The sequence below is a fragment of the Shewanella sp. UCD-KL21 genome (assembly GCF_001957135.1).
Lineage (GTDB): Bacteria > Pseudomonadota > Gammaproteobacteria > Enterobacterales > Shewanellaceae > Shewanella.
The window spans coordinates 1-57,671 of record NZ_MPHK01000017.1 but is presented as its reverse complement, the minus strand read 5'-3'; the positions used below and the strand labels follow the sequence as shown (position 1 = coordinate 57,671).

42 protein-coding genes, 4 tRNA genes and 1 pseudogene (1 of these 47 running past the window's edge) are annotated in these 57,671 nt (G+C 43.5%); 26 read left to right on the top strand and 21 right to left on the bottom strand.

From position 1 onward, the window contains the following. The 4 genes from BM739_RS14800 to BM739_RS14785 all read right to left on the bottom strand — a co-directional run. Positions 1-139 carry the 5' end (the start) of a hypothetical protein gene (locus tag BM739_RS14800; RefSeq protein WP_254843551.1) on the bottom strand. 1,532 nt of this gene lie to the left of the window's left edge, so only the first 139 of its 1,671 coding nucleotides appear in the window; the start codon lies at positions 137-139; its stop codon lies beyond the left edge, outside the window. 266 nt (positions 140-405) lie between these two features. Beyond that, positions 406-1,626: a threonine/serine exporter ThrE family protein gene (locus BM739_RS14795; protein WP_076541952.1), complete on the bottom strand. Its 1,221-nt coding sequence runs from the start codon at positions 1,624-1,626 to the stop codon at positions 406-408. A gap of 337 nt (positions 1,627-1,963) precedes the next feature. Next, positions 1,964-3,298, bottom strand: a complete 1,335-nt coding sequence (locus BM739_RS14790; RefSeq protein ID WP_083698186.1) for an MFS transporter — start codon at positions 3,296-3,298, stop codon at positions 1,964-1,966. Positions 3,299-3,334: 36 nt separating this feature from the next. Beyond that, entirely contained in the window at positions 3,335-4,882 is a 1,548-nt protein-coding gene (locus tag BM739_RS14785; RefSeq protein ID WP_076541950.1) for a M81 family metallopeptidase, read from the bottom strand. Between the two features lie 331 nt (positions 4,883-5,213). On the opposite strand from BM739_RS14785, the gene BM739_RS14780 reads away from it, so the two are divergent. Continuing rightward, the gene (locus tag BM739_RS14780; protein WP_076541948.1) at positions 5,214-7,391 is read left to right on the top strand and encodes a TonB-dependent receptor; all 2,178 of its coding nucleotides are present in this window, start codon (positions 5,214-5,216) and stop codon (positions 7,389-7,391) included. Between the two features lie 194 nt (positions 7,392-7,585). Here the strand turns inward: BM739_RS14780 and BM739_RS14775 are convergent, their stop codons facing one another. After that, the gene (locus tag BM739_RS14775; RefSeq protein WP_076541946.1) at positions 7,586-8,305 is read right to left on the bottom strand and encodes a Crp/Fnr family transcriptional regulator; all 720 of its coding nucleotides are present in this window, start codon (positions 8,303-8,305) and stop codon (positions 7,586-7,588) included. A gap of 309 nt (positions 8,306-8,614) precedes the next feature. On the opposite strand from BM739_RS14775, the gene BM739_RS14770 reads away from it, so the two are divergent. Together BM739_RS14770 and BM739_RS14765 are read left to right on the top strand one after the other, a co-directional pair. Continuing rightward, a complete protein-coding gene (locus tag BM739_RS14770; protein ID WP_076541944.1) occupies positions 8,615-8,986 on the top strand; it encodes a RidA family protein in 372 nt (123 codons plus the stop codon). Between the two features lie 35 nt (positions 8,987-9,021). Next, positions 9,022-10,278, top strand: a complete 1,257-nt coding sequence (locus BM739_RS14765) for a D-amino acid dehydrogenase (RefSeq protein WP_076541942.1) — start codon at positions 9,022-9,024, stop codon at positions 10,276-10,278. 71 nt (positions 10,279-10,349) lie between these two features. On the opposite strand, the gene BM739_RS14760 is transcribed toward BM739_RS14765, so the two are convergent. Both BM739_RS14760 and BM739_RS14755 read right to left on the bottom strand, forming a co-directional pair. After that, a complete protein-coding gene (locus tag BM739_RS14760; protein WP_076541940.1) occupies positions 10,350-11,729 on the bottom strand; it encodes an FAD-binding oxidoreductase in 1,380 nt (459 codons plus the stop codon). 22 nt (positions 11,730-11,751) lie between these two features. Beyond that, on the bottom strand, positions 11,752-15,240 hold the full coding sequence (locus tag BM739_RS14755) for an indolepyruvate ferredoxin oxidoreductase family protein (RefSeq protein WP_076541939.1): 3,489 nt from the start codon (positions 15,238-15,240) through the stop codon (positions 11,752-11,754). Positions 15,241-15,459: 219 nt separating this feature from the next. Between BM739_RS14755 and BM739_RS14750 the strand changes: the two genes are divergently transcribed. The 3 genes from BM739_RS14750 (at position 15,460) to BM739_RS14740 (ending at position 19,164) form a co-directional block, all read left to right on the top strand. Continuing rightward, entirely contained in the window at positions 15,460-15,855 is a 396-nt protein-coding gene (locus tag BM739_RS14750) for an MAPEG family protein (RefSeq protein WP_076541938.1), read from the top strand. Positions 15,856-16,032: 177 nt separating this feature from the next. After that, the gene (locus BM739_RS14745; RefSeq protein ID WP_076541937.1) at positions 16,033-18,381 is read left to right on the top strand and encodes a YgiQ family radical SAM protein; all 2,349 of its coding nucleotides are present in this window, start codon (positions 16,033-16,035) and stop codon (positions 18,379-18,381) included. A 228-nt stretch (positions 18,382-18,609) separates the two neighbouring features. Continuing rightward, complete coding sequence (locus BM739_RS14740) at positions 18,610-19,164, top strand: hypothetical protein (protein ID WP_076542019.1); 555 nt, start codon at positions 18,610-18,612, stop codon at positions 19,162-19,164. Positions 19,165-19,312: 148 nt separating this feature from the next. Here BM739_RS14740 and BM739_RS14735 read toward each other — a convergent pair whose 3' ends face one another. The 3 genes from BM739_RS14735 to BM739_RS14725 form a co-directional block, all read right to left on the bottom strand. Continuing rightward, on the bottom strand, positions 19,313-19,885 hold the full coding sequence (locus BM739_RS14735) for a YSC84-related protein (RefSeq protein WP_076541936.1): 573 nt from the start codon (positions 19,883-19,885) through the stop codon (positions 19,313-19,315). A 263-nt stretch (positions 19,886-20,148) separates the two neighbouring features. Beyond that, complete coding sequence (locus BM739_RS14730; protein WP_083698185.1) at positions 20,149-21,084, bottom strand: hypothetical protein; 936 nt, start codon at positions 21,082-21,084, stop codon at positions 20,149-20,151. A gap of 42 nt (positions 21,085-21,126) precedes the next feature. Continuing rightward, positions 21,127-21,543 (bottom strand): nitrous oxide-stimulated promoter family protein, encoded by a 417-nt coding sequence (locus BM739_RS14725; RefSeq protein WP_076541934.1) that lies wholly within the window; start codon positions 21,541-21,543, stop codon positions 21,127-21,129. A 315-nt stretch (positions 21,544-21,858) separates the two neighbouring features. On the opposite strand from BM739_RS14725, the gene BM739_RS20370 reads away from it, so the two are divergent. From BM739_RS20370 to BM739_RS14685, 7 genes are all read left to right on the top strand, one after another. After that, positions 21,859-22,695, top strand: a complete 837-nt coding sequence (locus BM739_RS20370) for a hypothetical protein (protein WP_083698184.1) — start codon at positions 21,859-21,861, stop codon at positions 22,693-22,695. Between the two features lie 225 nt (positions 22,696-22,920). Next, on the top strand, positions 22,921-23,262 hold the full coding sequence (locus tag BM739_RS14715) for a hypothetical protein (RefSeq protein WP_083698183.1): 342 nt from the start codon (positions 22,921-22,923) through the stop codon (positions 23,260-23,262). Between the two features lie 66 nt (positions 23,263-23,328). Continuing rightward, the gene (locus tag BM739_RS14710) at positions 23,329-24,840 is read left to right on the top strand and encodes a YdiU family protein (protein ID WP_076541928.1); all 1,512 of its coding nucleotides are present in this window, start codon (positions 23,329-23,331) and stop codon (positions 24,838-24,840) included. Between the two features lie 47 nt (positions 24,841-24,887). Next, positions 24,888-25,211 carry a DUF3630 family protein gene (locus BM739_RS14705; RefSeq protein ID WP_076541926.1) on the top strand — a complete coding sequence of 108 codons (324 nt, stop codon included), beginning with the start codon at positions 24,888-24,890 and terminating at the stop codon, positions 25,209-25,211. Further along, positions 25,204-26,316: a serine/threonine protein kinase gene (locus BM739_RS14700; protein WP_083698182.1), complete on the top strand. Its 1,113-nt coding sequence runs from the start codon at positions 25,204-25,206 to the stop codon at positions 26,314-26,316. The genes BM739_RS14705 and BM739_RS14700 overlap by 8 nt, the downstream gene beginning before the upstream one ends. 150 nt (positions 26,317-26,466) lie before the next feature. Beyond that, positions 26,467-27,081 (top strand): thiol:disulfide interchange protein DsbA/DsbL, encoded by a 615-nt coding sequence (locus BM739_RS14695; RefSeq protein WP_076541924.1) that lies wholly within the window; start codon positions 26,467-26,469, stop codon positions 27,079-27,081. Between the two features lie 340 nt (positions 27,082-27,421). Continuing rightward, positions 27,422-27,634: a DUF1107 domain-containing protein gene (locus BM739_RS14685; RefSeq protein WP_076541920.1), complete on the top strand. Its 213-nt coding sequence runs from the start codon at positions 27,422-27,424 to the stop codon at positions 27,632-27,634. Here BM739_RS14685 and zapB read toward each other — a convergent pair. After that, complete coding sequence (zapB, locus tag BM739_RS14680) at positions 27,631-27,831, bottom strand: cell division protein ZapB (RefSeq protein ID WP_055026159.1); 201 nt, start codon at positions 27,829-27,831, stop codon at positions 27,631-27,633. The two genes, BM739_RS14685 and zapB, sit on opposite strands and share 4 nt — an antisense overlap. 359 nt (positions 27,832-28,190) lie before the next feature. Here zapB and BM739_RS14675 point away from each other — a divergent pair, with 359 nt between their 5' ends. After that, entirely contained in the window at positions 28,191-29,282 is a 1,092-nt protein-coding gene (locus BM739_RS14675; RefSeq protein WP_076541918.1) for a branched-chain amino acid aminotransferase, read from the top strand. 104 nt (positions 29,283-29,386) lie between these two features. On the opposite strand, the gene BM739_RS14670 is transcribed toward BM739_RS14675, so the two are convergent. From BM739_RS14670 to ilvY, 7 genes are all read right to left on the bottom strand, one after another. Then, positions 29,387-33,841, bottom strand: a complete 4,455-nt coding sequence (locus BM739_RS14670) for an EAL domain-containing protein (RefSeq protein ID WP_083698181.1) — start codon at positions 33,839-33,841, stop codon at positions 29,387-29,389. Between the two features lie 382 nt (positions 33,842-34,223). Beyond that, positions 34,224-35,150, bottom strand: a complete 927-nt coding sequence (locus BM739_RS14665; protein WP_076541914.1) for an acyltransferase — start codon at positions 35,148-35,150, stop codon at positions 34,224-34,226. Positions 35,151-35,165: 15 nt separating this feature from the next. After that, entirely contained in the window at positions 35,166-36,053 is an 888-nt protein-coding gene (locus tag BM739_RS14660) for an acyltransferase (protein ID WP_076541913.1), read from the bottom strand. A 127-nt stretch (positions 36,054-36,180) separates the two neighbouring features. Continuing rightward, positions 36,181-37,701, bottom strand: a complete 1,521-nt coding sequence (locus tag BM739_RS14655) for a YifB family Mg chelatase-like AAA ATPase (RefSeq protein WP_076541912.1) — start codon at positions 37,699-37,701, stop codon at positions 36,181-36,183. Between the two features lie 137 nt (positions 37,702-37,838). After that, entirely contained in the window at positions 37,839-38,852 is a 1,014-nt protein-coding gene (locus tag BM739_RS14650; protein ID WP_076541910.1) for a M48 family metallopeptidase, read from the bottom strand. Between the two features lie 31 nt (positions 38,853-38,883). After that, positions 38,884-40,095, bottom strand: a complete 1,212-nt coding sequence (locus tag BM739_RS14645; RefSeq protein ID WP_076541908.1) for a YjgN family protein — start codon at positions 40,093-40,095, stop codon at positions 38,884-38,886. Positions 40,096-40,311: 216 nt separating this feature from the next. Then, positions 40,312-41,184 carry an HTH-type transcriptional activator IlvY gene (gene ilvY, locus BM739_RS14640; protein ID WP_076541906.1) on the bottom strand — a complete coding sequence of 291 codons (873 nt, stop codon included), beginning with the start codon at positions 41,182-41,184 and terminating at the stop codon, positions 40,312-40,314. A 213-nt stretch (positions 41,185-41,397) separates the two neighbouring features. On the opposite strand from ilvY, the gene ilvC reads away from it, so the two are divergent. The 7 genes from ilvC (at position 41,398) to BM739_RS14600 (ending at position 51,363) form a co-directional block, all read left to right on the top strand. After that, a complete protein-coding gene (gene ilvC, locus BM739_RS14635; protein ID WP_076541904.1) occupies positions 41,398-42,879 on the top strand; it encodes a ketol-acid reductoisomerase in 1,482 nt (493 codons plus the stop codon). Positions 42,880-43,422: 543 nt separating this feature from the next. Then, positions 43,423-45,096 carry an acetolactate synthase 2 catalytic subunit gene (gene ilvG / locus BM739_RS14625; protein WP_076541900.1) on the top strand — a complete coding sequence of 558 codons (1,674 nt, stop codon included), beginning with the start codon at positions 43,423-43,425 and terminating at the stop codon, positions 45,094-45,096. Beyond that, a complete protein-coding gene (ilvM, locus tag BM739_RS14620) occupies positions 45,093-45,389 on the top strand; it encodes an acetolactate synthase 2 small subunit (RefSeq protein ID WP_076541898.1) in 297 nt (98 codons plus the stop codon). Before ilvG ends, ilvM begins: the two co-directional genes overlap by 4 nt. A gap of 33 nt (positions 45,390-45,422) precedes the next feature. Continuing rightward, on the top strand, positions 45,423-46,352 hold the full coding sequence (locus tag BM739_RS14615) for a branched-chain amino acid transaminase (protein WP_076541896.1): 930 nt from the start codon (positions 45,423-45,425) through the stop codon (positions 46,350-46,352). Positions 46,353-46,543: 191 nt separating this feature from the next. Further along, complete coding sequence (ilvD, locus tag BM739_RS14610; protein WP_076541894.1) at positions 46,544-48,403, top strand: dihydroxy-acid dehydratase; 1,860 nt, start codon at positions 46,544-46,546, stop codon at positions 48,401-48,403. 3 nt (positions 48,404-48,406) lie between these two features. Next, positions 48,407-49,984 (top strand): threonine ammonia-lyase, biosynthetic, encoded by a 1,578-nt coding sequence (gene ilvA / locus BM739_RS14605; protein WP_076541892.1) that lies wholly within the window; start codon positions 48,407-48,409, stop codon positions 49,982-49,984. A 224-nt stretch (positions 49,985-50,208) separates the two neighbouring features. Then, a complete protein-coding gene (locus tag BM739_RS14600; protein WP_076541890.1) occupies positions 50,209-51,363 on the top strand; it encodes an alanine--glyoxylate aminotransferase family protein in 1,155 nt (384 codons plus the stop codon). 96 nt (positions 51,364-51,459) lie between these two features. On the opposite strand, the gene BM739_RS14595 is transcribed toward BM739_RS14600, so the two are convergent. Next, positions 51,460-51,711 carry an accessory factor UbiK family protein gene (locus tag BM739_RS14595; RefSeq protein ID WP_076541888.1) on the bottom strand — a complete coding sequence of 84 codons (252 nt, stop codon included), beginning with the start codon at positions 51,709-51,711 and terminating at the stop codon, positions 51,460-51,462. 212 nt (positions 51,712-51,923) lie between these two features. On the opposite strand from BM739_RS14595, the gene rep reads away from it, so the two are divergent. Then, positions 51,924-53,936 (top strand): DNA helicase Rep, encoded by a 2,013-nt coding sequence (gene rep, locus BM739_RS14590; protein WP_076541886.1) that lies wholly within the window; start codon positions 51,924-51,926, stop codon positions 53,934-53,936. On the opposite strand, the gene BM739_RS14585 is transcribed toward rep, so the two are convergent. Then, a complete protein-coding gene (locus BM739_RS14585; protein ID WP_083698180.1) occupies positions 53,926-56,598 on the bottom strand; it encodes a diguanylate cyclase in 2,673 nt (890 codons plus the stop codon). The genes rep and BM739_RS14585 overlap by 11 nt on opposite strands. A 206-nt stretch (positions 56,599-56,804) precedes the next feature. Here BM739_RS14585 and BM739_RS14580 point away from each other — a divergent pair. From BM739_RS14580 to BM739_RS14565, 4 genes are all read left to right on the top strand, one after another. Continuing rightward, positions 56,805-56,881, top strand: a tRNA-Arg gene (locus tag BM739_RS14580). Positions 56,882-56,921: 40 nt separating this feature from the next. After that, positions 56,922-56,997 (top strand) — tRNA-His (locus BM739_RS14575). 43 nt (positions 56,998-57,040) lie between these two features. Then, a tRNA-Pro gene (locus tag BM739_RS14570) sits at positions 57,041-57,117 on the top strand. Positions 57,118-57,279: 162 nt separating this feature from the next. Next, positions 57,280-57,356, top strand: a tRNA-Pro gene (locus tag BM739_RS14565). Between the two features lie 48 nt (positions 57,357-57,404). Here BM739_RS14565 and BM739_RS14560 read toward each other — a convergent pair. Further along, positions 57,405-57,671 (bottom strand): annotated as a pseudogene (locus BM739_RS14560) (IS4 family transposase); the annotation flags it as partial.

Here is a 57,671-nt window from a genome sequence, read left to right as displayed (position 1 = left end):
GGTTTTTGCTGTTTGTTATTACCAATGCTGAGGCTGAATGCTGCAGCTTGTTCATTTGCTCAGCATGCGCCGCGGCGACAGAGATAATCAAGGTAATAACAAGGATAATGGCTAAAGCGCAATTAGCGCGAATTATCACAATATTATTGGTTTTTATTATGGTACCTACTCAATTATTTATAGAAGGGATAGCTAATTAAGCTATTGAGTAAATAGCATTTAAAATTTCAACACCTGAAATTAAATGCCTTATCTTAGTATGGCGGGTATTTTGAATTTCGCTGCTTTTTTGCGTAAAAATGAACAAGGGAGCAATGTGCTCCCTTTTAGGTGTTGGTGTTACCGAGGACTATCGTTAAACGGCCTTTTTCAAAGGCCATTTTAAAAGGGCGATTATATAAGAAGCTATAAACTTCGCTTTGGCGGTACGATGACGTTAGCGAAAATAAGCCCAGCGATCAGTGACATAAAGATCAAGAACACTTGCGAGCCAATATGGGCCTGATTGAGCATGGTTTCACCTGAAATCATTGCGTTTAAGCCGATATAGGTTTTACTGCCGGGCACCAAAATAACAATACCTTGCAACAGGGCAATGGATACCGGCGCTTTCATCCAACGGGCAAATAAGTTGGAGTAGATCCCCACCGCCAGTGCGCCGACAAAGATGCCAATAGACTCACCTAAATATAAGCCGCCAATCATGGCTGAAAAATACGCCACGATACCGGCAAAAATGCCCCAAGGTGAATCTTTAAGGCGGGCTTTAAAGATAATCACTAACGCCATTGATAGTAATGGCACTGCCGCCCACGAGGCATAAGTTGGCAGCGCGTAAGGCTCAATATGCACCGATTCGCCAAACATAACTTTACCCAGAGTCATGCCTAATACGGCGCCAAAATACAGCTTAAACAGCAGCATCATCGCATCCATAATTCTGGCGGTGCCTGAGATGAGATCCCGCGCGGCTAGCTCCGCAAGCCCCAGTGTTAATGCTAAACCGGGAATAAAAATAATAATCCCAGAGAGGATCACCACAGGAATATTAATACTGGGGTCTAATATGGCAATACCGCAGGCAAGAATCGCACATATCACCGCCGCAAGGGGCTCAAGCATTTCTGCCATTCGTGACGAGCGCTCAGCCCAAAAAACCATGCCATAAACCAGTAGCCCTAGCATGGCTGACCAGAACACATCATTCCAACTGGTGTCCATCAGCATCGCAAATGCACCGGCGCTGACGCCAAAAGACAGCAAGGTTAATTTATGGCCGTAAGGGTTAGGCTTGTTGGCAATTTCTTCTAGGCGATTAAGGGCTTCAGTTAAGGTGCGCTGACCTGTGGTTAGCTCTTCAACTAAATCAAATGTGCGGGCAAGGGAGCCTAAATCTAGCTCCCCTGGTTTGACCCGCGCCACATGATTATATTCTTGCTCAGTATCATGCTGTAACACGAAGGTCATTGAAGTGGGCGAGATCAAAAAATAGCCTTCAATCCCCAAGGTAGTAGAGACCGTTTGTAAATGGGACTCAAGACGATATGCCGGGGTGCCAAATTTGTGCAACGCCTTACCTAATCTTATGATAAATCGGCGTTTTTCAATGAAGTTGTCATCGTTCATTTTGCATGGTCACTCTAGGGTAAAAGGGAGTCGTTATTTGGCGCGCATAGTAACCGAAATGTGCTTTTCTGAATACCTACATTTAGCTATTTTTACGATTTTATCAGTCGGTTAAAAAGCATTGGCATAATTTAGCTTATACATACTGTAGACCAAAAATATTTCAGCTGAGCTGTTAAAGCTCAAAGCGTGGATAAAAGGGGGGATTAAAGGCTGAGGTTAGCGACGAGCCATGTTGATTGTTTGGCTGTGAAACCAGCAAGCGGGCTGGTATCTATGATGGCAATGTTATAGCTAACGGCCTAGGTATTAACCTAAGCCGTTGATGATAGATTAATTAAAGCGACTGACTGTCTTTAACGATAGTGCTAGATGCTTTAAATAAATGGATCGCACCCCATGCCAAAATAATCATTGAGATACTGAGAGAATAGCGCAGTGATTGCTCGCCAAACTGTGGTACTAAAGCGTCACTGACCATGCCAACCACTAATGGGCCAAAGCCTTGACCTAAAATTGCCATACACAGCATGGTTAGCGCCACCGCCATGGCTTTCATTTTAGGCCCAGCAACGGTTTGTACTGCGGCAAATGATGGCCCAGTTCCAGTTGATAAGGTAAATACCCCTAAAAATAATAGCCCCAGTGCCAGCGTTGAGTTAGCAACTAAAAAACTGCCGATAAAGATTGGAATGACAATCACAAAGCAACATGCTGCCCATTTCACTTCCCAGCGCTGATCTTTAGCAATAATCTTAGGGGCTAAAAATGCCCCTGCCAAGGTACCAAACAAGGTACCAAAGCCCATTACCGAACCATAAAGAACACCGACTTCTTCAAGGCTCATGTGATGGGTTCGGATTAAAAATGACGGTAGCCACTGCACAATGCCATAATTACCAAACGCGCCCATAGATAGCCCTAACATCAGGTTTCGATAGGTTCTTTGTGTTAGCAAAGACTTAATGGTCGCCAAAAGGTTGAGCTTATCATTATCAGCATTGGTGAGCGGATTGCTAACACTATCAAGGCCTCTGTTATCTTTTACTGTCAGCCAAACCACTAAGCCCACAATTAAGCCGGGCAGGCCCATAAAGATAAAGGTCATTTGCCAACCCACACTGTTGGCCAGCAAACCGCCTAAAATTAATCCCGCTAAAATACCAACAGTGCCGCCAGCTTGGAAGATACCAATCGCAAAGGCTTTTTGTTTACCGGGAAATAAGTCCCCCAGCATGGCGTGACTGGCAGGAATACAGCCAGCCTCTCCCACCCCGACGCCAATTCTGGCTAATAGCAGTTGAATGAAATTAACTGACATACCGCAAGCTGCGGTCATGGCGCTCCACAGCGCCACGCTCACTGAGATAATCAACGGACGATTATATTTATCTGCCAGTCTGGCAATGGGAATACCAAACACAGCATAGAAAAAGGCGAACGCAAAGCCGGTTAACAAACCTAGTTGCGTATCAGAAAGGCTTAAGTCATGCTTTATTGGTTCGATTAACACCGACAATACGAAGCGATCCATATAAGCCAAGGCGCATACTAGCGCCAGCATAAACAGCACATAATAGCGATTGGTCGCCTTGCTATCTTCGGCAGTTGCGGGCAGGTTTTCGGCATTTAATGCGCCATCGTCGCTGATGACATTGCTGGAACTTTTCATAAATGATCCTTGTTATTATTGTTATCGGCGAAGCGTTTACGCACTAATGGGAAAGCTGGCATCATTATCAATGGGATATATAGGGTGCGTGAGCTTGGTATGCGCAAATTCAGCGACTCTTGCTGTGGTAAGCCCGGGCGAGTCAGCCATCAGTAAGTGATCACTTACTTTTTGGTAAAATGCACGCCAATGTGCCGATGATTTAACGCACACCACATCGTATTCATAAATATCAATGCCGTGGGCACGCCCCGATACATCGTCAAAGGCTTGGCCTAAGCCTGTTTGCACAATCACATCGACTTGGCCAACGGTGAGTCTCACTGAAGGGCCTAAATCGAAGCTCACACCATTTAACATAGGGCCACGAATGGTTTCTATGCCATCAGAAATCGACTTTACATAAGCTGTGCACGCAATCGGGTTGCCACTGCGAAGTGCATCTAACTTGCCACCTAAATTGACACTAATCGTTGCGCCAACACCCGCCTCAATCGCTTGTTGCACCACTTGGGGGTCGCGAATATTAAAAAAGGCCACTTTACCCAAGTCGGTGGTGAGAATTTTGCTCAGCAAATGGGTTGTGTCACCGGTACAGCCACCTCCGGGATTGTCACCAATATCTGCAATCACAATCGGTTTATTGTGGTTTTCCCAAAAAGCGGCAGGGACTTGATAACGGCCTTTAGTGGCAAGAATATCGGTTGCGATGGCAATGGATTGATCGACATTAGGTGGCAGATTAAGGCTTAGCTGTCTGTTGTCCCAAATCCATTGGGCAAATTCAGTGGCAATTTGCTCAGCTAACACAATATCGTTGTCAGTGGTCACTAACACATACATGCCGCAGTATTCAGTGTCTTGATAGGGAAAGCCATGCATTACCGAGCAATTGAGAACCTGCGGTTTTTGTTCATAGGCAAGGCACTTATCGCGGATTAACGTGCCAAAGGTACCGGCTTCCATAGTGGTGGACGGCGGCAATAAAATCGGAATTTTCTGGTAATTCATGGTGGGGGTCAGTTGATTTAAAAAGGCGCTAACCCCAGTGAGCAGTGCTTCTTTGGCGCAAGGATTAAAATCTACGTGGGCATATTCTTTACAGGTGGTGTAATAGTCATATTCGCGAGCAATAAGATCGGTCACTTTGCCATGTAAATCGGTTGAGGCAACGATTTTGGTGTCAACCCCAACGACCTCGCGGATGGACTTAGCCAAATCACCTTCTAAATCTGAGGTGCTTTGGACGATACCTGCGCCATGAACCATCAAATAAAATACATCGACTGGCTCATTGGCTAATGTTGAAACGAGCTGCTGCTTGACGGCGGCATAAGCATCGTCGGTAACTGTGCCGAATGTGGTGTTAACGTGCATGAATACCGTTGGGACGATTTCCCAATCATTTTCGAGACAGGCATCAATAGCGCCGCCCATGGCAGTACCCGCAAGCTTTAATAGCGCTTCACCTTCATACACCACTAAATCTTTAAGGGTTGTTGGCCCAGTTAACTCAGTGGCATAGGTATTTGTTTCATGAAATAGCCCACCGATCCCCACGCGAATTTTATTTGAATCTTTCATGCTAGCCGCCAGCTTGTAACCAAAACGTTAACGTTAAGATAAAGGCTTAAGCAATCACCACACTGTCATATTGATTACATTTGCTGAACATTATGCGCCGACGCTGCTGTTGTCAGTCCAGTGACAAAGACGCTGCGGGCAAATTTTAAGATGAAATCTTTTTGCTTGTTGCGCAAAAGTTGCCACTTTGTAATCTAGGTGACAGATTGCCTCTAATCAGTTTGTTACCCCTAGATAAAGGCAAAGTTGTTGAGTTGCGCAGTTTGGGAGCGTGCTGTTTTTTGCTTATAAAAATAATCCAATAAACAAAAATAAATAAACAGGTGCGACGATGAAGAGAACACAATTAGGTATCGCAATTAGTGTGGTTTTGCTGGGGCTTAGTGCTCCAAGCTATGCACAAGAAAATGACGCTACGCAACAAGACAACGCCACAGGTATCGAAGTCATTCAGGTGACATCACAAAAACGTGCCCAATCAATTAATGAAGTCCCTATTGCCATCAGTGCCATGAACGAGACCGATATCGAAAGGCTAGGCGCCCAAGATGTGCGAGACATGCAATTTAGTGTGCCGAATATGATTGTCACTGGATACATCGAGTCGTCACCATCTTTTGGTATTCGTGGTATTAGCGATCGCTCACGTAACCCAGGTTACGATAACCGCGTGGGAGTATATATCGATGGCGTTTGGGTTGGGCGCTCATCAGCGGCTAACCAATCCGCCTTAGATGTTGAACGTGTTGAAGTATTGCGCGGCCCACAGGGAACCTTATTTGGTAAGAACACCGTCGCTGGTGCCATTAATATTATTACTAAACGCCCCTATGCCGATGAGCTTAGTGGACGTTTAGGGGTAGATATTGGCAATTATGGCCTGCAAAGTTATAAGGGCAGTATTAATGTCCCATTTACTGAAGACTTTTCAGGGCGTTTGTCGGTGACGAAAACTGATCGTGATGGTTTTGTTGAAAATAGCGATCCGTTGGGGGGGATCCCAGCAGACAAATTCGTTGATGAATTTAATAATAAAGATGAGCTGGCAACCAGAGCGCAATTTTATTGGCATGCTGGAGAGAATACCAACGTGTCATTAAGCTTTGATTATGTTGAAAACAAAGCCAACGTATTACTGGGTGAAAAAATCGATGACCCACTCGCACTAGATGCCAATGTGGTGTCATTAGATTCAACCCAAAAATTAGATAGCACCATTAAAGGCAGCGGGCTGACCATTGACCATACCTTTGCCAATGAGTTTCAATTAACATCGGTGACAGGCCTACGTAGTTCAGAATGGAACTTAAGTGATGTGGATGAAGACTATTCGCCATTGCCTTATGCCTTTACTGAATTTCAAAAAGAAGACGCTACGCACTTCTCCCAAGAGTTAAGACTGGCATCTCCTGCCTATGAAAGCTTTGATTACATTGTTGGCGCTTACTACCTCACCCAAACTATTGAGGGTGATTCTGATGTTCAAGCCTTTGCGCCTGCGCTAAATCCCGCTGCGCCACCAGTGTATGTAGGTGCTAGCCGTGTTGCTGAGGTTGATGCCGATTCATACGCGTTATTTGCCCACGGTAATTATCGATTTACTGATCAGTGGAGTATTACGGCAGGTCTGCGTTACACCTATGAAGAAAAAGCCATTGATTACACCATTGTTGATACTTCAGGCTTGTTTACTAATTTATCAGCTAATGAGTCACGTGATGCATCGGATGTATCACCTACGGTGAGCTTAAATTGGATCCCAGTTGAAGATTTACTGCTATTTGCCCGCTATTCTCGCGGCTTTAAAAGCGGTGGTTATAATGCCGACTTAATCAATGATGCCGAAGCGTTACCTTTTGAAGATGAGTCGGTTGATTCTTATGAAATTGGCTTTAAATCGCCATTTTTAGATAACACCTTAAATCTAAATGCCAATGTGTTTATTTCACAACATGATGATTACCAAGTGCAAAGTTTTACTCAACTGCCATCAGGTGGCACGGCCATTACTATTACCAATGCCGCAGAAGTTGAAAGTAAAGGCTTTGAACTTGAGCTGCAATGGCAACCTATCGACAGTCTGCAGTTGTGGGCAAACTATGGCTACACCGATGCTGAATTTAAAGCATTTCCAGAGCCAGCAGGCCCAGGTACTGACTTCTCGGGTAATCAATTAGCTGAAGCGCCTAAATATACCTATGGCATTGGCGCTGAGTATCGTTATTCACTGAACTATGGCGATTTTGTGGTTCAGGCTGATTACTTCAAGCGGGATAAGTTTTACTCAAACCCAGATAATGCCGTCGGTAACTTAAACCAAGAGCGCGGTGAAAGCGCTGCAAGAATTGGCTTTGAAGCTGAGTCAGGCGCATGGAACGTGTTCTTATGGGGTAAAAATTTGGCAGATGATGTGTCGCAAATTCATAACTCGACCTCATTTTTGGGCATAGGACGTGCTCAGTACAGCCAGCCAAGAACTTATGGCGTCAAAGGGCAATATAAGTTTTAGCCTTGCAGGTGTAACCTTGGTCTAGCTAACGGGCAACCTTGGTTTAGGCGATAAATAAAAAAGCGCAGATTATTTTATAATCTGCGCTTTTTTGATGCTATTTCAATTATTTATAAGGCGATTTATTAGCTTGAACTCGTCACTGCAGTCATTAACTCATCCCATAGCTGGTGGGTAATTAAGCCTGTTTACGCCTATGACGCGATGGCTTTAACGGCTACTTGGGAGGTGATCATTTTATCCACCCCAGATATTTTGGCTAACTGCTCAGAATCTAAAATACGGATTTTTCCATAGTGATATTCAATAAATCCGGCATCTGACCAATCTTTCAGTAACTTGTTAATGGCCTGACGGGTTGCACCTACAGAAGAGGCTAACATCTCTTGGGTAAATTCAAGCTCTTGGCAAGCAGAGTTAGGGACATTGGTGGCTGAAAAGGCCAGTAAAAATAATATTTGATTGGCTAAGCGGCGTTCTAAATTAAAAAATAACCCATACTCATACATGTTAAACACCTCTCGAATACGATAGGCCACATGCTCACACAGTGTCTTATAAATAATCGGGTATTTTTCGGTTAATTGATCGAAGTCTTTCGATACAATTTTACCGACTTTGACCTCACCAATGGCGATAACATCTTGCGGGCGCACATCATTGTCAATGGCTGATAAAAAGCCGATGCAATCACCTTCGCTATAAATCACATAAGTGGCTTCTTTACCATTGTCGGCAATCACCCTGAGACGAACCGAACCACTGAGTATTTGATATTGGCCCGCGCCAGCGCCTGATTCACCCTTTCTGTAAACGTACTCCCCATCACTAAAGTGTTTTATTTTAAATGTTGCAGTAACTTCGTCTTGAATGTGTTGCGGTAATAACGCAATCCAATTAGCTGTATTCGACATACTAGAGCTCACTTTGGTTATTATTTTTAGTATTTATGCTGAAATTGACGGCCATATTTTATTGTTATATTGACCTTTTTCTTGTAAAAAAATTAGCCATCACCGTAAAAGGCTGCTGATTATTTCTACCATGGCTGGCGCTGACAGCATAGTAATAAATGGTGCTAATTTGTTACCTGCAGGCTTAGAGGGAGCTTTTTTATTAACAAGAGTTACTAAAGTGTCATCTTGATTGCAGTATTGGCTAAATAACTAAACCTATAATGATTTTTAATCATCATGACATCATTGATATAAGGTTGAATTTAAATGGCTAAACAAGTATTAGGTAACAATGCCTTAGGCTTACCTTTCTCTCCTGCGGTTGCTGCGGGTGGGTTTATTTTTTTATCTGGGCAGATGGCGTTTGATCAGAACAATCAATTAGTGGGTGGTGATATCACCGCGCAGACTAAGCAAGTGCTAACCAACATCAAAAACTTATTGGCAGAGCAAGATTTAACGCTGGACGCCATTGTAAAAAATACCATTTGGTTAACCCACGTTGAAGATTTTGCCGCCTTTAATCAGGCCTATGCTGAATTTTTCCCTAATAATCCTCCTGCTAGAGCGACTGTGAGATCTGATTTATTGATCCCGGGTGCGCGCATTGAAATTGAAGCGTTAGCGATAAAAGATTAGCCACCAATTAGCGCTGTAATGCTTGAGGGGAAAACATGAATATCATTATTATTGGTAGTGGCCTGTTGGGCTTGAGCACGGCTTATCAGCTACATGCCCAAGGTCATCAAGTCACAGTGATTGATCGACGTGAATCAGCAGGCCTTGAAACCAGTTTTGCCAATGGCGGCTTGCTGACCCCCAGTTTGTCAGATCCTTGGAATGCCCCTGGCGTATTATTCAATATGCTAAAAATGATTGGCAAAGAAGACTCCCCATTACTCCTCAGACCTAAAGCATTACCCTCGCTGGCATTGTGGGGGCTCTCCTTTCTAAAACACTCCAGCCGTAAAACCTATGAGCAGAGTATTTTTCGTAACACCCGCATGGCGAAATACACCTTAGATGTGCTTGATGATATGACCCAAGCAATCGGGTTGTCTGATCTGGGTGGTGGCAGTGGCACCATTAAGGTTTGTCGTCAGCAACAGGAGCTGGATGAAGTGCTGGCCATGGCGGAGTTTCTTCAGCCTGAAGCGGTTAAGTTCACTATGCTCAGCCGTGATGACACCTTTAAACTTGAGCCTGCATTAGCCCCGCTAAACGATAAGGTCGCCGGGAGTATTTATTTTCCTGAAGATCGCTTTGGCGATGCCCATCAATACTGTGTTGAGCTAACAACTTACCTTGAAAAAGCAGGGGGGCAGTTTTTATATAACACCACAGTGAACGATATTATTAAGCGCAAGGGCAAAATAACCCACATTAACACTAGCCAAGGCCAGTTAGATGCCGATGCATTTGTATTGGCAGGAGGCAGTTACACGCCGTTATTAGCTAAACAAGTGGGCGTTAATATTCCGGTTCGCCCCTGTAAAGGTTATTCATTAACCCTAGCGCTTGATGGCTGGCAAGGCGGGCCTAGTATGCCTGTGATAGATCATTCGCTGCACGCTGGGGTGGTGCCGCTGGGGAATCAAATTCGGGTGGCGGGCACGGCAGAATTTAACGGTTATGACACCCAGTTAAACCCTGGGCGGTTGCAGAATCTTTATGATTTATTGCAGGCGATTTACCCTGAATCGACCGCTTTTGTGAACCCGGAAACCACCCAAAGTTGGACAGGTTTACGACCGGTTTCAGCATCTGGTGTGCCGCTAATTGGTCGCTCAAAAATTGATAATTTATATATTAATACTGGTCATGGGCATTTAGGCTGGACGATGGCGGCTGGCTCAGGCAAGGCGCTTGCAGACCTTATCAGTGGCGAGCGCCCTGAAATATCTCTCGCTGATTACGCGGTGAATTGCTGAGTTAATTGCTGAGTTAATTGGACAGCGTAGCAAACCTTAATGGCTTGCTAGGCTGACATTTATTGCGATTTCTAAGGGAAAACCTTGCCGCGGTTGAGCAGGTTTTTAGGGTCAAAAGCCAGCTTTAGGCGTTTCATTAAGGCTATTTCGTTGTCAGTGCGGGAGCAATGTAAGTATTTAAGCTTATCTAAACCAATGCCATGCTCAGCAGAAATCGAGCCAGCGTAAGGTTTTAGCTGCTGATAAACAATGCTTTGCACTTGATGTTTAGTCTGCTCATCATCGCTACCAACACAAATGCCTAAATGTAAATTACCATCACCTAAGTGACCAAAGACAATGAATTTTGCATGGGGCCACTGCGTCATAATTTGGCTTTCAACTTGCTGAATATATTGCTCCATGTTGGCAATAGGCAGGCTAATATCAAAGGCAAACAGCGGATTTAACTCGCTGATGACAGTGTCAATATCATCCCTCATGGCCCATAACTGTTCGCGCTGACTTTCTGACTTAGCAATTGCGGCGTCCACTAAAATATCTTGCTCTAACGCAGCCATTAGTGCTTCTTCAAATTGCACGGCGTCGCGCTCGGCGTTATGGCCCGTAGCTTCAATTAACACATAATATGGATAACCACTGTCGATAACCGTATTGTGCTTGTCTGAGTCGGTCATTAACTGATAAAAATTGCCCCACATCACTTCAAATGCCGATAGCTGACCATTTAAGTTGCTGTTGAGTAATTTCAGTAGCTTGGCGACAGCATCAAAGTGGGTTGCGGCGACAATGGCAGTATTGCGACTGCTGGGCAAAGGGTGCAGGCGTAACACGGCTTTAGTGACAATACCTAAGGTGCCTTCAGTGCCAATAAATAGCTGTTTAAGATCATAACCGGCGTTATTTTTAAGCATACTGTTTAATGATGAAATAACCGTGCCATCCACTAAAACCGCTTCTAAGCCCAAGACTTGTTCACGCATCATGCCATATTTAAGCACGCTATTACCGCCAGCATTAGTGGCAATATTTCCGCCAATAGTGGCGCTGCCTCTGGCGCCTAAATCCAGAGCAAATAGCCAGTCTTGTGCGGCGGCTTTTTCTTGCACCACTTGTAGCGGCGCGCCCGCTTGCACTGTCATCGTGCCCGCTTGATTATCGATGGATTCAATCTGAGTCATGCGCTCTAACGAAATCGCAATATCATCAGCCCCGGCATAGGCGCCATTGACCAATCCGGTTAACCCGCCCCAAGGGATGGTGGTTTGATCCTGCTGGTGGCAAAGGCTCATTACTTTAGATAGCTCTTCGGTTGAAGCAGGGCGCACTATGGCCAGTGCTTGGCATTGTCCTTTGCCATAAGAGTAAGCGGGCCTGTTGGCAACATCATCCCCAAGGATAATGCCTTTATCACCTACGATAGCGGTTATCTTTTTTATAATATCTATCATATTCATTCTCTGTGACGGTTTGTTAGCTAACTTCTTTAAATTGAATGGCTGATTTATCTGGGCCATGGGTAAATTGATGTAATAGCTTTTCTTTGGCCATGAGTGTGGCGCTAATATTGTTTTCTTTAATATGGCCAAAGCCTTTAATCATTTGCGGTAGCTGAGCGATTTCAATGGCGAGTGCTAAATTATCATGATTCAGGTTTTCGATGATATGCTTTATATCTGCTTGATAATCTTTAATTAACTGCCTTTCCATCTTTCTTTCATTGGTATAGCTGAACATATCTAGTTTAGAGCCGCGCAAAAACTTAAATTTAGCCAAGACTTTAAACGCCGTTAAGATCCATGGGCCAAATTCACGCTTAATAGGCAAGCCAGTATCAGGGTGTTTTTTGCTAAACAAAGGCGGTGCGAGAGAGAATTTAACCTTAAAGTCGCCGTCAAAATCGTTATGTAAATTTTGCATAAGCGTCGCTGAGCTGTGTAAACGCGCGACTTCATATTCGTCTTTGTAGCTCATTAATTTACTTAGGTTAGTGGCTACCGCTAAGGTTAAGCGGTCAGAATTTTCAGCCACAGCTTTCTCTGCTTGGCTGACCTGTTCAATAAACTCACGGTATTGTTTGGCATAGGCATTATTTTGATAATGACTGAGATGCTCAGCCCCGTCTTCAATGGCACTAAAGGCGGTGGTCGCAATATTTTGCTGGCTGTCAGTGGTCAGTAATTGCGAGAAAAATTCAGGATTAAAACACAATAAACGCCCTAAATTTAATGCGTTGAGATTAAAGTCAACGCTCACACCATTCAGGCTTAAGGCTTGCTCAACTGACGCAACTGATAGCGGTAAAGCCCCTTTTTGCAGGGCAAAGCCCACTACAAATAAATTAGCGCCTATGGTATCTCCCATGAGTTTTTTGGCGATGTTGGATGCATCGATAAAGTCGACATTATCGCTGCCTAATAATTGGGCTAACGATTGCTGCTCTTTAAACTCAGTGGGGATCGCCTGTGGGTTTAATTGAAACACGGCTGGTGGCGCGATGGCAGCATTACCAATCAGGCGAGTTTGTTGGTTAGTAATGATTTTAATAATGTGTTGATCTAGGGTGGCCAGTAAATCAAAGGCTAAAATTAAATCGGCGCTGCCGGTATCAATTTTAGGGCTAAATAAGCGCTCAGGTGAGTTGGCAAATTTAAGATGGCTGTAAACCGCGCCATTTTTTTGCGACAAGCCGGTCATGTCGTAAATTGAGCAGGCTTTATTATCAATATGGGCTGCCATGCCTAATATCGCCCCGACAGTGATCACCCCTGAACCGCCAATGCCTGCAATCATGACATTGTAGTTATCGTCAATGTTACACACAGTAGGCGCGGGAATTGTAGCAAACACATCTGCTGAAATCGCGGTGGCAGCGGCCTTTTTCGGGGTGCCACCAATGACAGTGACAAACGAAGGGCAAAAGCCTTTATTACAGCTGTAGTCTTTATTACAACTTGATTGATCTATCTGACGCTTGATGCCTTTCGAAGTCACTTTAGGCTGCAAGCTCACGCAGGTTGACTGAACTGAGCAATCGCCGCAGCCTTCACACACCTCAGCATTAATGTATAAGCGTTTCGTTGGATCGGCAATTAAGCCACGTTTACGGCGACGACGCTTTTCAGCCGCACAGGTTTGCTCGTAAATTAATACGGTGCAACCTGCTATTTTGCTTAGCATGGTTTGCACCATGTCCAAACGGTCACGGTGATAAATCTCAACGTTTTTGGCGATGTCTGGGTTATTGGCGTATGCCTGTGGCGAGTCGGTTACAATCACACATTTACTAATGCCTTCATGGGTGACTTGTTGGCTAATTTCAGCGACGGAGATTGGCCCATCCACTGGCTGACCGCCAGTCATGGCAACGGCATCGTTATATAAAATTTTATAGGTGATATTGACCTTGGCCGCGATGGCTCCGCGGATTGCCATTAAGCCAGAGTGATAATAAGTACCATCGCCTAGGTTTTGAAACACGTGGTTGGTGTTAGTGTATTTGGCTAAGCCCACCCACTGCATGCCTTCACCGCCCATATGGCAGGGGATCATGGTGTCTTTGCGATAAAATGCTGCCATGGCGTGACAGCCAATACCTGCCATCGCGATACTGTTTTCAGGTACTTTTGTGGAGGTGTTATGGGGGCAACCAGAGCAAAAGTAAGGGGTTCTAGGTAAGCTGGTGGCGCAACTTTTAGGGTCAAGCTTTGAGCGTAAACGCGCCAGTGCGTCATCAACCTTGGGGTGAGTTTGACCATTAATGCGCAGGCGCTCAGCGATGATAAAGGCCAGTGTGAGTGGCTCTAATTGCACATCGGCACTGACGAGCGCAAGGCCATTTTCATCCTGTTTACCGATAACCCGTGTGGCACCTTGTTTGCCAAACAGAATTGATTTTATTTGCTCTTCAATAAAGGCGCGCTTTTCTTCAATTACCAGTAATTCAGGTTGCTGCTGGGCAAAGTCAGTTAATTTACTGGGCTCGATGGGCCAGATACAACCTAATTTGAATACCGAAAGCCCCAGCGTTTGCGCAAGATCAGTGTCTATGCCTAATATCGCGAGGGCCGACATTACATCGTTATAGGCTTTACCTGCGGTGACAATACCTAGGCTGCTATTAGCTGCATCGTCAGTTTTAGCCACGCGAATTTGGTCAATATTATTGGCTTTAATAAAGCGGTGCACCAAGGGCAGGCGGTGAGTAATGACATTGGTTTCATTGGTTTGCGGCGGAATAAAGCCACTGGTTTTGAGATTGATGCTGGCCGCTGGCATGTCATCTCGACTCGGGCGTTTGATATCAATATTGTCCAGATCAATATCAATAGTGGCGGTTTGCTCCACTGATTCATTAACACATTTAAAGCCCACCCATAAACCGCTATAACGAGACAGCGCCCAGCCTAAAATACCATAATCAATAAATTCGCTGACATCAGCAGGGTAGAGTGAGGGAATGAGGTTGGCTGCTAAGGCCTGTTCACTTTGATGTGAGATGGTCGATGATTTGCCGGGATGATCATCACCGTAAACGACCAACACGCCGCCATGTTCATGGGTGCCAGCATAGTTTGCATGTTTAAATGGATCGCCACTTCTATCAACGCCGGGGCCTTTGCCATACCACATGGCAAATACGCCATCGACATTCGGCTCAGGTATGGTGTCGAGTAATTGGGTGCCCCAAATCGCCGTTGCTGCTAGGTCTTCATTAACCCCAGGTTGAAAGGTGATATTGTGCTGGTCAAAACGTTTTTTGGCTTTCCAGATATAACTATCTAATGCCCCTAGTGGCGAGCCTCGATAACCTGAAATATAACCCGCGGTATTCAAGCCTTGGTTTTTGTCTAATTGCGCTTGAATGAGCGGTAATCGAACTAAAGCTTGGTTGCCGTTTATAAAGATACGACCAGATGTATTGTTATATTTATCTTCTAAAGTGATGTCACTATGTTTCATCTGCTCTGTTCCTTCGAGTCATATTTGGTGTTATCAATCGATTTTTAGGTTAGAGCAACTGAATTATGATGACTGCAATATAGGTGACATTTGTTAAATAAATTCGACGTAAGGCTGTTGTAAGCGTTGTGGCTGTGATGATAAAAATCGCTTTTGTCATTAAACAAAGCCGATATTTAGCATATAGTGAAGCCTTAACAGCATTTAAAAGGAGTTGAAATGATCGCCAGTGTATCGGGGTTATATATCGGTTTAACGGCCATAATGGCCATTTATTTTAGTCTGCGGGTGGTTAAGCTTAGAAAAGGGCTCAACATCGGCATTGGAAATGACGGTAATCAAGATTTAATCCTTGCCGATCGGGTGCACGCTAACCTTATTGAGAACGCACCATTTGCGCTGCTATTAATCTTGGTGGCTGAAGTGAATGGGTTATCAGCGCCATTTTTACATTTGTTTGGCAGCTTATGGTTATTCGCGCGGCTGTTACATGCCATTGGCTTAACTCAGGGCAAAGGCGGTTATCATATTGGCCGGTTTTGGGGGGTGTTAACCACTTGGATTGTTATTATCAGTTTAGCCGTGGTGAATATCGGTTTATTTTTAGGCTTATAACTGAGTGCTTGATAAGGTGGGAGTTTTACTATTCCCACTGTATTTATAAGGTTTTTTATTTTTAGCCACCAATAAAAAAATTTCACATCTGCTGCTTTTTTAGTCACACTTAGTCATCGCCAACTGGTATACTCCGCGACCGTTTATCGACGTATCCATCAATTTTAGGTTACACACATGCAAGTTGAATCCACGTTATTTAATTACCCAAGGTATTGGGCCGAATGCTATGGCACGGCTCCCTTTCTTCCTATGTCTCGTAAAGAGATGGATCAACTTGGATGGGATAGCTGCGACATTATTATCGTCAGCGGCGACGCTTATGTGGACCACCCAAGCTTTGGTATGGCAGTAATTGGCCGTATGCTTGAAGCGCAGGGCTTTCGTGTTGGTATTATTTGTCAGCCAGACTGGTCGAATAAAAATGACTTCATGAAGCTAGGACGTCCGAACCTGTTTTTCGGTGTCACCGCCGGCAACATGGACTCGATGATCAATCGCTATACCGCAGATCGTCGTATTCGCAGTGATGATGCCTACACCCCAAATGATGAAGGCGGTAAACGCCCAGATCGCGCGGTAACCGTTTATACCCAGCGTTGTAAAGAAGCCTTTAAAGAAGTGCCGGTCGTGATTGGTGGTATTGAGGCCAGTTTACGCCGTATTGCCCACTATGATTATTGGTCAGATAAAGTGCGCCGCAGTGTTATTTTTGATGCCAAAGCCGATATCTTAATTTACGGTAATGCTGAGCGTCCGCTGGTGGAAGTGGCGCATCGCATCGCTGCGGGCGAAAAAATGGTCGACATGCACGATATTCGCGGCACCGCGGTTATCAGACATGAACCTTTGCCCGGCTGGAAAGGCATGGATTCGCGCAAATTAGATCAACTACACAAGATTGATCCCATCCCCAATCCTTATGGCGCTGATGATGTCGGCTGCGAAAAATTATCCGGCCCAACCGATAAAAAGATTTTTGATAATGATGCCCCTAAAGCCATCAGCGTGCAGCCAGCAAGACCCAAGCCATGGGAAAAAACCTATGTGCTACTGCCTGCTTATGAAAAAGTGGCTGAGGATAAATTCTTATATGCCCATGCTTCACGTATTTTGCATCAAGAGCAAAATCCGGGTTGTGCCCGCGCGTTATTTCAAGCCCAAGGCAACCGCTCTGTGTGGGTTAACCCGCCAGCATGGCCATTAAATACAGATGAAATGGATGCGGTGTTTGATTTGCCGTATCAGCGGGTACCGCACCCAAGTTATGGTAAAGCGGTGATCCCTGCTTACGACATGATTAAGACCTCGATTAACATCATGCGTGGCTGTTTTGGTGGTTGTTCGTTCTGCTCGATTACCGAGCATGAAGGGCGCATTATTCAAAGTCGCTCGCAAGAATCCATCATCAAAGAAATTAAAGATATTCAAGACAAAGTGCCGGGCTTTACTGGGGTAATTTCTGACTTAGGTGGCCCAACCGCCAATATGTATCGCTTAGGCTGTACGAGTGTCAAAGCAGAAACCACTTGTCGGCGTTTATCGTGTGTATATCCCTCAATTTGTGGCCATTTAGGTACCGATCATAAACACACCATTGATTTATATCGCGCCGCCCGTGATGTACCGGGGATTAAAAAGGTCCTGATTGCATCAGGTGTGCGTTATGACTTAGCCACAGAAGATCCTCGCTACATTAAAGAGCTGGCTAAGCATCATGTGGGCGGCTATTTAAAAATCGCCCCAGAGCACACTGAAGATGGCCCATTAAGCAAAATGATGAAGCCGGGAATGGGCAGCTATCATAAGTTTAAAGAGCTATTTGATCATTACTCCAAAGAAGCGGGTAAGAAGCAGTATCTTATTCCTTACTTTATTTCAGCGCATCCCGGCACCACAGATGAAGATATGCTGAACTTAGCTTTATGGCTAAAATCAGAGAAGTTTAAGCTTGATCAAGTGCAAAACTTTTATCCTTCACCTATGGCCAATGCCACCACCATTTACCACACTGAGCTGAACTCATTGAAGAATGTGAAGCATACCAGTGAACAAGTGACCGTGCCTAAAAAGGGCCGTCAGCGTCGCTTACACAAAGCGCTGCTGCGTTATCATGATCCTGCAGGCTGGCCACTTATTCGTGAAGCCTTAGCAGCTATGGGTAAAGAGCATTTAATTGGTAATGGGGTACAACATATTGTGCCGCCAGAATCACGTAATGAGCGCCAAGGCTTTGGGGCTAAAAACCGTGGTGGCAAAAATGATGGTAGTAAGACGGCTTTCACCCGTTTTTCTGGTAATCAGTTTGCGGATAGAGACAGCGGTAAAAAACCGACCAAAGCCAACAAAGCCAAAGCGACTGGTGAAAAGCAAGAAGGCGGCAAGTCATCTTCAGCTAAAAAACCAACTAATGGCAATAGCGCTAACAAAGGCAAAGCTAAAACAGGCTGGTCACAGAAGAAGCAGCCGTTTAGCAGTAAGGCGAATGCAAAAAATAAGTCTTCAAATACTAAGGGCGCGAGATAAGCGGCTGAGCGAATTTGAAATTGTGAAACTAAAACCGCCAACAGGCGGTTTTTTTATTTCAGGTTAAATTAAACAATCACTGTTAGTCTGCAAGCCTAGTTCATTTGCTTTAGGGTATTGCCCATGGTTTAAATGAATGATTAAAAACTAAAATAAATACCCCAAGGAATAATAATGAAAAAAATATTGGCCACTGCTGTTTTGAGTTGTGTGATGCCCGCTAGTGCGATGGCACATGGCAGTCATGATCATGATGAAACCACCACTTACGCTAGCGTACAAGACAATTACTTTGATGCGCTTGCTGTGCATTGTGGTAAAGCGTATGCAGGTGAAGTGACTGCGGGCAACGAAGCGGATTCAGCTTTTAGCAATAAAGCATTAATCATGCATGTACGTGAATGCAGCGATACTGAGCTTAAAATTCCTTTTCATGTGGGTGACGATCACTCTCGTACTTGGGTGATCACTAAAACCACTTCAGGCTTGCGCTTAAAGCATGATCATCGTCATGAAGATGGCACTGAAGACAAAGTCACTATGTACGGTGGCGATACGGCTGATATGGGCACTGCAACTGAGCAATCATTCCCTGTCGATGCTGAATCAATTGCTAACTTTAATGAAAACGGCTTAACGGCGTCAGTGACTAACGTGTGGCACATGTACATTGAGCCAAGTGTATTCACTTACCGATTAACTCGTGAAAATCGTGACTTTAGAGTGGATTTTGATTTAACCAAGCCAGTGGCATTACCGCCAACGCCTTGGGGGCATGAGTAATTATTGCTGACCCTATACCTTGTGTGCAGCGGTAAGTGTCTTAGATACAACAAATAAGGCTGCCAAGGCAGCCTTATTTGTTGCTTATAATTAATTGAAAGGGCAGTGATTTAAAGTCTCTGTCAATTTAGGGTTTTCATCGTCATGGCTATTTAGCATCAAAACTAAATGATTGGCCTGCGATAGCTGCCTCGTACATCAACCCGCCTTTAGCGGCAGTGAAAACCGCCATGCCATTCATATAAGCGGCATTGGCTTTTGTGCGGTTGCCTGCATTGCCAGCCCCTGCCGAGTTACCTGTTGAGCCCACTTGTGCATTGGCGCCAACAGTGATGGCCACAGCAGATGCTTGAGCGCTGAACTCAAAAGTGCCACTGGTGAAGTCTTTATAAGCCTCAGCATCTTTGAAGAAAATAATTTCGCTATATGCCTGTCCACCTAATTGGAAGCCAATAGAAAGTTGAGACACACTTGAATCACCACTATATACACCACCTTTATATACCTTGCCTGAGCCGTAGGCTGCTCCAATACCAAAGCCGCCTTTTCCCACTGTTGGGTAAATGGCATAGCCGTAGGCGCTATCAAAAAAACCTTGTACTTCGGGGGCCTTTTTAAAATCGGCAATGGCTTCGGCGTATTTATCAGCGCGAGCTGAGGTGGAAAAGGTCAGTCCGATAAACACCAATGTGACCGCTAGCAATGACAATATATTTTTCATAAAAACTCCTGTGATAAGCAAACTTTAGTGATGATAGCTTTAGCATAGCAAACCCAAGCTGAACAAAGCTGTAATAAAAACGCCTAATATTGCTATTAGCTGCTTAAAACTAACATGAGTTCGATTGGTACTGAATATTTAAATGAGTGCTGTTGTTATTCGAATCTCGCAGTGAGTAAATAAGTCACTTTTATCACCCTTTAATAGGGCTTGTTTGTGCTGATATTGACTCAGGCTGTGGTCTTTGTCTGGCGAGGTTAATGTCAGTTAGTTTTTGGGACTGACTTATTCTCTAAGCCTTGATCTGAGGCTTTGTCATCACTGATAACACTTCTTAAATAATCAAGTTCTTCATTGTCCAGTAGCTGCTTGGCACTATGATGTTGAGGATCTTTAGGCTGATTTTGCGCTTTATTGACCTTGATACGTAAAAATACCAGTCGGGTCACTTGGTGTAGTCCGTATATGGCGAACCCATAAATGGTCATTAATAGACATAATCTGACGATGCCAACAGCATAGCTAGAAATAGTGTCACCAAAATAGAAGGGTAATAACACCAATACCAATCGTAAAACCCAATTAAGTAAAATGCCGCCAGTGAGCAGTAATAACCACCTAAATCTAACGTTTTTCAAATTGTATTGTGGGTGGTTTTTATGACGATTTAACGCGCTAATGATGAGGTAAAAGTAAATTCCACTTTGAATTAAAATTATGGCCGGCATGACTAGGGCTATTTTATTAATGGTGACTAATTCACTGATGTTGTTCACTTGAATATGGGATGCATCGGGAACCATACCAATATTGAACGATACTGTGATAACAATAACCGCCATGGAAATTAGCGTAGTCAATATATGTTTGACGATATTGAGATCAGAGGTTTGAATTTGCAAACAGGCTTTGCAATAGCTGTACAGCAAGGGCATCAGTAGAAAATAAAAGGGCACCATTAACGTCATCATAAAATGAATTTGAATTGGGGCATTTTCGCGGGTGATAGTGGCTGAAAAAAAGAATAGCGAGATCAGAATAAATAATGCGCCCAGTAAGCGGTTACTATGGCTGGTGCTGTTGTCGTTATTAGCAAAAATATAGCGGACGTAAAAACCTACGCCCAAGCAATGTATGCCAGCGAGTAATGATAGCCAAATATACGCCTGTGAAAAAAACTGATTAATTACGATGGCCAATCCCTTTGTTTATCGTTAAGTCATATCTTAAATCACGCTTTATCAAGCAGCATTATTATGGTTTTTTTGTTTTCTCATATGACGGTTTGACGCCGCCTCAGGTGGTTTGCCAGGTACGGGTTTTCTTTCTGCGAGTAAATGCTTTATCGCCATAATAGGATGGGGAAGCAGCATTCTTGGGCCAGAGTAAATCATGATTTCACGCACTTTTTGTTTCATGTGCGGTTTATAGCAATGCACAGGGCATTTGTTGCAGGTTGGCTTTTGTTGACCGTAAGGACAGCGATCTAAGCGTGTTTCTGCGTATTTAAGCAATTCAATACAATCTGGGCACAAGCCTTGGCTATTTTCCGTTTGTAACGCAATTTGATGATGGGCACAGCAATATATTTTTGCCATGGCATTCATGGTGTTGAATTCGTATAACAGCTTGCCTGATAGGATCGCGCTTATTGTCATGTGTTAATACCATAGTAAATCACTCGGGTATGGCTAGTTTACCCAATCACAGTCTGTTTATTCAATTCAATGCTTAATAAGCTTGAACTAGAGCACATAAAAACAAAAGCTAAATTTAAAGTCAGTTTATTGTGTTAACGAGCACAAAAGCGACATAAATACTTGATTTTTGTTCTAAGAATAGCTTATTAATATTAGTTCAGCTTGTTTGATTTTCAAGCAGAGAAATGGAACTTCCTTCTTAGGATAGGCTCGGAATGGTAAACTCCAAAACTATTTAAATGCACACAGCATGACACAAATATGGTGTTATAAATGATTATTAAAATTATTGTCGTTGTTTTATTGGTTTGGCTGGGTATATATCTTTATCGTCGAACCCAAACCGTTGCTAAGCAAGAGCTAGAGCAGCAAGAGCCAACTCAGGTAGAGCCGCAGCCAGAAGCGGAGATCGCATCAACCTCATCAGAGATTGAGTCAGCAGCGCAAGATAATACTGAACTTGAAACTGAATCAATAGCTCAAGAATTAGAACCAAGCCCAGTGCAAGATGAAGATGCTGTAGTCGCTGCCATAGATGAAGTTGAAGCAACAGTTGAAGCAACAGTTGAAGTAACAATTGAACAAGTAGTCGAGACAGAGTCTCATGAACTGCCAGAGCCAGAGCCAGAGCCAGAGCCAGAGCCAGAGCCAGAGCCAGAGCCAGAGCCAGAGCCAGAGCCAGAGCCAGCGAATAAACCTATTACAGCGGCTTTACCTGCAACAGGTGCATGGGCAAGTGATGCATTTACGGCTTTAGTGAGCCAATATGATGCAAGTGCTGAACCACAGGCCCAACATTTGAGTTTACTCAGTATTATTAGCCACAGTTACAAGTTACGTAAACAAGCTGATTACTGCCAATACGGCGCCGGTTTAACCCAGCGTTATCAGTTAGCTTATCAGCAGTATCGTCAGCAAAACACCACTGCAGATGATAAAGGCATCGGCTTTATGCAATTATCAACCATGCTCAATGATACTAAGCAATTTGATAAAGCCATTGAAGTCTGCCAGCAGGCCATTGATTATCAATTATCAGATGGAACTGTTACCGGTTTTGAAGGTCGAATTAAGCGTATCGAGAAAGCAAAATCTAAAGCGAATAATTAAGTGAATTGAATAAGACTAGGTAATTGGCTTAAACCATGATTTAGGTTATTAGGTTTTACCATGATCTAGTACAATGGCACTATCGTATGGAAAGCGGACTTAGGTTCGCTTTTTTATTGCCCTAAAAATGTTGAAACTGAATGCTGCTACTGGAATCCTGAAGCTAAATATTAAGACTAAAAAGTGCTACTTAGGGTGAAAATAAGCATGCTTAAAGAGGTTTATATGATGAATCGTAAAATGCGTAATACGCTGTTTTTATTCATGGCTATCATGGGGCTAACCGGCTGTATTCGTACCCCAGAATGGACACTGTTTTATTATGCGGATGAAGCCAAAACGCCGCAGCAAGCCATTGACGCCCAATTTATCGCAGGCTATTACGATACGCTTGAACAGTGCCAAGCTAAAGCCAAAGGCATGCTGAGATTAAGCGGCAAAAACAGCCATCAACTGGATGCTAACCAGCTGGAAAATGCCACCGCAATTCCGGTTGCCATTGATAAAGGCTATCAATGCAAACAGTTATGCCAAGTCAATGATGACAATGTCATTATCTGTCAATAAAGCCTTGCCAGTAGTGAGTTATTAGCCTTCGCCATCAGGCTATTGTAGACCCAAGGAACAGGTTAAATGCAGTTTAAACAGGATTATTTTGAACAACTGGAAGGCTTTTATTCGCAGGTCTATCCACTGCCTATCAGTCAACCCCATTGGCTGGCTTGGAGTGATGATGCCGCCAAATTAATTGGCGCGCAAAGAGGCCAACTTAACGCCCAAGGCGATGATGAATTACTGATGCAACTGTCAGGTAATCACCCTATGCCAGGGGCAAGTTACTATGCGCAAGTATACAGTGGCCATCAATTTGGTGGTTATAGCCCACGATTAGGGGACGGGCGCTCGATTATTCTCGGCGAAGCGCTGGCAAACCCTCAGCCCACAAGTGTACCTCATGGTCATGCCACCGCTTGGGATGTGGCCTTAAAAGGGGCTGGGCCGACGCCTTATTCTCGCAGTGGTGATGGTCGTGCGGTTATGCGCTCTGCGGTAAGGGAGTTTTTAGCATCCGAGGCCTTGGCGGCATTATCGATTCCGACCACCCGAGCATTAGCGGTGATTGGCTCTGACTTACCGGTATGGCGTGAATCACAAGAAACTGCGGCGATTACGGTGCGTTTAGCCAAAAGTCATATTCGTTTTGGTCACTTTGAGTATTTTTGCCATAGCGGCCAAGGTGGTAAAGATAAGCTAATTCAGTTATTAAACTTCACCATTAAGCAGCATTATCCGCATTTAAGCCAAGATTACCAAGGCTACAAAGCTTGGTTTACCCAAGTGGTAAAAGACACCGCCATGTTAATTGCTCATTGGCAGGCGGCAGGCTTTGCTCATGGGGTACTTAATACCGATAACATGTCGATTTTGGGCGACAGCTTTGACTTTGGTCCTTTTGCCTTTTTAGATACTTTTAAAGAAGACTTTATTTGTAATCACTCCGATCCCCAGGGCCGTTATGCCTTTGGTCAGCAACCTGGCATTGGCCTGTGGAACCTGCAACGTTTAGCCCAAGCATTAACCCCCGTCATTGAGTCAGATGATTTAGTGGCTGCGCTGAATACTTATCAAGCTGAGTTAGTGCAGCAATATTTACTGCTCATGCGCGCTAAAATGGGTTTGAGTGTCAGTGAGCAAACAGCGGTGCAGGCCCAAGAGCAAGATAAAACCGACTTAGATCTCATTGGCCGATTTTGCCATGTGTTACAACATAATTTATTGGACTACACCAATAGTTTCAGGGCGTTTGGCCAGTTAGACGTAACCAGTGGCCACGCCAATATTAGTGATGAGATAATCGATAGACCCCAATTTGACGACTGGTATAAAAGCTATCAGCAGCGGGTTGGAAAGCTTGATGATATTGATCAATGGCAAGCACAGCGTAATAGTGTGAATCCCAAGTATATTTTACGCAACTACTTAGCCCAAGAAGCCATAGTAGCGGTGGAAGAAGGCGATAAAAGTAAACTGCTAGAACTGCATACTCTGTTAACTCAGCCCTATGCTGAGCAACCAGAGTTAGACCATTATGCCAATAGGCCGCCCCAATGGGGACAAGGCTTAATCATGTCTTGTAGTAGCTAGTAAGTCATAGTAACAAGGTATTTAAGCAACTTATTTAAAGGAACATCATGTTATTGCGTTCGGTGCAATTAGATAAAGCCTCGCTGAGCATTTTAATTTCAGCAGAAATAGATTTTGAGCAATTTGAAGCGTTTGCCGAGCCATTAGCCTTGGCCATGGATTGTGATATTCGCGATCGTTCATGGGGCGCAGATAGACACCAATGGCAGCTTAATTTTGAAGGCAGTCAGCTGTGGCTTAACTATGAGTTTTACGGCGATATTTGTTGGATATCAACGGAAGTAGAAGCCGATCTTGAAGTGCTAGAATATTTAATCACCTTGCTACAACCGCTGATCACTGCCAATGCGGTAAAGGATACACATGAATAATGACAATGCTGACAACGACTATCTAGATAATGATGAAGATATCGATAGTCAGGAAAAGTCGGGTAATGTAATAGAAGCGCAATCAAATCTTAACGATATCGCGCCCAAGGCCAGTGCTGACGAGGCTTGCTTTCATTATCAAGCCTTAACGCCTGATTTAATTCTCGATGCCATTGAGAGTGTTAACATCTATCCTGAAACGGGGTTACTGGCGTTAAATAGTTACGAAAATCGGGTGTATCAATTTCGCTGCGATCGCGGTAATCGTTATGTGGTGAAGTTTTATCGCCCCCATCGCTGGAGTAATGCTCAAATTCAAGAGGAGCATGATTACGCGCTCGCGTTAGCTGCTGAAGATATTCCCATTGCAGTACCTGTGATTGTTGAGGGTAAAACCTTGCATGAATTTAAAGGTTATCGTTTTACTTTATTTCCCTCTATTGGTGGCCGCGCATTTGAGGTGGACAACCTTGATCAACTTGAAGCTGTTGGTCGCTTTATTGGCCGGATACATCAATATGCCAGTAAAGAGCGCTTTCAATATCGTGAGCCATTAACCTGCCAAATTTTAGGGGATGATGCGCTGCAATATTTACAGCAGTCAGGGCAAGTGCCCGAGGCCATTAGTCAGCAGTTTTTCACTGTAACGCAGCAAGTGCTGGCCAAGGCTAAGTCGGCATTGGCGCAGCATCAATTTCCGACATTACGGCTCCATGGTGATTTACATCCGGGCAATATTTTATGGACCCCAGAGGGCCCAGGTTTTGTTGACTTAGATGATGCTCGGCAAGGGCCCGCCATCCAAGATATCTGGATGATGCTCACTGGTGACAGAGCCCTGCGGTTATTACAGTTAGATGTGTTACTTGAAGGCTATGAGGAGTTTTGTGATTTTGACCACAAGCAACTTAAGCTAATAGAGCCGCTGCGGGCATTGAGAATGATCCATTACAACGCTTGGCTAACAAAACGTTGGCAAGATCCTGCTTTTCCAAGGAACTTTCCATGGTTTGGTGATATCAAATACTGGGAACAACAAACATTAGCGTTTAAAGAGCAACTTTCAGCGCTGGATGAAGAGCCATTAAGCTTGATGAGTTTTTAATTTAGCGATTGGCAAACCATAACGTAGATTGTTACAAATGATCCTGATAAGGTCTTGAGCATAAGAGATAATCTACATTATTATAGATTTAGATAAATTAGCGTTAACTATGCTACGGCATAATTGAGATTGCATACTAAAGGAAACAAGATGAAAAAAGCATTATTAATGGCTGCAGCGTTACTATTAGCCCCAATGGCGGCAACCGCTGCAGACTATAAAGAAGGTGTGCACTACACTGTGATTAACGAAGGCCCAGCCACATCTAAGCCTGAAATTACCGAGTTTTTCTCATTCTTTTGCGGGCATTGTTACAACTTCTCAAAAACAGTAGTACCAAAAATTGAAGCAACCCTTCCAGAAGGTGTGGCTTTTAATCAGGCACACGTTGAGTTTATTGGCGCAGAAATGGGCGTAGAAATGTCACGTGCTTTCGCTATTGCTCATCAGCTTAATGTTGAAAAGAAAGTTGAACCAGCTATTTTTGCTGCAATCCATGACAAAAAGCAACGCTTCACCAACTTAAATGATATCCGTATGGTGTTTATTGCTAACGGTGTTGACGGTAAAGATTTTGATGCCGCAGCTAAGTCTTTCATGGTGAATGCGAAAATGTCTAAAATGAAGCGTGATACTCAGAATGCAAAAATTTCTGGTGTACCTTCGTTAGTGGTTAACGGTAAATACCGTGTTGAGACAGGTGCGATTAAGTCTTACGATGAGCTATTAGACATCGCTTATTACTTAGCGACAGCTGACAAGTAACATGAGGGTTTAACCTCCCAAGTGACAAAAGGAGCCAATGGCTCCTTTTTTGTATCTTTAGTTTATTAGTGGCTGAAAAAGAGCAAAAAAAAACCGCAGGTTTTAAAATTTGCATTTTAAAACAGTGCGGTGTTGAGCCAATTGGCTCGTTATTTACCCTGAGTAACCAAATTACTTTAGCAAAGCGTCAAAAAAATGGCAAGCGTCATTTTACTAACTTATTACAGTTTGTTTACATTGAGTTATTTAAAGCGGGAAAAGATCGATTTTAACGAAACTCTTTCGCGGTTTTTTTGTCCAACCTTGAGTCATAAAATGAAACATATCCAAAGGAGTCTCCATGAGAAGGTTTCCGGTATATGCACCTAAACTCATCGTTAAACATGCGCGAATTTTTTTAACTGGGGTGATTTGGGTAAAAGACTTAGGGTGTTTAGAATTTAGAAAGGGGCGTTTTTTAATGCCGAAAAAAAGCCTGCCAAAAGTAAAGCAGGCTGTTTCTGAGCTTAACCAAATGTTAGCTGCTCAGCATCTTGAAACTAACACAGTTTAGCTTTCGCTATTGAGCAAGCCTACAAGGCCATTCACTTTATCGTTCCAAGAGTTTAGGTCTTGTTGCAATTGCTGATTAGTCTCAGTCAATTGAGCATTCTTTTGCTTCTCTTCTTCAAGCTCCATTTTTAGTAGCTCTGCATTTTCAAGAGTTGCCTGGATTTTGGCTTCCAGTTGGGACAGTAATTCAAGGCTCATATCGGGAGTCCTAATAGTTTCTGGATGGAATGCTGATTCTAGCAGCGACTGGGGTTTAAGGAATAGCCAAATTCGTTAAGTGGTTAAAAAAAGAACGACTTTGGCTACTATTTTGTAAGCTTTGCTCATCTGTCAGTGTGAGTGGCTTGTTTTAAGCTAAAAAGCGCCACACCCTGTGCTTTTTCAGTGAAATGATAAAACTTTATTTGTTGCGGTTTACCATGCTTTAACGGCCAACTTTATAGTTTTAATTATTGTGAACTTCTATTGACGCTTAATTTTGCTCCACTTTATCCATTTGCTTGACATTACATCTGATGATTCATAGTCTGCTAGCATTGTTTTCAAGGTGGTAGCAAATGGACATCAAATATAATTTAAAAGCGGCATCGTCACGTCGTACTGAGCAGTTTAAACCCGAAGGCAATGTAGGCTTTGGTAATCTCAGAACCGATCATATGTTTTTAATGGATTACCGCGATGGCCAGTGGTGTGACCCTCGTATTGAACCTTATGCGCCGTTTGAAATGGCTCCGGGCGCCATTGCGCTTCATTATGGCCAGTCCATCTTTGAAGGTGCTAAAGCGTTTAAGCATGACGATGGTGAAATCTACACCTTTAGACTGGATAAGAACGCCCAACGTTTAAATACCTCTGCTGATATCTTATGTATTCCTAACCTTGATGAAGACATTCAACTGCAAGCCATTAATGCGCTTATTGATGTCGATAGACTGTGGTTTCCAATGCAAGATGGCGCATGTTTATATATTCGGCCCTTTATTTTTGCTACCGAAGATCGTTTATCAGTGAGCCCAAGCTTGAACTTTACTTTCTGCGTGATCTTAAGCCCAAGTGGTGCTTATTACGCTGATGGGGTGAATAAAGCGATTCGATTACTGATCAGTAAAAAATTCCACCGCGCGGTATCAGGCGGTACCGGGGCATCTAAAGCGGCCGGTAATTACGCAGCATCGTTAAGAGCGGGGCAAGCCGCAGCTGAATATGGCGCTGCCCAAGTGTTATATCTTGATGCGAACAATAAGCAGATTGAAGAAGTGGGCGCAATGAACCACTTTCATATCCTTAAAGATGGCACTGTGATTATCCCGACGTTTACGGACACTATTTTAAAGTCCATTACCTCGCAATCTATGCTTGAAATTGGCCATTTATTAGGATGTGAAGTGCGCCAAGAAACCATTATGCTGGACAAATTCATCGCAGATATCGAAGCCGGTGAAATTGTTGAAGCAGGCGGATTTGGTACTGCTGCAGTGGTGTCGCCAGTGGGGTCATATATCTTTGAAGATGGCCGCATTGTGACGGTTGGTGATGGTGAAGTAGGCCCTTGTATCAAACGTATTTATCAAATCTTTACCCAACTGCAAAATGGCGAGCTTGAAGGGCCTGAGGGCTGGGTTAAGCGTGTTGAGCGTGTCGCGCCATAGCTAAGCTGTATAAATTCAGACATTAAACAAGGCTCATTTGAGCCTTTTTTATTGCTTGGCGTACAGGGTTTAGCTGTGTCGATTGTTATTGAATCGCTTTAACGCTATGCCAGTTTTGCCTGCTGGTTATCTAATCTTAGCCTTGCTAAACAGTCCTCTGCAGTCAGTGGTTTACTGAGTAAAAAGCCCTGCACTTGATCGCAGCCTTCATGCTTTAAGAAGTCAAATTGCGCCTCTGTTTCAACGCCTTCTGCCACGACATTGAGTTCAAGACTGTGGGCCAGAGTAATAATGGCGCTGGTAATAGCGGCATCATCAGGATCATCAATAATATCGCGGACAAATTCTCTATCAACTTTTAAGGTATCGATAGGGAAGCGCTTTAAGTAACTTAAGCTTGAGTAACCGGTGCCAAAATCATCAATGGCAATGGTAAGCCCTAGGGCTTTTAGCTGGGCTAATACGGTGACTGAGTCTTGGGGGTTACCCATGATCATCGACTCTGTCAGCTCTAACTCCAGCGCGCTGGCGGGTAACCCTGATACCGCAAGGGCCACTTCAATGGTGGAAATAATATCGGCTTTAAGTTGTCTTGCTGACAAGTTGACTGCCACAGAAATATGCTCAAAGCCCTGTTGATGCCAGTCAGCTAATTGATTACAGGCCTGATCAATGGCCCAATGACCAATGCCATTAATCATCCCAGTTTCTTCCGCTAACGGAATAAACTCCACTGGCGAGATAAACCCAAGGGTTTTACTTTCCCAGCGCAGTAAGGCTTCAACGCCAATAATGCGCTTGGTTTTAATATCAAACTTGGGCTGATATACCAGATACATTTCATTATTTTGAATCGCCTGTTTAAGGCCTGCTTCTAGCTCTACATGACGGGTGGCATACTGGTTTAAATCTTCGGTGTAAAACTGGAAGTTATTACGTCCTAAAGATTTAGCATGGTACATGGCAGTATCAGCGTATTTAATTAATGAGGTACTGTCGCTGGCATCATTAGGATACAAACTAATGCCGATAGAAGGCGATACGGTAATATTTTTATCATCTAATAAGAAGGGACTTTTAAAGGCGTTTAATACTTTTTCTGCCACAACCGCTGCAGATTTTATTTTGCTGAGCCCTTCAAGAATAATGGTAAATTCATCGCCACCGAGACGAGCAACAGTGTCGCCATCGCGCACCGAGTTTTGCAATCGAATTGCCACTGCTTTTAATAATAAATCTCCCACATGATGACCCATGGAGTCATTAATGTGTTTAAAGCGGTCTAAGTCCAAAAAGAATAACGCCACAATATCTTTAGAGCGATGGGCTTTGGTGATCGCCTGATTAAGCCTGTCTTGAAATAAAGTGCGGTTTGGCAAGCCGGTGAGCGGATCGAAATTGGCTAATATGCGTAAGTCTTCTTCGGCTTTTTTACGGGAGGTGATATCAGTAAACACCGCGACAAAGTGGCTGGTTTCACCTTTAGTATCGATGACCTGATTAATCTCCAGCCACGCCAAAATGCCTTTTTTATCTTTAGTACGAATATTGATTTCGCCAGCCCAATGCTTTTTCCTTAACAGTTGTAATTCCACATTATGATAAAAGGCGCGCGACTGTTTGCCGTAAGCTAAATACAGAAAATGTTTGCCTGCAATGGCTTCAGGTTCAAAACCGGTAATACGACTAAACGCAGGGTTTACTGTGCGGACTCGATAATCCAGTTCACCTACCACTACGGCCTCGTTCATACTGTGTAGTACTTGGCTTGAGAGTTTTAACTCATTTTCAGTTGCTTTTCTGACGGTGATATCTTTATGGGTACCGGCCATACGAACCGGTTTATCTTGCTGGTCCCATTCAACAACTTTGCCGCGATCCATTAACCATATCCATTTGCCGGGTTGCTGCTCAACTCGGTACTCAGCTTCAAAAAACTCGTCTTTAGCGGCTAAATGGTCATTGATAAGTTGGGCTACCCTCGCTTTATCTTCTGGGTGGATATTGGTGATCAAGGCATGATCGTCTTCAGCGACCGGTTGAGAGGGGACAATATTGGTACGGTAAACTTTGTTGTCGCGGATATTCCAGTCCCACATACCATCGCCTGAGGCCCATAACGCCAGTTTAAGGCGCTCTTCTGAGGCGCGAATACTGATTTCAAACTCACGCTGCTTTTCGCGCTTTAATTGCTTTAAATAAATAAAAAATGTCAGCAACAACATGATGGCGATACCATAAATTACATAAGCGCCTTTGCTTAGGTAAAATGGCGGCACCACAGTAAATTTGATACTAAAAGGCGGCTCTGTGTAGGGGTTATCATTGAGGGTCGAGCGCACTAACAGTTCAAACTTTTTCGGCGGTAAATTACTAAAACTGATGTCATTTGATTGATTTAACTCAACCCAATCATCATTGTGACCGACTAATTTGTAACTCAGTTGCTGTAACCCTGGATAATTAAAATTCAGGGTACTGACAGTAAAACCAATGGTTTTATCAGAGTAAGGTATTTGTAATAACGCTGGCTGCTGTAGATCTAGCAATGGAAAATGCTGCTGACCTAAATGATAACTGGTTAAGGCGATTTTTGTCGCAGGCCTTTTGGCAGGTACCAATTGTGGGTTAAATTGATTTATGCCATTAACGCCGCCAAACCACAGCTGGCCATCATTATCGTTAAATTTAACCCCGCCGTTAAACTCCGCAGCTTGCACGCCATCAAATGGATTGAAGAATATATACTCTAAATTAGCCGATACTCTGGCGATACCAGAATTGGTGCTCAGCCACAGGTTTTGAGCATCGTCTTCTAACATGGCATAAACCGTGTGCTGCTTTAACGGTTCACTTAAGGGCTCAAATTGCAGTTGGTTATCAGTGGTTTCGATAACTTTATCGACGCCACTATGGGTTGCCATTAATAAATCACCAGCGGCCGTGACAACAAAATCTCGAATACGATTATCACTGAGTGTGGTGGTGTCGGCTGCTTGGCGACTTTTGAGAATGAGTTCTTGTGTGTCAGGTTTTAGTCTGACTAAGCCTGCCATTGTGCCGAGCCACAGGCTGTTGTTATGGTAAGTAAGGGACAATATTGGGCGCTTACTTGGGACAAACTCAGTCTGGAAATCAAAATTGTACTGATGAATAACCTCTTCACCAGGTAATACAAAATATAAACCGTAGTTACTGGCAATCCACAGTCGGCCGCTATCATCTTGGGCGAATTTACGGATCAACAGCGAGTCTGAAGCGCCATTATCAGCTAAAGGCACAAATGACAGCTGCTGATCAGGCGTTAATTGTGCAAGCCCGTGATTAGTACCAAACCACAGATTACCCTCTGGGGTTTGGGTGATGGCATGTACAGTTAACGGGTATTCTGTTTCATGTACATTAAGGGCCTGAGCAAACAGGTCGTTGTAGTAATAAAAACGACCTTGCTGCTCATCAAATAGTTTTAAGCCAGCGCTTTCTGTGCCAATCCACAAACGCTGCTGATCATCACGAAAAATCGCTCGGATCATATTGGCCATTTGAGGCTTGCTCGGATGCAGTTCGTAAATATGGTTAAAATACACTTGATTGAGGTTAAGCTTATTAATGCCTGAGTAGCGAGTGCCTAACCATAGGTTACCGTCATCTGCGAGCGTGATACTTTGCAGATTATCTTCGCTAATAGATTGGCGACTATTGGGATCGTATTTATGGATGCGGCTGCGCCATGTATCGCCAATTAAATCCAATTGAATTAACCCAGCGTTTGCGCCAATGGCCCATATTTGTTTATCACCATTAATGACAAAGTCTTTTATTTGATTGTATTTTTTAGTTTGGTTATTGGTCCAAATTGTGGTTTGTTCGCCGCTAATCAGATCGTAGCGGATCAGTTGATTGCTAATTGCTAACCACACAGCGCTGTTATCATGACTGGTTTTTATACTATTGACCCGCAGATTGGATGGAATATCTAAGCGGATAATATTGTTGCTATCAATGGCGTAAGTGCCACTGGCTTGGGTGCCAACAAAAATATATTTGTCATCGATATTGGCGACACTGGTGATATGAGGATCGATAGTGTTATTTAAGCTTATTTTTGCTATTTCATTGCTATGCAGTGATAGGGTGAATAAACCTGATTGAGTCCCTATCCACAAACTATCATCAATTAAGGTGAGTTTAGTTAGCTTTAACTCTGTTAACCCTTGGGCAAGCCCATAATGAGTAAATTCACCATTACTGAGGTTTAAGCGGCTAAGTCCTTGGGAAAGGGTTGCCACCCATAAGTCACTAGCAGATGATTGCAATATATCGGTAATGTAATTGCCAGCAATACTGCTGGGATCATTACTGTCGTTAACAAACACATCAAATTGAATGCCGTTATAACTGTGTAAGCCATCTTGGGTGCCAACCCATAACATGCCTGAGCTGTCTTTGAGCAGTTTAGTGACAGAGTTTTGATTTAAGTCGTTAGAGGCTTCAAATTGTTCAAACGATAACAGGTGATTGTCATTAAGTGGGCTAATTGCATAAACAGAAGCTGACATTGAGGCGAAGAACACCAAAATGCATAAGCATGTTTTCAAGGCTAAGGAAAAACGTAAATTCAATCTGCACCTGTAATAATTATAATGGGTAAAGAATGATGCCAAATAGCATATTGTTATTTAATATCTAACTTACAAACATGCTTGCAACAGGGCGTATTACTAGTTTATTTGTATGTTTTGCCAGCGATTTAAAGTTTTTTGTTGTTGAATTATAACCATATTACGCCAGCAATATAGTTTTTTTCAAATTACATTTCAGTTTGCTGATTTTGTGCTTGTTGTGAACCTGTTGTTGGCTTAACTGTTTTGATGAAGCTTGTTGGTTTAAAAACAAAAAACACGCAATTAAGCGTGTTTTTTAGGCTGAGTTTAAACAGTACTATTTGGGCGTAGATGTGTCATTAAGGTATTTTTTATAAATACCATCTAACTGCTGATCTTTCTCGAACCAAACTTGGTTTAACCACCGCTGAAATTCAACTCGGGTTTCAGGATTAGAGAAATAATCTTCAGCATCCACTTTAGGTACTGGCATTTGCTCAATTCTGACCACAATCTTTTTTACACGCCCAGACATGACCTCATACAAAGCGCCTTTTTCTATGTCAGCATCAGGATAAGCTAAGGTCATGTTAAGTAACCCAGTAAATTGCTCGCCCATTGCTGAAAGGGTAAAGGCAATGCCGCCAGCCTTTGGCCTTAACAAATGTTTATAAGGCGACTGTTGGCGCTTGTGTTTATCAGCAGTAAAACGGCTGCCTTCAACATAATTAATAATTGAGGTTGGGAAATGCTTAAATTTTTCACATGCCTTACGGGTAGTTTGTAAATCTTTACCCTTAAGTTTTGGGTTTTTCTTGAGCTTAGCTGGACTAGTTCGGTTCATGAACGGCATATCTAATGCCCAGCAGCCTAAGCCTAAAAAGGGCACAAAGATAAGCTCTTTTTTAAGAAAAAACTTCAGCATAGGAATATGGTTACGCAAGATATAGGTTTGCGCTGCAATATCAAAGCCACTGACATGGTTACTGATCAACAAATACCAGCCGCGTTCATCCAAGCCTTCAAGCCCCTCAATATCCCACTCTATTTTAGCAATAAGAAATAAAATACCGCCATTACAGCTTGCCCATGCCCACATAAAGCGGTTCATTAAGCGAGTGAGCGCGTTTCTTGCTGCAACAACAGGAATGAACAGCTTAATGATGCCACCAATACTAATGAGACCAGCCCATAGTGTGGTATTGATGATCAATAAACTGCTACTAATAAAAAAGATGACTGGACCTGGTAAAAAACCTAGCATGTAGCTAAATACCTCTTATTTGTTTTCTTCAGCCATAATGCTGATTTTTTTGTCTTTTTCTTGCCAAAGTTGATTTAACTGAGACTGAAAATCAATTTTAAACTGCCTATCGTTACTATAGTCACCTTTTAAGGTCGCAGGGATATCAGAGACCTTAATATCGACATAGACCTCAGTTAATTCGCCGCAAATATACTCCCAGTAGCTTGGCACTTTATTAGGGTAGTGAATCGTGACATTAACTAGCTTGTTGATGTGTTCACCCATAGCATCTAAGGCAAAGGCCATTCCGCCGGCTCTGGGCTTTAACAAGTGCTGAAAAGGCGAAGCTTGCTTTTGGTGCTTTTGCGGATGAAAACGGGTGCCTTCGACGAAATTCATCACGCTGACAGGCTTATGCTTAAATTTGTTGCACGACTTGCGGGTTATCTCAATGTCTTTACCCTTTAGTTTAGGGTTCTTTTTTAGTTGCGCAGTAGAATAGCGGCGCATAAAGGGGAAGTCTAATGCCCACCAAGCAAGCCCTAATATGGGGACAAATATAAGCTCTTGTTTTAAAAAGAACTTTAAAAATGGGATCTTACGATTAAATACACGCTGAAGTACTAAAATGTCGACCCATGACTGGTGGTTAGCTATCACCATGTACCATTCTTTTTCCGAAAACTGATCATCGCCGCTCAGTTTTATGGTCACGGGATGAAAAATAGCTTCGATAACACCATTAACACTGATCCACGCACTGGCACAGTTATCTAAAATATAACTGCATATTTTACGAATAACATTAATGGGTAATAGTTTGAAAATACTAAAAATTAGAATGGGTGTAACCCAGACGATCGTATTTATGACATAGCAAATAAATGCTATAGATCCTTTAATTTTTGCTAACAGCGGCATCTAGCTCTCCTGTAAATGGAAGCTTATGTTACTCCGTGATAGCCTTCGGCTCAATCCACTGAACAATAATATCGCAACTTTTTGTGATTTTTTAGGTAATCACCTGATATTTTAATGTGTTAGCTATTTATTGTTGGCTCAAACGATTCATCAACCTGTCCATTGCCCTATAGCCAAGTGCTTGGGCTATATGCCTTCTTTCGGTGGTTTCAGACTGTTGCAAGTCTGCAATGGTGCGTGACACCCGCTGAATTCGATGGAAACTTCTGACGGATAAGCCCAATTGTTGAATACTTTGTTCGAGAAACTCTAAATCACTTTGGCTCATGGCTAAGTGTTGTTTCAATTGGGTTGGGCTTAACTCGCAATTAATCACGCCTGCACGGCTGAGTTGTTTTTCTCGCGCTAGCTGCACTCGCCTCGCTATGGATTGGCTGCTTTCGCCTGTTTCTTGGGTTTGAGTTAAAGTGCCTGCAGGCAGTTTTGGGACTTCGATGGTTAAATCAAAGCGATCTAAAAATGGCCCTGATAAACGGGATAAGTAACGTTGAATTTGCTCAGGGGTTGCGCGGGAGTTTTCAACATCGCCACAAGGGCTAGGATTCATCGCCGCGATGAGTTGAAATCGGCTTGAGAAAGTCACTTTAGCGGCAGCCCGCGAGATCACAACTTCACCAGACTCCATTGGCTCACGCAGGCAATCTAATACTTTGCGCGGAAACTCAGCGATTTCATCAAGAAATAAGATGCCCCTATGGGCTAGGGAGATTTCCCCAGGTTTTGGCACGCTGCCACCGCCCACTAAGGATATTGATGAGCAAGTATGATGGGGCGCTCTAAAAGGGCGTTCAAGAAAAGCGTGGGGTTTAATATTAAGCCCTGCCACCGAATGAATTGCAGCAACATCAATGGCCTCTTCATAGGTAAGCTTAGGCAGTAATGGAATTATCCGATTGGCCAACATGCTTTTACCTGTCCCGGGCGGGCCAATAAACAGCGTGTTGTGACCACCTGCTGCAGCGATTTCAAGCCCTTTTTTGGCTTGATATTGACCAATTACTTCGCTGAGGCAGAGTACGTTTTCAGCTAAGGGCTCTTCAAACCACTCTAATTGTTGGTCAACCAGCGGTAACTTTGCTTGGCCGTGCATAAAGGCGGCGAGGTTTTGTAAATGGGCAACCAAGTGAGTTTGCGGGTAACCCACTAACTCAGCCTCATGGCGATTTTCTAAAGGAATGAATAACTCATGCTGCTGATTTTTAGCGGCAATAATTGCTGGCAGAATTCCAATGCAGGGCCTAACTTGCCCTGACAAGGCTAGCTCACCAATAAACTCACATTGAGCTAGCTGAGCATTAGGAATTTGCCCGGAGGCCGCCAAAATACCAATGGCGATAGGTAAATCATAACGGCCACCTTGCTTGGGTAAATCAGCTGGCGCCAAATTTACCGTTATGCGCTGCATGGGGAATTCAAAACCAGCGTTTATTAAGGCGCTGCGAACCCGCTCTCTGGCTTCTTTTACTGAGGTCTCTGGTAATCCCACTAAATTAAACGCAGGCAAACCGTTACTGAGGTGTACTTCGACAGTGACTTTAGGGGCTTCAACGCCACAACAGGCGCGGGTGTTTACACAGGCAATAGCCATTAACAAATCCTTTTGTTTTGTGTGCTGGAATTTAGTAACTATTTAGTTAGTTTCAAAGCTAACTAAGTGTAGCAGCTAGAAAAATAGCTGCTACTAAACTTAAATAGTAGATAAAGGGTAGCACTGTTAGGGATTGCTTATTGCTTTAGTGTTTTGATTCTTTCTTCAATATTAGGGTGAGTGCTGGCCCAATCGGGTATATCGAGATCATGTTCAGCTTGTAATAAAAGATATAATTCGACTATCGAGTCAGTACTTTGATACCAAGTTTTGAGTTGCATTGCTGCAAATTGGTCAGCTTCGCGTTCATGATCTCGTGAGTAAGTTAAGCTAGTACCTAAAACGGTAACACTCACTAGCATGTCTGAAATACCGCTAGCATCACCAACGATAAATGCAGCAGCCACAGATAAAATAGAGGATTGAATTAAGTTAGTAAGCACATGGCGATGCTGCACATGGCCAAGTTCATGCAAAATGACGGCTTCTAGTTGCTGATCATTGCTAGCTAGTTTGACCATCGCATCAGTGAGAATGATATGCCCATCAGCTAACGCAAAGGCATTTGCACCATCCTTACTTTGATAAAAAAGTAATTTGGGTTCATGGGGAAATACAATTTGTTGCTGCTGTAGTTTTTTTAAAGCGTGTTCAAACAGTTGCAGCAACTCAGTCTGCCTTTGTTCTGTTAATTCACTTTCAGCAAAGCCCATCGATTCGATTAAACTAAAAGTTTGTTCGCCGACTTCTTGAACAACAGTATCAGGAAGAATTTGAGCAATAGCTTTAGATGCTGCAGGAACGCCATAAACGATGCTGGAATACAGCATCGCTAATGACACAAGGGTAGCGATGAAAATCAGACCAAGATTTTTTTCTAGCTGAGCAATTAAGCTAGTTTTCGTATGTACTGCCAACCATTGATTTAGCTGTGTAGGTTCAGACGATACAAAAACGTGTCCGCTAGCAAAGGTGATATTACGAGCTAAATTACCAATAGCATCAGTAACCGAGGTTTGATCAAGTTGAAATTGGCCACTGTGGATTTCTGAAGCTAAAGTCAGCATGCCATTTTTACCCAGCACTAATGATGCTGGGTATTTGGTGGCTTGTTTAGGGGCAAGAATATGCCCACTTACTTGTTGTATCACGATTTAATTCCGCTTTACATTGCTGGCGCGATTAAACGATACCAATATTAATATCAAAGGCATCAGCGACTTCATCCGCAATTGCTGCAGAGCTTTCTTGATTATGGTCTTGGGCGCTAAATTGTGCCAAATCACCCTCAATAGCGGTGACATCAGCTAAATACTTCGCCATACGTACATCGGCCCAAGCTTTGCCCAGACCAAAAGTGAACATAATAATTAATAGATTGGTAGCCACTAAAAACAGATAACTTGGAGTTTTCATTGTTGATGCAACTTGTAAGTCATCATTAAGTTTAGTTTGGCCGAAAACGTAATTTCTTACCCGCACTTGCACGTAAGCTGCAATTAACATCGACACAATAAACATACCAAAATAACCAGCGAATATGATGCCCATCATTGCAGCATTGTTTTGTAAGGCTTCTTCAGAAGCGCCACTTTGAATTAATTCGACGATTGAGCCCATAAATCCAAGTCCAAATGCCACTAATGAAAAAGCAAATGATACCCCAAAAAATAGCCCTAACGCAGTGACCGCAATTTTTACGTATTCGCGTATTTCGAGGGTTGCAGCAAAGGCTTTGTCGCCATAGCGATACCCATTAACTAAGTATTGAGCAACACTTGCGCTTACCCAGCCGTAGCAATAAATAGCAGCGATAAAAAAGAATACGACACCTGCAGTAATGGCAACTCCCATGACGACAGGATCATCAGAAATGAGTTTTCCCGCAAAGCCAAAACCAAAGGCGCCAGCAAAAATAACCAAATATGCAGCAAGTGGCTTTATTAGTAAGTTAATGTATGCGCCGCTATATGAACCTGCAAAATCGAAGCGTACATTACGAAAACGAGTCATTCGAGCATCAAAACGGGCGTTTCTAACCGCAAGAAAAGGGATTGCTAGCATGAGTAATACGCCTAACGCAATTGCGACAAGTGGCATAATACCGCTGAGTATTGACCAAGTCATCAGAAGAACAACAGCGATAATCCTGCCAATGAGAATTTGCATTAGCTTAGCTAAATATTCAAATCTATCGCCACCAAGCTCAGTGTTACCGTAAAAATAATTATTAGTGCGTACTTTGGCCCAAGCAGAATAAATTCCCAGTGTCACTATGGTGAGCAATATATTGACTATCCAAATACCAAAGAATTCGCTGCCAATGCCGTGAAATTTAAATGGGGTTGAGGTTGTTGCTGTACTGCCTTGTGTTGATGAGTCTAGTTGGCTCATGTTAATTTCCTTCCTTTGAAATAAGAACCATATTAGAAAGGTAAGTTGTTAAAAAATTAACAAGATTTTGAATGTTAGATGTTATTTTAGTTTGTAAAAGGAGAAGAACCGTAAATCTTTGGGATTAGATTTAAGTTGTTCATAAGCGTAATGATATCAATCTGTAGTATCGACACCGCAAAGGTATATCACTGCAGTAATGGCTAATGTGAGTAACTAAATTACCTCTAAAAACGCTTTCAGAATGGGCTCTTGAGTGCGTTTTTCTTTGCAGCAACAACCTAATTGAAAGGGGGCGATATCTTGTGGTGATTCAAGCCGCTGTAAGCGTTCTCGCACTGGGCTATTTTCGACTACCACATCAGGACTAATACTGACGCCACAGCCCAAGGCTACCATGGAGGTTATGGCTTCTTGGCCAGAGACTTGCGCATAAATATTGGGCTTGAAGCCCATAGCTTTAAACCAATTATCAGCGCGGCGTCTGCCGGGCCCATGGTCGGGAACAATAAAAGGCAGCTGCGCCCAGTCTATGGGTTGTTGCTTAATCATGCTTTGGGCTTGGCATTTTATGGTGGGCGCATATAGATGCAGCGGCACTTGGCCTATTTCTTCAAAATGTAAGCTCGAAGGCAATGAATCAGGTAAGGCGATAATGGCAACATCGGCGCGGTTATGTTGGATCTCTGCTACTGCATTAGCCGCATCCCCCGTATTCAAAGTAATTTCCACATGGGGATGTTCACGTCTAAAGCGGTCAAGCAATGCAGGTAGGTGACTGTAAGCGGCGGTGACTGAGCAATATAAGTTGATACGACCGTGAAGTAAGGGCTGCTCAGGGTCGATGCGGCTTTTCAAACTTAACCACTCAGCTAAGGTGTGTTCGGCAAATTGCTTAAATTCATTGCCCGCATGGGTAATGCTGACACTGCGATTGTCTCTTTCAAACAATTTACAACCCACTTCTTCTTCAAGACGCTGCAATGCGCGGCTTAATGTTGACGGGCTCACATGGGTTTGCTGGGCTGTTTTGCCAAAATGCAAACTATCACATAAGTGTAAATACAGTTTTAACGCACGAATATCCATGTTGTAGCCTTAATAAAATCAGTGTCTTGAAATCAATTTGTTCAGATATGCGGGATATATTAATAACGTTGCAAAAAGTGAAACGTAGTGTGCCGAATATATCATTTTGAGCAATTATGAGCTTACGCTATAGTGATCTTAATCACAACTTCTGGAGAGTTTGGCTGCCAGAATGGAGTGTCTCAAATTTCTGAATTAAAGGTGGTATCTCAGATGGCTAACTATTTTAACTCTCTGAATTTACGTCAACAATTAGCTCAATTAGCACAATGCCGCTTTATGGATCGTACTGAGTTTAGCGACGGTTGTAGTTTTATTAAAGATTGGAATATCGTGATCTTAGGTTGTGGGGCACAAGGCCTAAACCAAGGTCTGAATATGCGTGACTCAGGCTTAAACATCTCTTTTGCATTACGTCCTCAAGCGATTGCAGAAAAGCGCGCATCATGGAAGCAAGCAACTGATAACGGTTTTACAGTGGGTACTTTCGAAGAGCTTGTTCCTGATGCTGATTTAGTGCTTAACCTAACGCCTGATAAACAGCATTCAAATGTTGTTAATGCAGTAATGCCATTGATGAAAGAAGGTGCCACATTATCTTACTCTCACGGTTTTAATATCGTTGAAGAAGGTATGCAGGTTCGTTCTGATATCACCGTGGTGATGGTTGCGCCTAAGTGTCCAGGTACTGAAGTACGTGAAGAATACAAACGTGGTTTTGGTGTGCCAACACTGATTGCGGTTCACCCTGAAAATGACCCGAAAGGTGATGGCCTTGCCATTGCTAAAGCTTATGCAAGTGCAACTGGTGGCGACCGAGCGGGTGTTTTATTGTCATCATTCATTGCAGAAGTTAAGTCTGACTTAATGGGCGAGCAAACAATCCTTTGTGGCATGTTGCAAACCGGCGCCATTCTTGGTTATGAAAAAATGGTCGCTGATGGTGTTGAGCCAGGTTATGCAAGTAAGTTAATTCAGCAAGGATGGGAAACTGTCACTGAAGCACTTAAGCATGGCGGCATCACTAACATGATGGATCGTTTATCAAACCCTGCCAAAGTGAAGGCGTTTGAAGTTGCTGAAGAGTTGAAAGAAATTCTTCAACCATTATTTGAAAAGCACATGGATGACATTATTAGTGGTGAGTTCTCTCGCACTATGATGGCAGATTGGGCCAATGACGATGCAAACTTACTTCGTTGGAGAGCTGAAACCAACGAAACAGCATTCGAAAATTCACCAGTATCAGATGAACACATCGATGAGCAAACGTATTTTGACCAAGGTATCTTCTTAGTTGCCATGATCAAAGCTGGTGTAGAGTTAGCGTTCGATACCATGGTTGCAGCAGGTATTATTGAAGAGTCAGCTTATTACGAGTCACTACATGAAACGCCTTTGATTGCTAACACCATTGCACGCAAACGTTTATATGAAATGAACGTAGTTATTTCAGATACTGCTGAATACGGTTGTTACTTGTTTAACCATGCAGCAGTGCCGCTATTACGTGACTACGTAAAAGCAATGTCACCAGAGTTATTAGGTGCTGGTTTAGCTGCGGGTTCAAATAGCGTTGATAACAAGCGCTTAATTGAAGTGAATGAAGCGATTCGTCATACCGATGTTGAGTTTATCGGTGCAGAATTACGCGGTTACATGACTGATATGAAAGGTATTGTTGAAGCTAACTAATTTTTGTTGATTGTGTTGTGAAGTACCTGTTCAGCTACGTTTTCGGGCAGGCATCAAACTTTTGTAAAGTTAAAACTTGCATAAAGTAGAAACAATCAATCAAAAGCTTAGGCTGGTTATCACGGATTTGTGTTGACCATCATAGCTTTAGATTTTGTTGTTGTTTGCATTGTCTCGGCAGGGAAGCTGAATTTTTTTTGACAACACAATTTTATGTTGTGTTTATAAATCGCTTTATGGTACTCCTATAAAGGATGAATTATAAACAGTCTGGCAAAGTGCGAGACCTTATAGCAACATTAACAAATATTTTTTAAGACATTTTTAGGATTCAGTCATTTATGTTTAACCAAGCTGCCCAGCTCATTATTGTGATTATTACCGTCGTGATTATTAAATCACCGCGGGGGTGGAGTTTGGCAAAAAGACTGAGTTAGAAAGTCAACATTTGCAAAAACCCCCGCTCCGAAAGGAACGGGGGTTTTTTAGTTTTAGGGCTGCAAATACTGGGCAAATTAACAATACAGAGCGTGAGAGATGCATATGGAATCAGGGCAAAAAATGAGAGGCGCGGACGCAGTCATTAAAGTATTGGCCGCACATGGTGCAACCACAGTATTTGGTTACCCAGGTGGCGCTATTATGCCAATTTATGATGCTCTGTATGGTAGCCCTGTTACCCATCTACTGAGTCGCCATGAGCAAGGCGCTGCATTTGCCGCTGTGGGTTATGCTAGAGCTAGCGGTAAAACGGGAGTCTGTTTTGCCACATCAGGCCCAGGTGCGACTAATTTAATCACCTCGCTTGCTGATGCATTACTGGATTCTGTGCCTTTGGTGGCGATTACAGGCCAAGTTTCAACGGCAGTGATTGGCACTGACGCTTTTCAAGAAATCGATGTTCTTGGTATGTCGCTATCGTGCACCAAACACAGCTTTATGGTGACGGATATTAATGAGCTTATCCCGACACTTTATAAAGCCTTTGAAATTGCCGCATCTGGCAGACCCGGCCCTGTGTTAGTTGATATTCCCAAAGATATCCAAATAGCTGAGCTTGAATACACAACTCCAATACTCAGCTTTACTGAAGAACCCGCAGCTGAGCTAAGCGCGATAGATGCTGCTAAAGCATTAATACAACAAGCTAAAAAGCCTATTTTGTATGTGGGCGGCGGCGTAGGTATGGCGGGCGCAGTTGATCATTTACGCCAATTTATCAATGAAACGGGTATGCCTTCAGTGGCGACCTTAAAAGGTCTTGGCAGCATTGAACATGGCTGCAAAGGTTACTTAGGTATGCTCGGTATGCATGGTGGTAAAGCGGCAAACTTAGCCGTGCAAGCCTGTGATTTATTGATTGTTGTTGGCGCAAGATTTGATGATCGGGTCACCGGGCGATTAGCCACCTTTGCTCAAGATGCCAAAGTGCTGCACCTTGATATCGATATCGCAGAAATCAATAAGCTCCGCCAAGCTGATGTATCTATTTCAGCAGATTTAAGACAGGTATTACCCGCGTTATCGATGTCGCTTTCATTAGCGCCATGGCAGCAAGAAATTGAAGATTTATATCAGCAACACCAATGGGATTATCAACATCCGGGTGAATTGATTTATGCCCCAGCAATGTTACGCCGTCTAGCAAACAAATTACCAGAAGACAGTGTTGTCAGCTGCGATGTGGGCCAACACCAAATGTGGGTGGCACAGCATATGTGGTTTCGCCGCCCTGAAGATCATTTATCCAGTGCAGGTCTTGGCACTATGGGCTTTGGCTTACCCGCGGCTATTGGCGCACAAGTGGCGCGTCCAAATGCCACAGTGGTGACGGTATCTGGTGATGGTTCATTTATGATGAACGTTCAAGAGCTTACCACCATTAAACGGCGTAAATTGCCGGTAAAAATCTTACTGATTGATAACCAGAAATTGGGCATGGTTAAGCAGTGGCAACAATTGTTTTTTGAACAGCGCTATAGCGAAACCGATTTATCAGATAACCCAGACTTTGTCTTAATGGCATCAGCATTTGATATTCCAGGGAAAACAATTCGTCGCGCTGATCAAGTCGAAGCAGGCTTAGATGAAATGCTAAGTACCCCAGGACCTTTTATGCTGCATGTGTCCATTGATGATGCGTTTAACGTGTGGCCATTGGTTCCGCCAGGGGCATGTAATAGCGACATGATGGATCAAATGGAGAAACAAACATGATGCATTCAGTTGAATTAACCTTACACAACCAACCAGAAGTGCTGGAGCGAGTGCTAAGAGTGACCCGTCATCGTGGTTTTAGCATTATCAATATGAATATGCAGCTCAACGAAGCAGGTACCGTCACGCTGCATTTTGATGTCAAAAGTGAGCGAGTGATTGAATTGCTTACCCATCAATTAAATAAACTCATTGATGTCATCGATTGCCAAGCAGTGACTGTGCCTGCCGCTATCGATGTTAATACACCAATATTCGCAGCAGCTAGTCAAAAGACGACCGCGCAAGCATAAACAATTTCATCGATATAGATTAAGGGACAGACTATGGCAGCGACACAATCAGAACTTATATGGTTTAACGGTGAAATTATGCCTTGGCAAGATGCTAAGGTACACGTGATGACACATGCAATGCATTATGGCTCGTCAGTATTTGAAGGTATTCGTATTTATGATACTCATCTAGGCCCTGCAGGGTTTAGGCTCACCGACCACGTGCAGCGTTTATTTGATTCAGCCAAAATTTATCGAATGAATGTGCCTTTTAGCTTTGATCAAGTCATGCAAGCTTGCAGTGATTCTGTGCTAAAAAATAACTTACCCAGCGCTTATATTCGTCCATTAATATTTATGGGTGATGTAGGGATGGGGATCACCCCGCCAATTGACGCGCAATGTGATATGGTCGTAGCGGCTTTTTCATGGGGCGCCTACCTTGGCGAAGAGAGCATGGATGCCGGCGTTGATGTCGCAGTGACATCATGGCAACGCCTAGCACCTAATACCATACCGACAGGGGCAAAGGCCGGCGGTAATTATTTATCATCACAGCTAATTTCTACAGAAGCAAAGCGTAACGGTTTTGATGAAGGTATAGCATTAGATACTAACGGTTTAGTTAGTGAAGGCGCTGGGGCCAATTTGTTTATTGTCAAAAATGGCAAAATATATACCCCGCCAGCAACAGCAGCAATCCTAAAAGGCATTACTCGTGACACGATTATGGTGTTAGCCAAAGAGCTAGGTTACCAAGTGATTGAAGAAGCCATGGCGCGGGAATTTTTATATGTTGCTGACGAAATCTTCATGACCGGCACCGCCGCAGAAATAGTGCCAGTAAGAAGCGTTGACCGTATTGAGGTTGGCGCAGGCAAACGTGGCCCAGTGACACAACAAATACAACAAAGTTTCTTTGGTTTATTTAACGGAGAGACAGAAGATAAGTGGGGCTGGCTAGAGCCGCTAACTCAATAGCCTTGAGCTTAATAAGCAGCCTTGAGCTAAATCAAGAGTTATGAGCTAAATAAACAGCTTCAATCCATTTAAAATAATTATAAATTAAACGACTATTACAATTTGAATCAGTTTACTTTCAATGGTTACCGCATCATGTAAATGACTCAAATAAAATGGTTAAAGCAGTATTACAAGGAAAGGATAAGACAATGCCTAAACTACGCTCAGCAACTAGTACCGAAGGTCGTAACATGGCTGGCGCACGTGCCCTTTGGCGTGCAACAGGTGTAAAAGAAACTGACTTTGGTAAGCCAATTATTGCCATCTCGAACTCGTTTACTCAGTTCGTACCAGGCCATGTGCACTTAAAAGATATGGGCCAATTGGTTGCTGGCGCAATTGAAGAAGCAGGTGGTATTGCCAAAGAATTTAACACCATCGCCGTCGATGATGGTATTGCCATGGGTCATGGCGGCATGCTTTATAGCTTGCCATCACGTGAGCTGATTGCTGACAGCGTTGAATACATGGTTAATGCACATTGTGCAGACGCGCTAGTGTGTATTTCTAACTGCGATAAAATTACTCCTGGCATGTTGATGGCAGCGCTAAGGCTCAATATTCCAGTGATATTTGTCTCTGGCGGGCCAATGGAAGCGGGTAAAACCAAGCTTTCAGATAAAATTATCAAACTTGATTTAGTCGATGCCATGGTAGCTGGTGCTGATACCAATGTCAGTGATGAAGACAGTAAGCAGATTGAACGTAGTGCATGCCCAACATGTGGTTCTTGTTCAGGTATGTTTACCGCCAACTCTATGAACTGTTTAACAGAAGCTTTAGGTTTATCACTACCTGGTAATGGCTCGTTATTAGCGACTCACGCTGCGCGTCGTAACTTATTTTTAGAAGCTGGCACACGCATCATGGATATCGCTACCCGTTATTATCGTGATGACGATGCCAGTGTTCTACCACGTAATATCGCCTCTTTTAAAGCATTTGAAAATGCCATGGCACTAGATATTGCCATGGGCGGTTCATCAAATACTGTATTGCATCTTATTGCTGCAGCGCAAGAAGGTGAAGTGGACTTCACTATGGCTGATATCGATAGAATGTCGCGTCTGGTGCCGCACCTTTGTAAAGTCGCGCCTTCAACGCCAAAGTACCATATGGAAGATGTTCATCGTGCTGGTGGGGTGATGGGTATTCTAGGTGAGCTAGATAGAGCAGGCTTACTGCATACCGACGTTCCCCATGTGGCAGCGGATAATGGCGGCAATTTAAAATCAGTATTGGCTAAATATGATATTGCCCAAACCCAAGATGCCGCTGTACGACGCTTTTATAGTGCAGGCCCAGCAGGTATTCCAACACAAACTGCCTTTAGCCAAGATTGTTATTGGGACAGTGTCGATGATGATCGCCAAGAAGGCTGTATTCGTACCCGTGAAAATGCCTTTAGCCAAGAAGGCGGCTTAGCGGTACTTTCAGGCAATGTGGCTGAAAATGGCTGTATTGTAAAAACGGCCGGTGTGGATGAAGAAAACCTGACCTTTGTGGGAACAGCGCGCATTTATGAAAGCCAAGATGATGCCGTAGCAGGTATTTTAGGTGGTGAAGTGGTTGCTGGTGAAGTTGTGGTTATTCGCTACGAAGGCCCTAAAGGTGGCCCTGGTATGCAAGAAATGCTTTACCCAACCACGTACCTTAAATCTCGCGGTTTAGGTAAGGCATGTGCATTGATTACTGATGGCCGTTTCTCTGGCGGTACGTCAGGATTATCAATCGGTCATGTATCACCAGAAGCTGCCGCTGGTGGCACCATTGCACTGGTTGAAAATGGCGATACCATTGAAATCGATATTCCTTCACGTTCAATCAAGTTAGCCGTTGCAGATAGTGAACTTGAGCGTCGCCGCGCTGCTATGGAAGCAAAAGGGCCACTTGCATGGAAGCCTGTATCTCGTGAGCGTTACGTATCTTTGGCACTTAAAGCTTATGCATTATTAGCGACCAGTGCCGATAAAGGTGCTGTGCGCGATCGCAGTAAATTAGAAGGTTAATCCATGCAATCCTTGGCATCAGCAACGCAACTGGAGTTAACGCCCATGCCCTTAGCTCAGCAATATTTACAGAAGATTCTATTGTCGTCTGTGTATGACGTCGCCAAAGTAACGCCGCTATCGAGCATGAAAAAGCTATCGGCACGCTTTGGCTGTGACGTGTTTTTAAAACGTGAAGACATGCAGCCAGTGCATTCTTTTAAGTTGCGTGGTGCCTATAATCGTATTGCGCAGCTAACCCCTGAGCAAGCTGCTGCAGGTGTGGTTTGCGCCTCTGCAGGTAATCACGCTCAAGGGGTGGCAATGTCGGCGGCAAGTGTTGGCATTAGTGCGGTGATTGTGATGCCTACAACAACCCCTGAAATTAAAATCGATGCGGTAAAGCGCTTAGGTGGCAATGTGCTGCTCCACGGTCAGGCATTTGATCAAGCCAATGATTACGCCAAAGCCTTATCTGAAAAAGAAGGCCGAGTGTATATCGCCCCTTTTGATGATGAAGCGGTGATCGCAGGTCAAGGCACCATAGCTCAAGAAATGCTGCAACAGCAGCGTGATATTGATGTGGTGTTCGTGCCTGTAGGCGGCGGTGGTTTAATTGCAGGCATTGCGGCTTATTATAAAGCGGTTATGCCACAGGTTAAAATTATTGGCGTAGAGCCTGAAGATGCAGCCTGTTTAAAATCGGCATTAGCTGCGGGCGAGCCAGTAACACTAAGCCAAGTGGGTTTATTTGCTGATGGCGTCGCGGTTAAGCGTATCGGTGAAGAGCCATTTAGAGTCGCCAAAGACTATGTTGACGATGTCATTACCGTTACCTCAGACGAAATCTGCGCCGCAGTAAAAGACATTTTTGAAGACACCCGCGCCATTGCTGAACCTGCAGGGGCGTTATCAACAGCTGGGATGAAAAAGTATCTACAGCATGTGGCCAATGATGCAGATAAGCCGTTAAAAGTGGCTTCGATTTTGTCTGGTGCTAATGTCAATTTTCATAGCTTGCGTTATGTATCTGAGCGCTGCGAGCTAGGCGAGCAAAAAGAAGCTATTTTAGCGGTTAAAGTCCCTGAGCGTCCGGGGATATTTTTACGCTTTTGTGAGCTGTTAGAGAAACGCGCCATGACTGAGTTTAATTATCGTTTCTCCAGTCGTGATAAAGCGGTGGTGTTTGCAGGTATTCGCCTATCAAATGGGCAAGCTGAACTTGATGATATTATCGCAAATCTAGAAAGCGATGGCTTTGAAGTACAAGATTTGTCCCATGACGAAACCGCTAAGCTGCATGTGCGTTATATGGTCGGCGGTCACCCGCCTGAGCCACTTGATGAACGCTTATTCAGCTTTGAGTTTCCTGAGCATCCAGGGGCGTTATTTAAGTTTTTAAATACCCTGCAAAGCCAATGGAATATCAGTTTGTTCCATTATCGTAACCACGGCGCCGCTTACGGTCGGGTGTTAGCGGGTTTTGAAGTGCCCGCCAGTGACGGCGAAGCGTTTCAGCAGTTTTTAACTGAGCTCGGTTTTGTTTATCAAGAAGAAACCCAAAGCCCAGCCTATCAGCTGTTTTTAAATACCCCACAATAACTCAGAAAAAGCAGTCTAAACCAAAGCTGTTAAAGGATAAGTGTCTAGCAGAGTACGACAATAAATTTCATGCAGATAGCGATTTTGTGGTTATCTGTGTGTTATTGTCACTGCAGCTTTAAAGCTTGCCGCAAACGAAATTATATTCGGTGGCAGAAAAATAATTAAACAATGTAGGTTTCATTGAGCTATTACTAACTAGACCTCGAGCCAAGGAGACTTTGATGTTATCTGTTTCGTCGAATGCTGTTTCAAAAATTAGTGCCTTTAATCCACCTCGCCGCATCCTTATGGGGCCTGGGCCTTCAGATGTCTATCCTGAAGTGCTTGCTGCACAAGCAAAACCCACCATTGGTCATTTAGACCCTTTATTCGTCGCCATGATGGATGAGCTAAAAGCGCTGATTCAATACGCATTTCAAACTGAAAATGAAATGACTCTAGCTGTATCTGCGCCAGGCAGCGCTGGTATGGAAACTTGTTTTGTAAACCTTGTTGAGCCAGGTGAAAAAGTCATCGTCTGTCGTAACGGGGTATTTGGCGAGCGTATGCGCCAAAATGTTGAGCGCGTCGGCGCGACTGCAATTGTGGTTGATAACGAATGGGGCGAGCCTGTTTCAGTCTCTGCGGTAGAAGCAGCATTGCAAGCCAACCCAGATGCCAAATTCTTAGCCTTTGTCCATGCCGAAACCTCTACAGGCGCCGTCTCTGATGCCAAAAGCTTATGCGCATTAGCGCAGCAACATGATTGCTTAAGCATTGTCGATGCAGTGACATCACTGGGCGGCGTTGAGCTACGAGTGGACGATTGGGGCATTGATGCCATTTATTCTGGTAGCCAAAAGTGTTTATCATGCGTACCTGGGATTTCGCCAGTTTCTTTTTCAGCCAAAGCGGTTGAGAAATTAAAGCAGCGTAAAACCCCGGTGCAAAGCTGGTTTTTAGATCAAACCTTGGTAATGGGCTATTGGGGCAGTAAAGATAGCGGCGCAAAACGCAGCTATCATCATACCGCACCTGTAAATGCCCTTTATGCATTGCATGAGTCATTGCGCGTTTTAGCCAACGAAGGACTAGAAAACGCATGGCAGCGTCACGCTGATATGCATCAGTTACTACGTGCTGGCCTTGAAAAGCTAGGGCTTACTTTTGTGGTTGATGAAGCTTGCCGTTTACCACAACTTAATGCGGTGTATATTCCTGAAGGTGTTGATGACGCAGCAGTGCGTAAACAGTTGCTAGAAAACTATAACCTAGAAATTGGTGCCGGTCTTGGCGCCTTAGCGGGTAAAGCGTGGCGTATTGGTTTAATGGGCTACGGCGCAAGACGCGAAAATGTTGCCTTGTGTTTACGTGCTTTAGAAGAAGCGCTGAACTAAGCAGGCTTATGTAAATGTTATACAAAAATGGCATCCAGTTGGATGCCATTTTTATTGCTTTTAGCCATGGTGATGGCTAAAAATACCAGCGATGTTCTACTCAGCTGAGAACTTTTTTTCTAATTCATCCACTTGCGCTTGCAGCGCTTCAAGCTTTTCACGGGTTTTTAATAACACGTGCTGCTGAACTTCAAACTCTTCGCGAGAAACCACATCTAATTTCATTAATTGGTTTTGTAGAATTTGCTTTGAACGTTCTTCAAACTCACCGGCAAATTGCTTTACGCCGCTAGGAAGATTATCACTCAGTTGCTTGGCAACTTCTTCAAGTTTTTTAGGATTAATCATTATCAATTCCATATTAAAATTAGCTGTTTGTTAGCTCGATTGTACCTGAGGCGGCGGCGTTTTCCAAAGCAATCCCAACACTTCGATGACGAATAGAATGCTTTTATGATTACGATCGAAAATAGCATAACGATCGATATTTTTAATTGCAGCTTGGCGGTTTCTGGTATGATCACTATCCTTTTATTTTCGTTATTGGTGATCTAGTTAGCATGAAGTTAAATCCTGGGCAAAATGATGCCGTTCACTATGTTTCTGGGCCTTGCTTGGTTTTAGCGGGGGCGGGTAGTGGTAAAACTCGGGTAATTATTAACAAAATTGCATACTTAGTTGAAAAGTGTGGCTACAAGGCGCGCAATATTGCTGCGGTGACCTTTACCAATAAAGCCGCCCGTGAGATGAAAGAGCGTGTCTCACAGTCTATGGGGCGCAAAGAAGCCCGCGGTTTGTGGATTTCAACTTTCCACACTTTGGGTTTAGAAATTCTTAAACGTGAATATAAAGTGGTGGGCTTAAAGGCTGGCTTTTCACTGTTTGATGATCAAGACACCTTTGCACTATTAAAAGAGCTCACCGAAGATGAGCTTGAAGAAGATAAAGACCTTATCAAAGCGCTCGCCAGTGCCATTTCAAACTGGAAAGGTGATTTGGTGGTGCCAGATCAAGCCATTAAACGCGGTGGCGATCAGCAAACCCAATTATTTGCCAAGCTTTATCAGCGCTATGCCCAGCAAATGAAAGCCTACAACGCGCTGGATTTTGACGATCTGATTTTATTGCCGACCTTATTATTACGTCACAATGAAGAAGTCAGAACCCGCTGGCAGACCCGTATTCAATACTTGCTGGTGGATGAGTATCAAGACACTAATACTAGCCAATATGAGCTGGTGAAGCTGCTGGTTGGCGACCGCGCGCGATTTACCGTGGTAGGTGATGACGATCAATCGATTTACTCATGGCGTGGCGCTAAACCGCAAAATTTGGTGTTACTAGGGAAAGACTTTCCGCAACTGCGCTTGATTAAGCTAGAGCAAAATTATCGCTCTAGCCAACGTATTTTACGCGCAGCCAATATCTTGATTGCTAATAACCCCCATGTGTACGAAAAAACCTTATTCAGTGAGCTGGCCTATGGCGAGCCGCTTAGGGTGCTATTTGCTGCCAATGAAGAGCAAGAAGCAGAGCGGGTGGTGGCGGAGATTATTCGTCACAAGTTTGTCGGCCGCACCCAATTTGGCGATTATGCCATCTTGTATCGGGGTAACCATCAATCGCGGTTATTAGAACGTGCATTAATGACTAACCGCATTCCTTACAAGCTTTCTGGTGGTACTTCGTTTTTTGCTCGTGCAGAAATTAAAGACATCATGGCTTACCTGCGCTTGGTAGTGAATCCTGATGATGATAATGCCTTCCTAAGGGTTGTTAACCTTCCAAAGCGCGGTATTGGCCCAGCAACATTGGAGCGTTTAGGCAGTTATGCCAATGAAAAGCACATCTCGTTATTTGAAGCGATTTTTCAAGCCGAGCTCAACCATCATCTGTCGCCAGCGGCAATGGGGTCGTTATATCAGTTTGGTAAATTCATTGTTGATACCGGAGAAGTGGCTAACCGCGGTGAACCGGTAGACGCCATTAAGCAGCTTATTCGTAAAATTAATTACGAAGATTATTTGTATGAAACCAGCACCAGCGCTAAAGCCGCTGAAATGCGGATGAAGAATATTTCTGAGCTGTATAAATGGGTAACTCAAATGCTTGAAGGTGATGATTTGGACGAACCAATGACCTTACCTGAAGTGGTTACCCGTTTGACCCTGCGTGACATGATGGAACGTAACCAAGAGGATGAAGGCGGCGATCAAGTGCAGCTGATGACCTTACATGCATCCAAAGGACTAGAATACCCTTATGTGTTTATGGTGGGCACCGAAGAGCGTATCTTGCCGCATCAGTCGAGTATTGATGAAGACAATGTCGATGAAGAGCGCCGACTCGCTTATGTGGGGATCACCCGAGCGCAGAAAGAGTTATGGTTTACTATGTGTCGTGAACGGCGTCAGTTTGGAGAAACCATGCGCTGTGAGCCAAGCCGTTTTTTGATGGAACTGCCTCAAGATGACTTAATCTGGGAAAACCGTAAACCGAAACAGACTGAGCAAGAGCGGCAGCAAACTGGTAAAAGCAATATCGCGAACCTGCGGGATATGTTTAAGAAGTAAGCTCTGCTAACTGACACTCAGCGCCTTGTTGGGTGTCAGTGGTTTCCTCTGGCTGCGCTTTTATACAGATGTCGTTAGCACTGAAGATTGCGCCTTGTCCCTGCTTGTACCCCAGCTGTTGTAACGCTGCGAGTTGTTCGCCAGTATTGACCCCATCAGCAAACATTTCAACCCCCAAAGTCGATGCAATGAGGCAATATGCTTTTGCCAATTGCAATTGTTTACTATTCAGTAAATGTTGGCTTGCATCAGCATCCAGTTTAAGGGCTTTTATTGGCAAAAAGCTGAGGCTACTTAACGAGCTATAACCGGTGCCATAACCATTAATGCCGATTTTAACCCCAAGCTCAGTTAAAGTATCAAAGGCCGTGATATGGTTTTTACGATCTTTGACGAAGGCTTTTTCATGGAAAAATAGCCATAAATGGCTTGGACTGATTTGGCTATTTTTGATGGTGTTTTTTAAGCTGCGTAAGCCGTATTTCAACTTAATATGCTTGCTTGATAGTGACATGTGAATTTGTGGCACGTGACCAAGGGTGTTAGATAACGCCTTATAGCTATTATTGATATATTTAAATATATAGCCATCAAAAATGGTGATGGTTTGGGTTTTACTCGCCAATGATTGCAGTTGTTGGTGACTGATATGACCATGTGCAGCGTGTTGCCAAGAGGCTATAGGCTCATAAGCTAAAATGCTCAGACCATCAAAGTCGACCACGGGGATTAAATTAACATTTATATGGTGATTTTCTAATGCCTGCTGGAAGTCCTGCTCTAATTCCACTCTTTGATTAAAGTGTTGCTCAATGTGCTGATCAAACACCACATAACAACCTTTACCTTTGGCTTTTGCCTGATACATGGCCGTGTCAGCATGACGTAAAATAGACTCGCTGTCATAGGAGGTGTTCGTTGCGCTATAAGCCACGCCAATACTTGCGCCGGAGATAACCTGTTGGCTGGTTAATGTAAATGGCTGAGCGATGGCTTTAAGTATGCGTTCACTGACATCTTCAGCATCTTGTTTACGATGAATTGAGTCTAGCAATATCACAAATTCATCACCGCCTAAACGTGCAAGGGTATCGTTATCACGAATACACGCTTTTAATCTTTTTGAGGTTTCAATTAAAAATCGATCCCCTTCTAAATGACCTAAGGTATCGTTAATTTGTTTAAAGCCATCTAAGTCGATAAACAATAATGCGCATTGCTCATTTTTATTACGGCGAAGATGTTTAATGGTTTGGGATAAGCGCTCCATAAAGAAGCTACGATTGGGTAAACCAGTTAAGTTATCATGTTTGGCGTCAAAGACTAATTGGGCTTCTATCTTTTTACGCTGCATAATTTGTCGCTGCAAATTGTCATTCATTTCAGCGATAGCATGGGTGCGCTTTTGGACTTTGTCTTCTAATAATTCATGACTTCTTTTTAGCTGCTCTGCGGCTAATTTCTTTTCTATGGCATTGGCAATGTGTTGTGACACAAAGGTCAGTAGCTCAAGATCTTTAACCGCAAAAGAGTCGTTATCGCTTAAGCTGTATATGGTTAACCCACCGGTGACTTCACCGTGAATGACTAATGGAATACCAATCCATTGCACCATTGCGTGAGTGTGGTTTAAATCTGGATTGTGGCCGTAGATGTCACCGGCTTTAATCAATGCTTGAATATCTTGCTGGCGCAGCAGTAGCGGCTTTTTATGTTTAAGAATATATTCTGTTAGCCCATCTTGCATTGGGCGAGGCTTAGGCGGCTCTGAAGTCATCTTAGAGACATAAAAGGGGAAAGACAGCGTGTTGCTTGCTTTATTAACTAAAGAGATAAAACAATTTTCTGCAGGAATAAGTTGGCTGATGATTTTGTGGATCTGTGGATAGAATACCGCTTGGCTAACATCAGAGGTCGAGAGGTCTGCAATTTGAAACAGTGCTGATTGCAACTTTTCAGCTTTTACGCGCTCTTGTACCTCTTGTTTTACTTTTTCGTAGGCATCACTGAGCTCCTTCGTGCGCTGTACTATGGCAATTTCGAGTTCTTCATTATGACGCAAACGTTCCATTACCCCAGAAATATGGTGGCAAATAAAGCCCATTAATTCTAATTCTAATTCACCATATATAGTGTCATCACTGTAGCTTTGAACAACTAATACGCCAGTGACTTTATCATTGTGCTTAATCGGAACTCCTAACCATTGCAGGCAGGCTGAACCTAAGTCATCTATTTCACCTGCTTTTACCAATGACTCAAAACCTTGGTCATCACACAGTAATGGCTCGCCAGTTCTGAGTACGTAGCCAGTAATCCCCCGTTTGAGCAGTGCGGATATTTCTTCATCGGGATAAAGCTCACTTGGATGGGGATCTTTTTCATCGGCAAAAAAAGGCAAACTAATAGTACTGCTGTCGGCATCGAGTTCAGCAATAAAGAAGTTGTCAGCGTGGATAAGTTTTTGCAGGTGAGAGTGAACGCCATGATAAAAAGCGTCAAGGGAGATGGCGTTAGTGGCAATGTTGGATATTTCTAATAATGCATTTTGGATGACTTCAGCACGTTTGTATTTGCTCAGCAAACGCCTTAGTCGTGACACTCTTCTTTTGAGGTGCTCAACATTATCTGAACTAAATATGGGGAAGGTTCCCTTTTCCATAGCACGCCCTTATTCCTTTAAGACTTTTTACTGACGTTTCAGTATATGAAACTTAACCAATAATGTGAACCAACATGAGTTTATAATTAAAAATGCTTAAAAATATCCCAATTCAGTCAAAACATGAGCAAACAGAAAAAAAATTAAAAACAAAGGTAGACGTGAAGCTGATTTATCCCTATTATGTGCGTCGCTAACCAAGGCGAGCGCCCATAGCTCAGCTGGATAGAGCGTACCCCTCCGGAGGGTAAGGCCGAAGGTTCGAATCCTTCTGGGCGCACCATTCGGTACAGTAGCTTGTTAGCAAAATTGAAAGGTCAGTGGTGATTGTAGCTCAGTTGGTAGAGCCCCGGATTGTGATTCCGGTTGTCGTGGGTTCGAGCCCCATCAGTCACCCCATTCAATTTAACTTCTTTTAGAAGTGTCGTAATTGCAACATCTTCGGTGATTAGCGCAGCCCGGTAGCGCATCTCGTTTGGGACGAGAGGGTCAGAGGTTCGAATCCTCTATCACCGACCAAATTTTAGTATTCCAATTAGTGATTTATTTTGATCCTATCAGATTGGCCTACCGTATAAAAAGTTACATTCAGTGAATAGCGTTATTGATAACGTGTCACTCACTCTTTTAGAGTGAAGCAAAGGGTTGACCTTATAAGACTTAAAATATCAGTAAAAATTTCGGTGATTAGCGCAGCCCGGTAGCGCATCTCGTTTGGGACGAGAGGGTCAGAGGTTCGAATCCTCTATCACCGACCACATTTAACAAAAAAGCCACTCAATGAGTTAATGCCGTTCGGATAAGCATTACTGTTTAAACCTAAGTGGATAGCGGCTAGGTATATAAAGCACTGAACGTGGATACGTTCGGTGCTTTCTTTTATCAGGCAAGATAAAGTGTTTTATATCGGCACGCATTTGCTTCAATTTAGCGGGCAACTTTCCATCAGGTGATAGAGCCTGCCACCTCAATTGGGTATCTATCAGACTTATTGCTGCCGTAAAACTAATTCGAGTGGGTGCAACCTCTGCCTCTTTTGCTATCGCCACCATCTCTAAACGCATCTCTAAACG

Excerpts from the sequence above, each read along its gene's own strand:
- BM739_RS14770 (WP_076541944.1), top strand. The coding sequence starts at position 8,615 with ATGGCTAAACAAGTATTAGGTAACAATGCCTTAGGCTTACCTTTCTCT.
- BM739_RS14670 (WP_083698181.1), bottom strand. The coding sequence starts at position 33,841 with ATGTCAGCTTCTGTTTATGCAATTAGCCCACTTAATGACAATCACCTG.
- BM739_RS14700 (WP_083698182.1), top strand. The coding sequence starts at position 25,204 with ATGAATAATGACAATGCTGACAACGACTATCTAGATAATGATGAAGAT.
- BM739_RS14600 (WP_076541890.1), top strand. The coding sequence starts at position 50,209 with ATGTTATCTGTTTCGTCGAATGCTGTTTCAAAAATTAGTGCCTTTAAT.
- zapB (WP_055026159.1), bottom strand. The coding sequence starts at position 27,831 with ATGAGCCTTGAATTACTGTCCCAACTGGAAGCCAAAATCCAGGCAACT.
- BM739_RS14795 (WP_076541952.1), bottom strand. The coding sequence starts at position 1,626 with ATGAACGATGACAACTTCATTGAAAAACGCCGATTTATCATAAGATTA.
- BM739_RS14735 (WP_076541936.1), bottom strand. The coding sequence starts at position 19,885 with ATGAAAAATATATTGTCATTGCTAGCGGTCACATTGGTGTTTATCGGA.
- BM739_RS14710 (WP_076541928.1), top strand. The coding sequence starts at position 23,329 with ATGCAGTTTAAACAGGATTATTTTGAACAACTGGAAGGCTTTTATTCG.
- BM739_RS14675 (WP_076541918.1), top strand. The coding sequence starts at position 28,191 with ATGGACATCAAATATAATTTAAAAGCGGCATCGTCACGTCGTACTGAG.
- ilvA (WP_076541892.1), top strand. The coding sequence starts at position 48,407 with ATGCAATCCTTGGCATCAGCAACGCAACTGGAGTTAACGCCCATGCCC.
- BM739_RS14660 (WP_076541913.1), bottom strand. The coding sequence starts at position 36,053 with ATGCCGCTGTTAGCAAAAATTAAAGGATCTATAGCATTTATTTGCTAT.
- ilvY (WP_076541906.1), bottom strand. The coding sequence starts at position 41,184 with ATGGATATTCGTGCGTTAAAACTGTATTTACACTTATGTGATAGTTTG.
- BM739_RS14645 (WP_076541908.1), bottom strand. The coding sequence starts at position 40,095 with ATGAGCCAACTAGACTCATCAACACAAGGCAGTACAGCAACAACCTCA.
- BM739_RS14760 (WP_076541940.1), bottom strand. The coding sequence starts at position 11,729 with ATGATAGATATTATAAAAAAGATAACCGCTATCGTAGGTGATAAAGGC.
- ilvD (WP_076541894.1), top strand. The coding sequence starts at position 46,544 with ATGCCTAAACTACGCTCAGCAACTAGTACCGAAGGTCGTAACATGGCT.
- BM739_RS14685 (WP_076541920.1), top strand. The coding sequence starts at position 27,422 with ATGAGAAGGTTTCCGGTATATGCACCTAAACTCATCGTTAAACATGCG.
- ilvM (WP_076541898.1), top strand. The coding sequence starts at position 45,093 with ATGATGCATTCAGTTGAATTAACCTTACACAACCAACCAGAAGTGCTG.
- BM739_RS14655 (WP_076541912.1), bottom strand. The coding sequence starts at position 37,701 with ATGGCTATTGCCTGTGTAAACACCCGCGCCTGTTGTGGCGTTGAAGCC.
- BM739_RS14780 (WP_076541948.1), top strand. The coding sequence starts at position 5,214 with ATGAAGAGAACACAATTAGGTATCGCAATTAGTGTGGTTTTGCTGGGG.
- BM739_RS14705 (WP_076541926.1), top strand. The coding sequence starts at position 24,888 with ATGTTATTGCGTTCGGTGCAATTAGATAAAGCCTCGCTGAGCATTTTA.
- BM739_RS14745 (WP_076541937.1), top strand. The coding sequence starts at position 16,033 with ATGCAAGTTGAATCCACGTTATTTAATTACCCAAGGTATTGGGCCGAA.
- BM739_RS14740 (WP_076542019.1), top strand. The coding sequence starts at position 18,610 with ATGGCACATGGCAGTCATGATCATGATGAAACCACCACTTACGCTAGC.
- BM739_RS14695 (WP_076541924.1), top strand. The coding sequence starts at position 26,467 with ATGAAAAAAGCATTATTAATGGCTGCAGCGTTACTATTAGCCCCAATG.
- BM739_RS14765 (WP_076541942.1), top strand. The coding sequence starts at position 9,022 with ATGAATATCATTATTATTGGTAGTGGCCTGTTGGGCTTGAGCACGGCT.
- BM739_RS14750 (WP_076541938.1), top strand. The coding sequence starts at position 15,460 with ATGATCGCCAGTGTATCGGGGTTATATATCGGTTTAACGGCCATAATG.
- BM739_RS14775 (WP_076541946.1), bottom strand. The coding sequence starts at position 8,305 with ATGTCGAATACAGCTAATTGGATTGCGTTATTACCGCAACACATTCAA.
- BM739_RS20370 (WP_083698184.1), top strand. The coding sequence starts at position 21,859 with ATGATTATTAAAATTATTGTCGTTGTTTTATTGGTTTGGCTGGGTATA.
- BM739_RS14790 (WP_083698186.1), bottom strand. The coding sequence starts at position 3,298 with ATGAAAAGTTCCAGCAATGTCATCAGCGACGATGGCGCATTAAATGCC.
- ilvG (WP_076541900.1), top strand. The coding sequence starts at position 43,423 with ATGGAATCAGGGCAAAAAATGAGAGGCGCGGACGCAGTCATTAAAGTA.
- BM739_RS14595 (WP_076541888.1), bottom strand. The coding sequence starts at position 51,711 with ATGATTAATCCTAAAAAACTTGAAGAAGTTGCCAAGCAACTGAGTGAT.
- BM739_RS14715 (WP_083698183.1), top strand. The coding sequence starts at position 22,921 with ATGATGAATCGTAAAATGCGTAATACGCTGTTTTTATTCATGGCTATC.
- ilvC (WP_076541904.1), top strand. The coding sequence starts at position 41,398 with ATGGCTAACTATTTTAACTCTCTGAATTTACGTCAACAATTAGCTCAA.
- rep (WP_076541886.1), top strand. The coding sequence starts at position 51,924 with ATGAAGTTAAATCCTGGGCAAAATGATGCCGTTCACTATGTTTCTGGG.
- BM739_RS14585 (WP_083698180.1), bottom strand. The coding sequence starts at position 56,598 with ATGGAAAAGGGAACCTTCCCCATATTTAGTTCAGATAATGTTGAGCAC.
- BM739_RS14785 (WP_076541950.1), bottom strand. The coding sequence starts at position 4,882 with ATGAAAGATTCAAATAAAATTCGCGTGGGGATCGGTGGGCTATTTCAT.
- BM739_RS14665 (WP_076541914.1), bottom strand. The coding sequence starts at position 35,150 with ATGCTAGGTTTTTTACCAGGTCCAGTCATCTTTTTTATTAGTAGCAGT.
- BM739_RS14755 (WP_076541939.1), bottom strand. The coding sequence starts at position 15,240 with ATGAAACATAGTGACATCACTTTAGAAGATAAATATAACAATACATCT.
- BM739_RS14615 (WP_076541896.1), top strand. The coding sequence starts at position 45,423 with ATGGCAGCGACACAATCAGAACTTATATGGTTTAACGGTGAAATTATG.
- BM739_RS14725 (WP_076541934.1), bottom strand. The coding sequence starts at position 21,543 with ATGACAATAAGCGCGATCCTATCAGGCAAGCTGTTATACGAATTCAAC.